50 protein-coding genes (2 of these 50 only partly in view) are annotated in these 57671 nt (G+C 62.9%); 15 read left to right on the top strand and 35 right to left on the bottom strand.

The features are described 5' to 3' along the window. The 3 genes from ABHM97_RS07190 to ABHM97_RS07200 form a co-directional block, all read right to left on the bottom strand. Window positions 1-654, bottom strand: partial view of a hypothetical protein gene (locus ABHM97_RS07190; RefSeq protein WP_349470110.1) — the 5' portion only. The gene continues 120 nt to the left of window position 1, outside the view; the window shows 654 of its 774 coding nt (coding positions 1-654); its start codon is at window positions 652-654; the stop codon falls past the left edge of the window. A gap of 139 nt (window positions 655-793) precedes the next feature. Beyond that, entirely contained in the window at window positions 794-1174 is a 381-nt protein-coding gene (locus tag ABHM97_RS07195; protein WP_349470111.1) for a peptidase inhibitor family I36 protein, read from the bottom strand. Between the two features lie 267 nt (window positions 1175-1441). Then, window positions 1442-2404, bottom strand: a complete 963-nt coding sequence (locus tag ABHM97_RS07200; protein WP_257368138.1) for a heme o synthase — start codon at window positions 2402-2404, stop codon at window positions 1442-1444. Between the two features lie 435 nt (window positions 2405-2839). On the opposite strand from ABHM97_RS07200, the gene tkt reads away from it, so the two are divergent. From tkt to pgl, 6 genes are read left to right on the top strand one after another with little or no spacing between them, the layout of a single operon-like run. Continuing rightward, window positions 2840-4957: a transketolase gene (gene tkt / locus ABHM97_RS07205; protein WP_257368433.1), complete on the top strand. Its 2118-nt coding sequence runs from the start codon at window positions 2840-2842 to the stop codon at window positions 4955-4957. A 31-nt stretch (window positions 4958-4988) separates the two neighbouring features. Then, complete coding sequence (gene tal / locus ABHM97_RS07210; protein ID WP_235521735.1) at window positions 4989-6107, top strand: transaldolase; 1119 nt, start codon at window positions 4989-4991, stop codon at window positions 6105-6107. A 6-nt stretch (window positions 6108-6113) separates the two neighbouring features. After that, entirely contained in the window at window positions 6114-7745 is a 1632-nt protein-coding gene (locus tag ABHM97_RS07215; protein WP_349470112.1) for a glucose-6-phosphate isomerase, read from the top strand. A gap of 15 nt (window positions 7746-7760) precedes the next feature. Next, complete coding sequence (gene zwf / locus ABHM97_RS07220) at window positions 7761-9317, top strand: glucose-6-phosphate dehydrogenase (RefSeq protein WP_235521733.1); 1557 nt, start codon at window positions 7761-7763, stop codon at window positions 9315-9317. After that, window positions 9314-10255, top strand: a complete 942-nt coding sequence (locus tag ABHM97_RS07225) for a glucose-6-phosphate dehydrogenase assembly protein OpcA (protein WP_349470113.1) — start codon at window positions 9314-9316, stop codon at window positions 10253-10255. The genes zwf and ABHM97_RS07225 overlap by 4 nt, the downstream gene beginning before the upstream one ends. Next, complete coding sequence (gene pgl / locus ABHM97_RS07230) at window positions 10245-11063, top strand: 6-phosphogluconolactonase (RefSeq protein WP_235521731.1); 819 nt, start codon at window positions 10245-10247, stop codon at window positions 11061-11063. The genes ABHM97_RS07225 and pgl overlap by 11 nt, the downstream gene beginning before the upstream one ends. Here pgl and ABHM97_RS07235 read toward each other — a convergent pair. The 15 genes from ABHM97_RS07235 to ABHM97_RS07305 all read right to left on the bottom strand — a co-directional run bounded on the left by ABHM97_RS07235 (window position 11016) and on the right by ABHM97_RS07305 (window position 26868). Next, window positions 11016-11411: an RNA polymerase-binding protein RbpA gene (locus ABHM97_RS07235; RefSeq protein ID WP_349470114.1), complete on the bottom strand. Its 396-nt coding sequence runs from the start codon at window positions 11409-11411 to the stop codon at window positions 11016-11018. The genes pgl and ABHM97_RS07235 overlap by 48 nt on opposite strands. A gap of 164 nt (window positions 11412-11575) precedes the next feature. Then, window positions 11576-11833 (bottom strand): preprotein translocase subunit SecG, encoded by a 258-nt coding sequence (secG, locus tag ABHM97_RS07240; RefSeq protein ID WP_211712625.1) that lies wholly within the window; start codon window positions 11831-11833, stop codon window positions 11576-11578. A 36-nt stretch (window positions 11834-11869) separates the two neighbouring features. Further along, window positions 11870-12685: a triose-phosphate isomerase gene (gene tpiA / locus ABHM97_RS07245; protein WP_349470115.1), complete on the bottom strand. Its 816-nt coding sequence runs from the start codon at window positions 12683-12685 to the stop codon at window positions 11870-11872. A 75-nt stretch (window positions 12686-12760) separates the two neighbouring features. Next, a complete protein-coding gene (locus tag ABHM97_RS07250; RefSeq protein WP_257368145.1) occupies window positions 12761-13987 on the bottom strand; it encodes a phosphoglycerate kinase in 1227 nt (408 codons plus the stop codon). A 9-nt stretch (window positions 13988-13996) separates the two neighbouring features. Beyond that, window positions 13997-15007 (bottom strand): type I glyceraldehyde-3-phosphate dehydrogenase, encoded by a 1011-nt coding sequence (gene gap / locus ABHM97_RS07255; protein ID WP_024821016.1) that lies wholly within the window; start codon window positions 15005-15007, stop codon window positions 13997-13999. 270 nt (window positions 15008-15277) lie between these two features. Beyond that, the gene (locus ABHM97_RS07260; RefSeq protein WP_211712622.1) at window positions 15278-15901 is read right to left on the bottom strand and encodes a superoxide dismutase; all 624 of its coding nucleotides are present in this window, start codon (window positions 15899-15901) and stop codon (window positions 15278-15280) included. A 172-nt stretch (window positions 15902-16073) separates the two neighbouring features. Further along, window positions 16074-17054, bottom strand: a complete 981-nt coding sequence (gene whiA, locus ABHM97_RS07265) for a DNA-binding protein WhiA (protein ID WP_235521726.1) — start codon at window positions 17052-17054, stop codon at window positions 16074-16076. Window positions 17055-17063: 9 nt separating this feature from the next. Next, window positions 17064-18080, bottom strand: a complete 1017-nt coding sequence (locus ABHM97_RS07270) for a gluconeogenesis factor YvcK family protein (RefSeq protein ID WP_235521725.1) — start codon at window positions 18078-18080, stop codon at window positions 17064-17066. Then, a complete protein-coding gene (gene rapZ, locus ABHM97_RS07275) occupies window positions 18080-19000 on the bottom strand; it encodes an RNase adapter RapZ (protein WP_211712619.1) in 921 nt (306 codons plus the stop codon). Before rapZ ends, ABHM97_RS07270 begins: the two co-directional genes overlap by 1 nt. Window positions 19001-19053: 53 nt before the next feature. Further along, a complete protein-coding gene (gene uvrC / locus ABHM97_RS07280; RefSeq protein WP_349470116.1) occupies window positions 19054-21069 on the bottom strand; it encodes an excinuclease ABC subunit UvrC in 2016 nt (671 codons plus the stop codon). 61 nt (window positions 21070-21130) lie between these two features. Then, a complete protein-coding gene (locus ABHM97_RS07285) occupies window positions 21131-21799 on the bottom strand; it encodes a lysophospholipid acyltransferase family protein (protein WP_235521722.1) in 669 nt (222 codons plus the stop codon). Continuing rightward, window positions 21786-22502, bottom strand: coding sequence for an HAD hydrolase-like protein (locus tag ABHM97_RS07290; RefSeq protein ID WP_349470117.1), 717 nt, complete (start codon window positions 22500-22502; stop codon window positions 21786-21788). Before ABHM97_RS07290 ends, ABHM97_RS07285 begins: the two co-directional genes overlap by 14 nt. 61 nt (window positions 22503-22563) lie before the next feature. Next, window positions 22564-25491, bottom strand: a complete 2928-nt coding sequence (uvrA, locus tag ABHM97_RS07295) for an excinuclease ABC subunit UvrA (protein ID WP_349470118.1) — start codon at window positions 25489-25491, stop codon at window positions 22564-22566. A 65-nt stretch (window positions 25492-25556) separates the two neighbouring features. Beyond that, window positions 25557-25937: a GntR family transcriptional regulator gene (locus ABHM97_RS07300; RefSeq protein ID WP_235521719.1), complete on the bottom strand. Its 381-nt coding sequence runs from the start codon at window positions 25935-25937 to the stop codon at window positions 25557-25559. Between the two features lie 154 nt (window positions 25938-26091). Beyond that, entirely contained in the window at window positions 26092-26868 is a 777-nt protein-coding gene (locus ABHM97_RS07305; protein ID WP_349470119.1) for a trans-aconitate 2-methyltransferase, read from the bottom strand. A 70-nt stretch (window positions 26869-26938) separates the two neighbouring features. Here ABHM97_RS07305 and ABHM97_RS07310 point away from each other — a divergent pair, with 70 nt between their 5' ends. The 4 genes from ABHM97_RS07310 to ABHM97_RS07325 are packed head-to-tail and all read left to right on the top strand — an operon-like array spanning window position 26939 to window position 32732. After that, complete coding sequence (locus ABHM97_RS07310; protein ID WP_349470120.1) at window positions 26939-29473, top strand: DEAD/DEAH box helicase; 2535 nt, start codon at window positions 26939-26941, stop codon at window positions 29471-29473. Between the two features lie 11 nt (window positions 29474-29484). After that, a complete protein-coding gene (locus ABHM97_RS07315) occupies window positions 29485-30876 on the top strand; it encodes a CoA transferase (RefSeq protein ID WP_349470121.1) in 1392 nt (463 codons plus the stop codon). Between the two features lie 13 nt (window positions 30877-30889). Then, on the top strand, window positions 30890-31402 hold the full coding sequence (locus ABHM97_RS07320; protein ID WP_235521715.1) for a GNAT family N-acetyltransferase: 513 nt from the start codon (window positions 30890-30892) through the stop codon (window positions 31400-31402). Then, window positions 31395-32732, top strand: a complete 1338-nt coding sequence (locus tag ABHM97_RS07325; RefSeq protein WP_349470122.1) for an alpha/beta fold hydrolase — start codon at window positions 31395-31397, stop codon at window positions 32730-32732. The genes ABHM97_RS07320 and ABHM97_RS07325 overlap by 8 nt, the downstream gene beginning before the upstream one ends. Window positions 32733-32777: 45 nt before the next feature. Here the strand turns inward: ABHM97_RS07325 and ABHM97_RS07330 are convergent, their stop codons facing one another. The 4 genes from ABHM97_RS07330 to coaE all read right to left on the bottom strand — a co-directional run bounded on the left by ABHM97_RS07330 (window position 32778) and on the right by coaE (window position 38714). Beyond that, window positions 32778-34124, bottom strand: coding sequence for an MFS transporter (locus ABHM97_RS07330; protein WP_349470123.1), 1347 nt, complete (start codon window positions 34122-34124; stop codon window positions 32778-32780). 28 nt (window positions 34125-34152) lie between these two features. After that, window positions 34153-35181: a TerC family protein gene (locus tag ABHM97_RS07335; RefSeq protein ID WP_349470124.1), complete on the bottom strand. Its 1029-nt coding sequence runs from the start codon at window positions 35179-35181 to the stop codon at window positions 34153-34155. Window positions 35182-35346: 165 nt separating this feature from the next. Then, window positions 35347-37446, bottom strand: coding sequence for an excinuclease ABC subunit UvrB (uvrB, locus tag ABHM97_RS07340; protein ID WP_235521711.1), 2100 nt, complete (start codon window positions 37444-37446; stop codon window positions 35347-35349). Between the two features lie 29 nt (window positions 37447-37475). Next, on the bottom strand, window positions 37476-38714 hold the full coding sequence (coaE, locus tag ABHM97_RS07345) for a dephospho-CoA kinase (RefSeq protein WP_235521710.1): 1239 nt from the start codon (window positions 38712-38714) through the stop codon (window positions 37476-37478). Window positions 38715-38736: 22 nt separating this feature from the next. On the opposite strand from coaE, the gene ABHM97_RS07350 reads away from it, so the two are divergent. Beyond that, complete coding sequence (locus ABHM97_RS07350; RefSeq protein ID WP_349470125.1) at window positions 38737-39426, top strand: IMPACT family protein; 690 nt, start codon at window positions 38737-38739, stop codon at window positions 39424-39426. 100 nt (window positions 39427-39526) lie between these two features. Here ABHM97_RS07350 and rpsA read toward each other — a convergent pair whose 3' ends face one another. From rpsA to polA, 4 genes are all read right to left on the bottom strand, one after another. Further along, window positions 39527-41002, bottom strand: a complete 1476-nt coding sequence (rpsA, locus tag ABHM97_RS07355; protein ID WP_090821282.1) for a 30S ribosomal protein S1 — start codon at window positions 41000-41002, stop codon at window positions 39527-39529. Between the two features lie 184 nt (window positions 41003-41186). Further along, window positions 41187-42131, bottom strand: a complete 945-nt coding sequence (locus ABHM97_RS07360; RefSeq protein ID WP_349470127.1) for a polysaccharide deacetylase family protein — start codon at window positions 42129-42131, stop codon at window positions 41187-41189. A 47-nt stretch (window positions 42132-42178) separates the two neighbouring features. Beyond that, window positions 42179-43492 (bottom strand): GNAT family N-acetyltransferase, encoded by a 1314-nt coding sequence (locus ABHM97_RS07365; protein ID WP_349470128.1) that lies wholly within the window; start codon window positions 43490-43492, stop codon window positions 42179-42181. Between the two features lie 84 nt (window positions 43493-43576). After that, window positions 43577-46348: a DNA polymerase I gene (gene polA, locus ABHM97_RS07370; RefSeq protein ID WP_502921264.1), complete on the bottom strand. Its 2772-nt coding sequence runs from the start codon at window positions 46346-46348 to the stop codon at window positions 43577-43579. A gap of 19 nt (window positions 46349-46367) precedes the next feature. Here polA and ABHM97_RS07375 point away from each other — a divergent pair, with 19 nt between their 5' ends. Beyond that, the gene (locus tag ABHM97_RS07375) at window positions 46368-46832 is read left to right on the top strand and encodes a hotdog fold thioesterase (protein ID WP_211712601.1); all 465 of its coding nucleotides are present in this window, start codon (window positions 46368-46370) and stop codon (window positions 46830-46832) included. Here ABHM97_RS07375 and ABHM97_RS07380 read toward each other — a convergent pair. The 5 genes from ABHM97_RS07380 to ABHM97_RS07400 all read right to left on the bottom strand — a co-directional run bounded on the left by ABHM97_RS07380 (window position 46829) and on the right by ABHM97_RS07400 (window position 50713). Beyond that, entirely contained in the window at window positions 46829-47386 is a 558-nt protein-coding gene (locus ABHM97_RS07380) for a dihydrofolate reductase family protein (RefSeq protein ID WP_235521706.1), read from the bottom strand. The two genes, ABHM97_RS07375 and ABHM97_RS07380, sit on opposite strands and share 4 nt — an antisense overlap. 50 nt (window positions 47387-47436) lie before the next feature. After that, window positions 47437-48495 (bottom strand): hypothetical protein, encoded by a 1059-nt coding sequence (locus ABHM97_RS07385; RefSeq protein ID WP_349470129.1) that lies wholly within the window; start codon window positions 48493-48495, stop codon window positions 47437-47439. 96 nt (window positions 48496-48591) lie between these two features. Continuing rightward, entirely contained in the window at window positions 48592-48813 is a 222-nt protein-coding gene (locus ABHM97_RS07390) for a hypothetical protein (RefSeq protein WP_235521704.1), read from the bottom strand. Further along, on the bottom strand, window positions 48810-50015 hold the full coding sequence (locus ABHM97_RS07395; RefSeq protein ID WP_235521703.1) for an inorganic phosphate transporter: 1206 nt from the start codon (window positions 50013-50015) through the stop codon (window positions 48810-48812). The genes ABHM97_RS07390 and ABHM97_RS07395 overlap by 4 nt, the downstream gene beginning before the upstream one ends. A 179-nt stretch (window positions 50016-50194) precedes the next feature. Beyond that, window positions 50195-50713 carry an HAD domain-containing protein gene (locus tag ABHM97_RS07400; protein WP_349470131.1) on the bottom strand — a complete coding sequence of 173 codons (519 nt, stop codon included), beginning with the start codon at window positions 50711-50713 and terminating at the stop codon, window positions 50195-50197. A 117-nt stretch (window positions 50714-50830) separates the two neighbouring features. Between ABHM97_RS07400 and kynA the strand changes: the two genes are divergently transcribed. Genes kynA through ABHM97_RS07415 form a run of 3 tightly spaced genes read left to right on the top strand, consistent with a single transcriptional unit; the run spans window position 50831 to window position 53834 of the window. Further along, complete coding sequence (kynA, locus tag ABHM97_RS07405) at window positions 50831-51700, top strand: tryptophan 2,3-dioxygenase (RefSeq protein ID WP_349470132.1); 870 nt, start codon at window positions 50831-50833, stop codon at window positions 51698-51700. Between the two features lie 33 nt (window positions 51701-51733). Next, window positions 51734-52972 (top strand): kynureninase, encoded by a 1239-nt coding sequence (gene kynU / locus ABHM97_RS07410; protein WP_349470133.1) that lies wholly within the window; start codon window positions 51734-51736, stop codon window positions 52970-52972. A gap of 7 nt (window positions 52973-52979) precedes the next feature. After that, window positions 52980-53834, top strand: a complete 855-nt coding sequence (locus tag ABHM97_RS07415; RefSeq protein WP_349470134.1) for a PaaX family transcriptional regulator — start codon at window positions 52980-52982, stop codon at window positions 53832-53834. On the opposite strand, the gene ABHM97_RS07420 is transcribed toward ABHM97_RS07415, so the two are convergent. The 4 genes in view from ABHM97_RS07420 to ABHM97_RS07435 are tightly spaced (at most 46 nt apart) and all read right to left on the bottom strand, a layout consistent with a single transcriptional unit that may run on beyond the window. Next, the gene (locus ABHM97_RS07420) at window positions 53821-55158 is read right to left on the bottom strand and encodes an MFS transporter (protein WP_349470135.1); all 1338 of its coding nucleotides are present in this window, start codon (window positions 55156-55158) and stop codon (window positions 53821-53823) included. The genes ABHM97_RS07415 and ABHM97_RS07420 overlap by 14 nt on opposite strands. A gap of 33 nt (window positions 55159-55191) precedes the next feature. Further along, window positions 55192-55482 (bottom strand): Dabb family protein, encoded by a 291-nt coding sequence (locus ABHM97_RS07425; protein WP_235521697.1) that lies wholly within the window; start codon window positions 55480-55482, stop codon window positions 55192-55194. Then, window positions 55479-57143, bottom strand: a complete 1665-nt coding sequence (gene chcC1 / locus ABHM97_RS07430) for a 4-oxocyclohexanecarboxylate 2-dehydrogenase (protein WP_349470137.1) — start codon at window positions 57141-57143, stop codon at window positions 55479-55481. The genes ABHM97_RS07425 and chcC1 overlap by 4 nt, the downstream gene beginning before the upstream one ends. 46 nt (window positions 57144-57189) lie before the next feature. Continuing rightward, a protein-coding gene (locus ABHM97_RS07435; RefSeq protein ID WP_349470139.1) for an SDR family NAD(P)-dependent oxidoreductase crosses the window boundary here: on the bottom strand, window positions 57190-57671 show its 3' portion. It continues 295 nt past the right edge of the window; the window shows 482 of its 777 coding nt (coding positions 296-777); the start codon falls outside the window, past its right edge — the gene reads right to left on this strand; the stop codon is at window positions 57190-57192.

Below are 57671 nucleotides of genomic sequence, written 5' to 3' on the forward strand. Positions count from 1 at the left end.
CTGGTACTGCGCAAAAATGTCATACGGCTTGCGTGCTCCGCCACTGGATTCCTTGCATTCGACGTCAAGCAAAGCCACGCGGATTTCATCCTCCTTTGACCCGCTCGACTCAACAGTCCACGTATCGCCGGCCCTGAGCTTCAGTCCCTTCGCGGCGAGGCACTTCTGCCAGGCCTCGCGATATGCCACGTACTCGGCATCCTGTTCTGTCAGCCCTACAGCATTTTGGGTTATCTGTTGCTGGACAGACAGGTCACCTGCCAGCCCTTCAAGGAGCTCCGGGAACCCGGCCCGTCCTACAGAGTTCGTGCACGTGGTTTCTGCCCGCTGATGCTCCAGGCTCGAGGCAGGCCTGGCCGGCTGTTCGGGCATCACGCCGGGTATCTTACGGATCTCTGGCTTTTGACCGTTCTTCGCGGCCAGCGTTGCGGACCACTGCCCGTAACGGCGGTCTTGAAGCGCTTTCCCGTCGCCACCCCAGGGTGCCACGGTGAATCCTGCGTGCTCGACGCAGTCGTAGACGAGGAATGCCACCGCGGAATTGACCAGGACATTCTCCCGGTCGGAGTACCAGTAGGCACTCATCGGGAGCACTACCTCTCCCGTGGCATCATTGAGGACCGCCCGTGCACCTGCTCCTGCTGCGCGATTCACAACAGGAAGGCTTGGCGTTGACGTTGGCGCGGGCGCGACTTGCCCCACGGGCGAGCACGCTGTGACGATGCCCGAAATCACCAGCATCGTCACAGCGCTGCTTACGGCTTGAAGCAGGGTTGTTGCATTGCGCAATCGGTCAGCCCCAGACGCTCGTGATTTCGTCGTCCCAGTTCCTGCCGGCCACCATGGCACTGCCCCTCAGGTCGTTCATGGCGTTCCCGCCCCGGAAGATGATGCTGTTACCCGAGAAGTTGTCATCAACGTAGAAATAGACGTACGGAGAAGCCGGATCAGCGGCTGGACCTACCACCAGGGAACTTGCCTTGTCGTTCGCTGCTGTTCCGACGTTGGAGGTTACCCAGCCGAAGGTTCGCTGCGTTCCTGTAAACCAATAGTCGTCGTAGAGGCACACCCTTGCCGTGGAGCAAGCCGGTGCAGCCTGGGCGGCGGAGACGCCCGTCAGGACCGAAGCCCCTGCAACGGTCATCACTCCGGTGGTACGCAATAGCTTCTTCATCGCTTCCCCAAGTCTTCGTCGGAAATGGAACAGCCTTGTTCCGCTTCGAACGGTAGGGGGTGTATTGCGACACCTAGTCGCCATCCAGCACAACTAGGTGTTGTTTGCGCTGAAAATGAGTGGTGGAAGCCCTGAACTAGGTGCTGAAGGGTGCCATGTAGGTGGTGTGGGCAGGCGCGGTGTGGTGGGTGAAAGCAAAGGCACGACGCCGCACCCGAGGTGAGTAGCGGCGTCGTGCCTTTGCGTTGGGGTAACTGAAGAGTCGGCTTAGCCGCCGATAAGCGGTGAACCAATGAAGGGATCGACTGCCAGCGCGATGAACAGCAGTGTCAGGTAGCTGATGGAGCCGTGGAAGACCTTCATGGCGCCCTTGTTGGAGACGTCGCCGCCCTGTGCACGCTTGTAGAGGGCGTGGCTCTCGTAGAGGAACCAGGCGCCGGCAGCAACCGCGACGATGGTGTAAACCCAGCCGGCACCGCCAACAGGAACCATGAGGAGCGAGCAGGCAACCATGGCCCAGGCATAGAGGACAACCTGCACTGAAACCACTTTGGCTCCGGCGATTGCTCCGAGCATGGGTACGTTGGCATTGCGGTAATCCTCGCCGTAGCGCATGGACAACGGCCAGTAGTGCGGAGGCGTCCAGAGGAAAATCACCATGAAGAGGACAATCGCCGGCCACTCAACGGTGTTGGTCACAGCGGCCCAGGCGATGAGCACCGGGAAGCAACCGGCGGCGCCGCCCCACACGATGTTCTGGGCTGTGCGGCGCTTGAGGATCATGGTGTAGATCACCACGTAGAAGACAATTGCCCCCAGGCCAAGCCATGCGGACAACGGATTCGCGCCGAACCAGAGGATCGCGATGGAAGCGGCGCCCAGGATCCAGGCGAAGACCAGTGCTTCCCGCGGAGTCACTTCACCGGTAACCAGCGGACGCTTCTCCGTGCGGTGCATCAGTTTGTCGATGTCCCGGTCGATGTAGCAGTTGAAAACGCCGGCACTGCCGGCAGCGAATGCGCCACCGACCAAGGTTGCCAGGATCAGCCCGATGGAAGGGAATCCCCGCTGCGCAAAGATCATGGTGGGCAGCGTGCTGACCAGCAGGAGTTCGATGACACGGGGTTTGGTCAGAGCCAGATACGCCTTGAATTTACGGGACATTCCAATGCTTCCCCGGGCCGGGGACGCGTTGACGGGCGTATCAGTTGTGCTCACGGCGGCAGTCACTCTGTTCTATGCTCTGGGGTTCTCGCAGCGGCTGCCGTCCCGGTTTTCGAAAGCAAACACGGGCGCATGAACCGCTGGTGGCCTCCAAATATCATACCGTGGCCGGAAGTGGCCCAATGTCCGCAAAATTCGTCAATGTTTCCGAATCTTCACTCCCCTGCCGGGCCATCGTGATTCATATAAGGGAATTTCTGTCCAGTTAATGGGATTCCCTGAGTTCCATGACACGTTTGGGGCTAAGCTGGTGAGCAGATCAGCACACGTTGACCATCCGGGAAACCGTATTCTCGGATATCCGTGCGTCTGGATGAGAGATCAACGTTTCAATGGTGAACGGCTGGTAGACACATTGCAGCGGGCGCCATCCTGTGCTTCCTGCGTGCTGTCCGTACGCCTGCCGTCAGCACAGAGAGGGGCTCGGTTTTCGTGCCACATTTGGAAGAGCAAGAACTGTCATGGACCGATCTGGACAAGAAGGCTGTTGACACCGTTCGCGTGTTGGCCGCCGATGCCGTGGAGAAGGTCGGTAATGGCCACCCTGGTACGGCAATGAGCTTGGCTCCGGCAGCGTACCTGCTGTTCCAGAAGCTGATGCGCCACGACCCGAAGAACCCGGACTGGATCGGCCGCGACCGTTTCGTCCTGTCCCCCGGCCACACATCGCTGACGCTCTACATCCAGCTTTTCCTCTCCGGCTACGGCCTGGAACTGAAGGACCTTGAGGCGTTGCGCACCTGGGGTTCCTTGACCCCGGGCCACCCCGAGTACAAGCACACCGCCGGTGTGGAGATCACCACCGGCCCGCTCGGCCAGGGCCTCGCGTCCGCCGTCGGGTTCGCCTACTCGCAGCGCCGCCAGCGCGGCCTGTTCGACGCCGATGCTCCCGCCGGCGAATCGCCGTTCGACCACACCATCTGGGTGATCGCATCCGACGGCGACCTGCAGGAAGGCGTCACGTCCGAAGCATCCTCGCTGGCCGGGCACCAGGAACTGGGCAACCTCGTAGTGATCTACGACGAGAACCACATCTCCATCGAAGACGACACCGACATCGCCTTCACCGAGGACGTCCTCAAGCGCTACGAAGCCTACGGCTGGCACACCCAGCGCGTGGACTGGACCAAGACCGGCGACTACGTCGAAGACGTCCAGGAACTGTACTCGGCCCTGCAGGCTGCGAAGGCTGAGACGAACAAGCCGTCCATCATTTCCCTGCGCACCATCATCGGCTACCCGGCCCCGAAGAAGCAGAACACGGGCAAGATCCACGGCTCCGCCCTGGGCGCCGAGGAAGTCGCAGCGCTCAAGACGGTGCTCGGTTTCGACCCGGCCAAGTCCTTCGACGTTGACGAAGAAGTCCTGGCCCACGCCCGCAAGGTTCTGGACCGCGGCGCTGAGTCGCGTGCCGCCTGGCAGACCTCGTTCGAGGCATGGCAGGCCGCCAACCCGGACGCTGCTGCCCTGCTGGAGCGCGTTGAAGCCAAGAAGCTTCCCGTTGGCATTGACGCCGCACTTCCGGTGTTCGAAGCCGGCAAGGATGTATCCACCCGTGCCGCCTCCGGCAAGGTCCTGAACGCCATCGGCCCGGTCCTTCCCGAACTCTGGGGCGGCTCCGCCGACCTCGCCGAGTCCAACAACACCACCATCGAAGATTCGCCGTCGTTCATCCCGACGTCGCGTTCCACGGACGCCTGGAAGGGCAACCCGTACGGACGTGTCCTGCACTTCGGTATCCGTGAGCACGCTGCCGCGTCGATCGTGAACGGTATCTCCCTGCACGGCCGCACCCGGGCATTCTCCGGTACGTTCCTGATCTTCAGCGACTACCAGCGCCCGGCCATCCGCCTCGGCGCACTCATGGGTGTTCCGTCCCTGTACGTCTGGACCCACGATTCCATCGGCCTGGGCGAAGACGGACCCACCCACCAGCCCGTCGAGCAGCTCGCGTCACTGCGCGCCATCCCGGGCCTGGACGTTGTCCGCCCCGGCGACGCCAACGAGGTCTCTGCCGCATGGAAGGCCATGCTGGAGAACCACGAGAACCCGGCCGGCATCGTGCTCACCCGCCAGAACATCCCCACCTACGCCCGCGGCGAAGGCGAGGCTGCCGGTGACACCTTCGGCTCCACCGCAGGTGTTGCCAAGGGTGGCTACGTCCTGGCCGAAGCCTCCAAGGACGGCGAGACGGTCGACCCGCAGGTGATCCTGATCGGCACCGGTTCAGAGGTCCAGCTCGCGGTTGCTGCCCGCGAGGCCCTGCAGGCCGAAGGCATCGCTGCCCGCGTGGTTTCCATGCCCTGCGTTGAATGGTTCAACAAGCAGGACGAGGCCTACCGCGAGTCCGTCCTTCCCGCGTCCGTAAAGGCCCGCGTTTCCGTTGAGGCCGGCCTGGCATTGGGCTGGAAGGAATTCGTCGGCGACGCCGGCCGTTCCATCTCCCTGGAACACTTCGGCGCCTCCGCTGACTACAAGCGGCTCTTCAACGAGTTCGGCATCACCGCCGAAGCCGTTGCCGCCGCAGCCAAAGACTCCCTCGCGGACACCAACGCGTAACAGTCTGAACCCCAAAACAGGAGAAAAACACATGTCTACTACTCCCACGCAGCAACTCTCCGACGCCGGCGTTTCGATCTGGCTCGACGACCTCTCCCGTACACGCCTTGAGACCGGCACCCTGCAGAAGCTGATTGACGAGAAGAACGTGGTTGGCGTGACAACCAACCCGTCCATCTTCCACGCCGCCATCACCGCCGGTACCGACTACGACGCAACCATCGCCGCCAAGGCCGCTGCCGGCGCCAGCGTCGAAGAGACCATCTTCGAAATCACCACAACGGATGTTGCGGACGCCTGCGATCTGTTCGCACCGATCGCCGCTGCCACCAACGGTGTCGATGGCCGGGTCTCCATCGAGGTGGATCCCCGCCTCGCCTGGGACACCGAGGGAACCATCGCCGAAGCCAAGAACCTCTACGCCAAGGTCAACAAGGACAACGTCCACATCAAGATCCCGGCAACCCTGGAAGGCCTGGAAGCCATCACGGCAACCTTGGCCGAGGGAATCAGCGTCAACGTGACCCTGATCTTCTCCCTGGAGCGCTACCGCGCCGTCATCAACGCTTTCCAGTCCGGCCTGGAGCAGGCCAAGGAGAACGGCCACGACCTCTCCAAGATCCACTCCGTGGCTTCCTTCTTCGTCTCCCGCGTTGACTCCGAGATCGACAAGCGCCTCGACGCCATTGGCACCGAGGAGGCCAAGGCACTCAAGGGCAAGGCAGGCGTAGCCAACGCACGCTTGGCATACCAGGTCTACGAAGAGCTCTTCTCCACCGAGCGGTGGGCAGTACTGGCCGAGGCCGGGGCCCTGCCCCAGCGGCCGCTGTGGGCGTCCACGGGCGTCAAGGACCCGGCATACCCGGACACCCTTTACGTCACCGAGCTCGTTGCCGCCGGAGTGGTCAACACCATGCCGGAGAAAACGCTCGACGCTACGTTCGACCACGGCGTCGTCACCGGGGATACCATCACGGGAACCTACGACGAAGCGAACGAGACCCTCAACGCCCTCGAAGCACTGGGAGTCTCCTACAACGACGTCGTCACCCTCCTGGAGACCGAAGGCCTCGAGAAGTTTGTTGGCTCCTGGAAGGAACTCCTCGCCGACGTCGAAGGCGCACTCGTCACCGCACGGAAGGCTTCCTAACCCACTATGAGCACAATCAGCTACGACGCCAGCGGTGCCGCCCAGCAGGCCATCGCCCAGCACATCGACGGCCTGGTCATGGAAAAGATCGCCACGCGGATTTTCGCCAAGGACCACACACTGTGGGGCCCCGATGCGGAGTCCGAGTCGGCGATCCGCCTCGGCTGGGTAGAAGCCGCCACTGTGTCCCAGGCCTTGGTCGCGGACATCCTGGAACTTCGCGATTCCCTCCGTGCCGAAGGAGTCTCACGCATTGTCCTCTGTGGCATGGGTGGCTCGTCCTTGGCTCCCGAGGTTATTGCCGGCACCGCCGGCGTCGAGCTGACCGTGCTGGACAGCACCGACCCCGAACAGGTAGGTGCTGCCCTGGCTGACCGGCTGGAGGAGACGGCCATCGTCGTTTCCTCCAAGTCGGGCTCCACCGTTGAAACCGACTCACAGCGGCGCGTATTCGAGAAGGCGTTCACAGACGCCGGCATCGATGCCAAGAGCCGCATCGTTATCGTCACCGATCCTGGTTCCCCCTTGGACAAGGCATCCCGCGAGGCAGGCTACCGCGCGGTGTTCAACGCCGATCCCAACGTCGGCGGCCGGTTCTCTGCGCTCACTGCTTTTGGCCTGGTTCCTTGTGGCCTTGCCGGAGTGGACATCCAGGCGTTCCTGGATGAAGCCGAGGAAGCAGCCGAGATCCTCAACGAGGACTCGGCAGACAACATCGGCCTGGCTTTGGGCAGCGCCCTGGGCGGCACCAACCCCCTTCGCAACAAGATCGTCATTGCAGAGGACGGCTCCGGCATTGTTGGCTTTGCCGACTGGGCTGAACAGCTCATTGCGGAATCCACAGGCAAGCTGGGGACCGGTCTCCTGCCGGTCGTGGCCGGTCCTGAATCCCCGGAGGCCCTCAACGGAGCCGAGGATGTCCTGGTGGTTCGGCTGGTAGGTGCCGATGCCGACGTCGAACTTCGCGAAAACGAGGTTGCAATCGCCGGCGGACTGCCCACCCAGATGTTCGTCTGGGAGTTTGCCACCGCGGTTGCCGGCCGTCTTTTGGGCATCAACCCCTTTGACCAGCCCGACGTCGAAGCCGCCAAAGTGGCTGCCCGCGGCCTGCTTGATGCCCGTCCGGAGCCCACACCTGCCGCTTTCACCGACGGTGTGGTGGAGGTTCGCGGTGGCGACTGGCTCGGCTCGGCCTCAACCGTGGCGGAAGCCGTTCAGGCGCTTCTGGAGGAGCTCGGCGCTGACGGTTACCTGAGCGTCCAGGCGTACCTGGACCGCATTTCCTATGCTCCCCTCGAAGGCGTCCGGGATGAACTTGCTGCTGTGAGCGGCCGCCCTGTCACGTTCGGCTGGGGTCCGCGTTTCCTGCACTCCACGGGCCAGTTCCACAAGGGCGGACCGGCCATCGGCGTGTTCCTGCAGGTCACCGCGGCCGCTTCCACAGATCTTGAAATCCCGGAGCGTCCGTTCACGTTCGGTCAGCTCATCGCGGCGCAGGCGTCGGGTGACGCCCAGGTCCTTGAAGGACACGGACGTCCTGTGCTGCGCCTGCACCTCACCGAGCGCGCCGCAGGTGTAGCGCAGCTCCAGGATGTCGTCGCTGCGCTTGCCGGCCAGGCCAGCGCACTCGAAAGCTAAGGCACAATACACAACATGCCAGAAACTGAAAACGGCAGGAAGAACGCCGGCCTGCGGAACCCCTTGCGGGATCCGCGGGACCGGCGCCTGAACCGCATCGCCGGGCCTTCGTCGTTGGTGTTCTTCGGAGTCACCGGCGACCTCGCCCGTAAGAAACTCATGCCCGCGGTCTACGACCTCGCAAACCGTGGCCTGCTCCCTCCCAGCTTCGCTTTGGTGGGCTTCGGCCGGCGTGAGTGGGACAACGCCGACTTCGCCGCCGAGGTGAAGGAAAACGTCAAGGCCAACGCCCGGACAAAGTTCGATGAAGGGGTCTGGGAGCAGCTTGCGTCCGGTATCCGCTTTGTCCAAGGCGAATTCGACGACGACGACGCTTTCGAGCGCCTCGGCGACGTCCTGGACGAACTTGACGAGACACGTGGTACCCGCGGCAACCATGGTTTCTATCTGTCCATCCCACCCAAGGCTTTCGAACAGGTGTGCCGCCAGCTGTCCAAGCATGGCTTGGCCCAGGCCAAGCCCGGCCAGTGGCGCCGTGTGGTCATTGAGAAACCGTTCGGCCACGACCTGGAATCCGCGCGGCAGTTGAACGACATTGTCGAATCGGTGTTCCCGCCGGACGCCGTGTTCCGGATCGACCATTATCTGGGCAAGGAGACGGTGCAGAACATTCTCGCCCTGCGCTTCGCGAACCAGTTGTTCGAGCCGCTCTGGAACGCCAACTACGTTGACCACGTCCAGATCACCATGGCCGAAGACATCGGCACAGGGGGCCGTGCAGGCTATTACGACGGCGTGGGTGCTGCCCGTGACGTCATCCAGAACCACCTGTTGCAGCTTCTGGCCCTGACGGCCATGGAAGAACCCATCTCCTTCAACGCCGATGACCTGCGCGCTGAGAAGGAAAAGGTCCTCGCCGCCGTCAAGCTGCCCGAAGACCTGTCCACCCATTCGGCGCGTGGGCAGTTCACCGGCGGCTGGCAGGGCGGCGAGGAAGTCCTCGGATACCTGGACGAGGACGGTATCCCCGCCGACTCCAAGACCGAGACCTACGCTGCGATCCGGGTGGACATCAACACCCGCCGATGGAACGGTGTTCCGTTCTACCTGCGTGCGGGCAAGCGCCTGGGCCGTCGCGTCACCGAGATTGCAGTGGTGTTCAAACGTGCACCAAACCTGCTTTTCCGTGACCACGGTGAGGACGACTTCGGCCAGAACGCCGTGGTGATCCGCGTCCAGCCAGATGAGGGCGCCACGATCCGTTTCGGGTCAAAGGTACCGGGCACCCAAATGGAAGTCCGCGACGTCACCATGGACTTCGGGTACGGACACTCCTTCACGGAGTCCAGCCCCGAAGCGTACGAACGCCTCATCCTGGACGTGCTGCTGGGCGAGCCGCCACTGTTCCCCCGGCACCAGGAAGTCGAACTGTCATGGAAGATCCTCGACCCGTTCGAGGATTACTGGGCCGGGCTCGACGAACAACCGCAACCCTACGCCCCCGGCAGTTGGGGGCCGGCCTCGGCCGACGCCCTGCTGGCACGTGACGGACGAACCTGGAGAAGGCCATGATCGTAGATCTTCCCGATACCACCACTTCCAAGATCTCCAAGAAGATCATGTCGCTCCGTGAACAGGGCGGCGTGATCGCCCTGGGCCGCGTCCTCACCTTGGTGGTCGTCACCAAGTCCGGGCAGGAAGAGGAAGCCATCGAGGCAGCCAACGAAGCCAGCCGGGAACACCCCTGCCGGATTATCGTGCTCGCTGACGCCGGCGTTGAAGGCCCTGACCGCCTGGACGCGCAAATCCGCGTGGGGGGCGACGCCGGCGCGTCGGAGGTTATTGTCCTGCGCGGACACGGCCACATGGCCCACGAAAGCGAATCGCTGGTCAACGCTTTGCTGCTTCCGGATGCCCCCATCGTTGCCTGGTGGCCGCACGGTGCACCGGAGAGCGCGTGCGAGACGTCGATCGGCCGCATTGCGCACCGCCGGATCACAGACTCGGCCAACGAACCCGATCCTCGCTTGGCGCTGGAGAACATCCGGTCCACCTACAAGGCAGGCGACACCGACCTCGCATGGACACGCCTGACCAACTGGCGCATGCAACTGGCCGCGGTCTTCGACCAGGTGGACGGTGACCCCGTTTCGGCCATTGCGGTCGAGGGTGCATCGGATTCTCCCAGTACGTTGCTGCTCGCAGCGTGGTTGAGCCTCGCTCTGCAGGCCCCCGTCACGATTGTGGCCGATCCGGCAGGCACTGGCATTCGCCGGGTACGCCTGACGCGTGCCAGCGGTGACGTGCAGTTGTTCCGTCCCGGCCTGTCCGTGGCGGAACTGACCCAGCCCGGTCAGCCGGCCCAGCGCATCACACTTCCCCGCCGGAGCCTCAAGGACTGCCTGGCCGAGGAACTGCGTCGACTCGATCCCGACGAAGTCTTCGGAGAAGTGATTACGATGGGACTGCCACTTACCAGCCAGAGGAGAGTCCAGACCAGTGCACGCTGAGCCAAGAGTAAGCATCCACCCCGACTCCAAGGTGCTGATGGCCGCCATTGCGGCCCGCCTGATCACCAAGCTCGTGGACGTCCAGGACAAACACGGTGAAGCCACGGTAGTCCTGACCGGCGGCACTGTTGGCATTGGAACGTTGAAGGCAGTGGCCGACTCGGCTGCGGCTCCCGCGGTGGACTGGTCGAAGGTCAACTTCTGGTGGGGCGATGAGCGTTTCGTTTCTGCGGACAGCGATGACAGGAACACCCGCCAGGCGCACCAGGCTCTGTTGTCCCACCTGGATGTGGATCCGGCCCGTGTCCACGAACCCGGTTCGACCGACCAGTTCGCTTCCTCCGAGGAAGCAGCTGCTGCCTACGCCGATGAGCTCAAGGCTGCCGCTGAAGCGGAACACGCAGCAGACATGTCCGATGACAGGCCGGAGCGCCCGGGAGTACTCCCCCGATTCGACATCCTTCTTCTCGGCGTTGGCCCGGACGCGCATGTGGCGTCGCTGTTCCCCGAACAGGCGGGCATCCGGGAGAAGACCCGCACGGTGGTAGGCGTCGAGAACTCGCCGAAGCCGCCGCCGTCGCGCATCTCGCTGACGCTTCCAGCCATCAACACCGCCCAGGAAATCTGGATGGTGGTGGCCGGTGAGGATAAGGCCGGCGCCGTTGGGTTGGCCTTGGCCGGCGCCAACCCGGTACAAGTCCCGGCAGCGGGCCCTGTGGGCCGTTCGAGGACGCTGTGGCTTATAGACGAGAACGCAGCGTCACGTGTCCCCCAGCAACTTGTCCGGAAGGACCCCGCGGGCGCGTAACCGCTCCAACGCTCCAGCCAGGACCACTTCAGCGTCCTGGCTGGAGCGTCGCTCTTTAACGTAGTCCAAGTGCGATTTGAATATTTCGTCCTCCGGCCTCAATGAGGCAGGATGGCTGGGGTCCCTGGAAGCGGGAAGCCCACATTTGGGGCAGTCCCAGTACTTGGGTATCTGCTCTTCCGGAAGCTTCAGGAACACCAGTTGCGTTTCGTGGCCCTTGGCGCACCAATACGGCACGCGGATGCGGGGCAGCTGTTGCCCTTCGCCATGGTCGCTGTGATTTCTTGGTGCGGATCCTTGGGCGACCCCTACTCGGGTGCCCCGGTAACCGGGCGTGCCATGAACCATTTTCGAACCCCTAGCGAGTCGGTGGTCGGCCGTCACGGCCCTGCAGGCCTTGCGGCCGACACGCCAATTCTAATCCGGGGAGCCCGACGGCGGCACTGCTGTTTGGTGCGGATCAAGAAAAAAGGGGAGGCTCCCGTGAAGGAACCTCCCCTGTTCAGGGACGACTAGGAGTCGCCACCTGAAGCAAAACGCATGATCAGGCCCAAGCCAATGATGACTACGCCCCAGGTAATTCCGAGAATAATGGTGAAGCGGTTCAGGTTGCGCTCGGCAACACCTGAGGAGCTCAAACCCGAGCTCATGCCGCCACCAAACATGTCGGACAAACCGCCGCCACGTCCCTTATGCAGGAGGATGAGCAACGTCAGCAGGAGGCTGGTGATGCCCAGCAGGATCTGCAGAATGACTTGAAGAACGTCCACGACGGCCTTTCGAAGAAGCGGAAATCGGGAGCCGGACTAGTCGGTGACCAGGTGGTTCTCGAACCTGACAATGTTAGCAAACTCCGCCGGGTCCAGGCTGGCGCCACCCACAAGCAAACCGTCAACGTCGGTTTCAGCCATGATGGCCGCAGCGTTGTTGGCCTTGACGGAACCGCCATACAGCAACCGCGTCTTGGACGCGACGGTTTCGTCAAAGAGCACAGCAAGCTCGGCACGGATGGCGGCACACATTTCCTGTGCATCCTCAGGACCGGCTACTTCCCCGGTTCCGATGGCCCAGACGGGCTCGTAGGCAACGACGAGCTCAGCAGCCTGTTTTGCGGTGAGACCCTCAACGCCGGCCCGCAGCTGGGCCAAAGTGTGTTCGACGTGCGTTCCGGCTTGGCGGACTTCCAGGCCTTCTCCCACGCACAGCACCGGGGTGACGCCGTGGCGGAAGCCTGCCTTGACCTTGGCGTTCGCGACTTCGTCGGACTCGTTGTGGATGGTGCGGCGCTCACTGTGACCCACCAGGACGTAGGCGCAGCCCAGCTTGTTGAGGAACTGACCGGAGATATCGCCGGTGTAAGCGCCGGAGTCGAACTGGGACAGGTCCTGGCCGCCGTAGACGATTTCCAGGTCGTCGCCCTGAACCAGGGTCTGGACGCCGCGGAGATCGGTGAACGGAGGGAAGACGGCTACCTCTACCCGGTTGTAGTCGTGCTTGGCGTCGGACAGGGTCCAGGCGAGCTTCTGCAGCAAGGTGATGCCCTGGACATGGTCCATGTTCATCTTCCAGTTGCCGGCGATGAAGGGTTTGCGAACGAAGTTGCCGTTGGCAGAGGTAGTCACATGAACTCCAAAGATTACGTTGTGATGTGGAACGGCCGGCAGGACGCATAGGCGTCCTGCCGGGCGGTTTGGTGCTTAGCGGTCCAGGACGCTGAGCCCCGGAAGTTCCTTGCCTTCAAGGTATTCCAGGCTGGCGCCGCCACCGGTTGAGATGTGGCCGAACTGCGAATCGTCAAAGCCGAGGGTGCGAACCGCGGCCGCTGAGTCGCCGCCGCCCACCACTGTGAAGGCCACAGTGTCGGTGAGCGCCTGCGCGATGGCACGGGTGCCAGCAGAGAAGGCCTCAAATTCGAAGACGCCCATGGGGCCGTTCCAGAAGACGGTCTTGGCTCCCTCGATTTGTGCTGCGAAAGCCGAGGCCGTTTCGGGTCCGATGTCCAGGCCGATGCCGGAAGCTCCGAAAGAGCTTTCTTCAATGGCATCGGCCCTGACAACCTCGTGGTCGGCATCCGCTGCGAAGCGGCTGGCTACCACCACGTCAGTTGGAATGACAAACGACGTTCCGGCGTCGGCGGCACGGTTGAGGTAGTCCTGGACGACAGGGATCTGGTCTTCCTCCAGGAGGCTTGCTCCAACCTTGTGCCCGGCAGCAGCCAGGAAGGTGAACAGCATGCCGCCGCCAACCAGAATGGTGTCAGCCTTGCCCAGCAGGTTGTCGATGACAGCCAACTTGTCGGAGACCTTGGAACCGCCGAGGACCACGACGTAAGGGCGCTGCGTGTCGCTGGTCAGTTTCCGAAGAACTTCAACCTCGGTGTGGACGAGGTCGCCCAGGTAAGAGGGCAGCCGCGTGGCGACGTCGTAAACGCTGGCGTGCTTGCGGTGTACCGCACCGAAAGCATCGTCCACGAACGCACCGTTGCCACCTGTCAGTGCAACGAGTTCGTCAGCGAACGCGCCGCGCTCGGCATCGTCCTTGCTGGTTTCCCGGGCGTCAAAGCGAACGTTTTCGAGGACCAGCACGTTCCCGTCCTGCAAGCCACTGGCAAGCTCCTTGGCGGAGGCGCCAACGGTATCCTTGGCGAGCTGCACGGAGAAGTCCGCGAGTTCAGCCAGGCGGTCCGCTGCGGGCTTCAGGGAGTACTTTTCCTCGGGGGCACCCTTGGGGCGGCCGAGGTGGGCGGTTACGAGCACACGGGCACCGGCGTCCGAGAGCTTCTTGATGACCGGCAGGGACGCTTTGATGCGGCCGTCGTCGGTCACTGTAGAGCCGTCGAGCGGCACATTCAGGTCACTTCTGACCAGAATGTACCGCCCGCGGACACCTTCAGCGATGAGTTCGTTGAGGGTGTGAGATGTCATGTGTCTACCCTAGCCCAGCTTGGATGCGACGAGCTCCGTGAGGTCGACGAGGCGGTTGGAGTAACCCCACTCGTTGTCATACCAGGAAACAACCTTGACCTGGTTGCCGATGACTTTGGTGAGGCCGGAGTCGAAGATGGACGACGCCGGGTCGCCAACGATGTCCGAGGACACGATCGGAGCGTCCGTGTAGGAGAGAATGCCAGCCCACTGTTCGGACTCTGCTGCGGCCTTCACTGCGGCGTTGACTTCCTCGACCGTGACTTCGCGGGAAACCGTCACCGTGAGGTCCGTTGCGGAACCGGTGGGGACGGGAACGCGAATGGCGTAGCCGTCGAGCTTGCCCTTGAGTTCGGGCAGGACGAGGCCGATTGCCTTGGCCGCACCGGTGGAGGTGGGAACCATGTTGATGGCTGCTGCACGGGCACGGCGGAGGTCGCCGTGCGGGCCGTCCTGCAGGTTCTGGTCGGCCGTGTAGGCGTGGACCGTGGTCATGAGGCCACGCTCGATGCCGAAGGCGTCGTTGACGACCTTGGCCAGCGGGCCGAGGCAGTTGGTGGTGCAGGACGCGTTGGAGATGATGTTGTGCGCTGCCGGGTCGTAGAGCTCGTGGTTCACGCCCATCACGATCGTGATGTCTTCGTCGCTGGCAGGTGCCGAGATCAGGACCTTCTTGGCTCCGGCGTCGATGTGCTTCTGCGCTGCGGCGGCCTTGGTGAAGAAACCGGTGGACTCGATAACGATGTCCACGCCCAGCTCGCCCCACGGAAGGTTCGCGGGATCGCGCTCTGCCAGGACCTTGATCGACTTACCGTCGACAACCAGGTTTCCATCGACAACTTCCACGGTCTGGGCGAGGCGTCCACCGACGGAGTCGTACTTCAGGAGGTGGGCGAGGGTCTCGGGGCTGGTGAGGTCGTTGACTGCGACGATCTCAAGGTCTGCGCCCTGGGCCAGTGCTGCGCGGAAGTAGTTACGGCCGATGCGGCCGAAGCCGTTGATACCAATACGGGTGGTCACTATGTGTCAATCTCCTTGGTGCTCTTGCAAGCACGCCTAGTGAGTCGGATCAGATATTTCCAACTAACAGACCCCGCACGCCGTTGGGCAGAGGTGATTATCAGATCGGAGGGCGACCAGCCACGTTGCTGAAGGCTAACCGCCTTCCGTGATCCATCTTACGTTTAACTAAGCCTGCCCCCGCAACTGCGGAGGCAGGCTTTTCAGCATTTAGCCGGAATTCACGCTAAAAGTGACTTTTGTTACATCTGCGTGAACCCTTGCTCACCACTAGAGGACGATGAGGCCCGTGGCGTTGGTGCGTGCGGCTTCGAAGCGCTTGGCGACGTCTGCCCAGTTTGCGATGTTCCAGAAAGCCTTGACGTAGTCAGCCTTGACGTTGACGTAGTCCAAGTAGAAGGCGTGCTCCCACATGTCCAGCATCAGCAGCGGGGTGGTGCCGAGCGCAACGTTGCCCTGCTGATCGTAAAGCTGCTCGATGACCAGGTTTCCGCCGATGGGCTCGTAGGCAAGGAATGCCCAGCCCGAACCCTGCAGGGCCAGAGCAGCAGCGCTGAACTGTGCGCGGAAGGCATCGAAGGAACCGAAAGCGTCGTCGATGGCTGCTGCCAGTTCACCTTCGGGCTTGTCGCCGCCGTCCGGGGAGATGTTGTTCCAGAATACGGAGTGGTTGATGTGGCCACCGGTGTGGAACGCGAGGTCCTTGGAGAGGCGGTTGATGTTGGCGAAGTCGCCCTTGTCGCGTGCCTCTGCGAGCTGGGAGAGCGCGTTGTTCGCGCCTGCGACGTAGGCCGCATGGTGCTTGCTGTGGTGCAGTTCCATGATCTTTGCCGAAATGTGCGGCTCGAGTGCTGCGTAGTCGTAGCCGAGCTCGGGCAGAACGTACTCTGTCACGAAATCCTCCAATGTAATGGACTGACGTCCGGGTTGGTAACTCGTTATTTCATCCGGCCAGCGGACCGGCCAGAAATCCTTGGCGAAGAAGCCTGCTCCTGCGTCCACCGGGAACAACCCGCCGGGCCCTCACAGTATTTCCTCCGCACTTTTTCGATTCTATGGGTGTGGCCTACTCGTCCATCATTTCGGGAGTCACATTTGCCTCCGTGCCCGGGATACCCAGGTCCAGGGCGCGCTTGTCAGCCATGGCCAACAGGCGGCGGATACGACCCGCGATGGCGTCCTTGGTCATGGGCGGATCAGCGAGCCGGCCCAGTTCGTCCAGACTTGCCTGCTTATGGGCGACGCGGAGCTCCCCCGCGTACTTCAGGTGGTCCGGAACGTCGTCACCAAGGATCTCCAGGGCACGGTCCACCCTTGCGCCGGCCGCAACGGCAGCCTGGGCCGAGCGGCGCAGGTTGGCGTCATCAAAGTTGGCAAGCCTGTTGGCCGTGGCCCTGACTTCCTTGCGCATCCGACGTTCCTCCCAGACCATCAGGGCATCGTGGGCCCCCATACGGGTCAGGAGGGTGGCGATGGTGTCACCATCACGGATGACAACGCGGTCCACGCCGCGCACTTCGCGGGCCTTGGCCTGGATTCCCAGGCGCCGGGCCGCACCCACCAGGGCAAGGGCCGACTCCGGCCCGGGGCAAGTAACTTCAAGGGATGACGAACGTCCCGGCTCCGTCAGGGACCCGTGCGCGAGGAAAGCGCCACGCCAGACAGCCTCGGCGTCAGCTGCTGAACCGTTGACGACAACCGATGGGAGCCCCCGGACCGGGCGGCCACGCCCATCCAGCAGGCCCGTCTGGCGGGCCAGTGCCTCGCCGTCCCGGACTACCCGGACAACGTAGCGGCTCCCGCGGCGCAGGCCGCCCCCGGAAACAACGATGATTTCGCTTTGGTGGCCGTAAACCTCGGCAATCGCGGCGCGCAGGCGCCGCGCCGTGGAGGCGAGGTCCACCTCCGCCTCAATGACGATGCGCCCGGAGATGATGTGCAAGCCGCCCGCAAAGCGCAGCATTGCCGAAACCTCGGCCTTGCGGACCGAAGATTTCTTGATGTCCAGCCGGGACAGTTCGTCCTTGACCGACGCAGTAAGTGCCATCGTGTGTTCCTAACTGTTCCCGAAAATATCGTGGTAGGCCGCTGCCAGCAGCAATGGATCATGGACGGGGCGCCGCCTCGACGCCCCTACTCTACCCAACACCACTTCCGCACCGAGCATCCCGGCAGCCTTCTCAAAGGCCTTCAGGTCCTGGATTGCAGCGGGGTCGGCGAGAACCACATCCACGCTGAACTCCGGTGCGTATCGGCGCAGGACATCCAAATGGTCCGCTGCCGTCATACCCGAGGTTTCCTTGGTCTCGACGTCCAGATTCATGGTCAGGCAGCGCTTGGCCGCGGTGTCCCCCAGCGCCTGGCGGAGCTCAGGGAGCAACAGGTGCGGGAGCACCGAGGTGTACCAGGAGCCGGGCCCGAGGATCACCCAGTCGGCGAGTTCGATGGCGGTGAGCGCCTCCGTGCAGGCCGGAGCGGCTTCGGGAAGGAGGGTGACGTCTTCCAGCTTCCCGGCTACAGCGCACTTCGCCTGGCCACGGACGGTCTGCAGTTCGTAGCCGCCGTCGGGGAGTTCCACCCTGGCCCGACCCTCAATGGTGAGGGGAACACTCGACATGGGCAGTACCTGCCCGCGGGCACCGAGCAGCGCTCCTGCCCATTTCAGTCCGGCGACCGTGTCCCCGAGCAACTCCCACAGGGTGACGATGAGCAGGTTGCCCATGGCATGGTTGTCCAGCGACCCGCCCTTGGCCGAGCCGGCGTCAAAACGATGCTGCATGACGTCCCGCCAGGTGCGTCCCCAGTCGGTATCGTCGCAGAGCGCACTCAAGGCCATCCGCAGGTCCCCGGGCGGGAGGACGCCGTACTCGTCACGGAGACGCCCGGAAGAGCCGCCGTCGTCCGCTACTGTCACGATTGCCGTCAGCTCGGACGTCAGCAGCCGCAGCGCCGACAGTGACGCTGCCAGTCCATGTCCGCCTCCCAAGGCGACCACCGACGGGCTTTTCTTCTGTTGGCTGCCGGGGACACCTTTCGGCGGAATGAGCGGCAGCGGGCCGGTCAGGACCCCCACTACTCGCGCCCCAGGTCGCGGTGGGTGGTAGTGACAGTAACGCGTGGATACTGCGCCAGGCGCTTGGACAGCTCGACGGCGACGGCCACCGAACGGTGTTTGCCTCCGGTGCAGCCAACGGCCAGGGTGGCGTAATGCTTGTTCTCCTGCCGGTAGCCGTCCAGTACCGGTTCGAGGGCGCTGACGTAGCGGTCCACGAATTCGTGGACGCCATCGGCCGCGAGGACATAGTTGCTGACGTCCTCATCCAAGCCGGTGTGCGGCCGGAGTTGCGGAACCCAGTGCGGGTTGGGAATGAAGCGTGCGTCGGCAACGAAGTTGGCGTCCACGGGAAGCCCGTACTTGAAGCCGAAGCTCATGACGTTCAGACGCAGGGTGACAGGTCCGGTGTCGCTGAACAGTTCAGTAATGGCCGTGGCAAGCCCGTGGACGTTGAACTCCGTGGTGTCCAGGACGACGTCAGCATGCTCGCGCAGCTCCCGCAGGACCTCGCGCTCGATGCCGATGCCATCGAGGATCCTGCCGCCGCCCTGAAGCGGGTGGGGCCTGCGGCCTTGCTCGAACCGGCGGACCAATACTTCGTCGCTGGCGTCCAGGAAAAGCACGCGGAAGGTGATGCCCGTGGCGCTCAAGGCTCCCAGTGCCGTTTGGATATCAGTAAAGAGATCCTTGCTGCGGACATCGACCACCACGGCCAGTTTGGGAATCGATTTGGGGGCGTGCGACACAATTTCAGCCAACGTACCCAGCATTTGCGGGGGCAGGTTATCCACGACGTACCAGCCATGGTCTTCCAAGGCGTCCGAGGCCGTGCTGCGCCCTGCCCCCGACATCCCGGTTACTACCAGCAGTTCCGCCTCCGGTGGTTTGACCGGCGTGAGGCCGTCCTGCTCCGTGCCGGACCCTGTTGCCTCATCCATCAAGTGTTCCCCGTTCAGTTCGGAATGGTCGTTTCAGCAACTTCTTACCCTAGCTAAGATTCAAGGATTTCGCCGGTGGTCATGTTGATCGCCGGAGTTGCCTCCTCGGAGTCCGCAGTGGACCCCAGGTGCTGGACAACAGCGGCTGCCAGTGCCGGGCCGATGCCCTTGGCGGAGGTGAGCTCCTCGACGGACGCGGCCCGGATTTTCTTCAGCGAGCCGAAGTGTGCCACCAGCGCCTTGCGTTTCGCTTCACCGAGGCCAGGAACCCCGTCCAGCGCCGAAACCGTCATGGCCTTGCCACGCTTTTGCCGGTGGAAGGTAATGGCAAAGCGGTGGGCTTCGTCCCGGATCCGTTGGAGAAGGTACAGGCCCTGGGAGGTTCGGGGCAGGATGACCGGGAAGTCGCTGTCGGGCAGCCAGACTTCCTCGAGCCGCTTGGCCAGTCCTACGACGTAGACGTCGTCGACTCCCAGTTCCGCCAGGGCGCGCGATGCCGCGTTGACCTGTGGTTGCCCGCCGTCCACCACCACCAGGTTGGGTGGGTAGGCGAACTTGGCTTTCGGTGCCGGCATGGTGGGGTCCGACGGCGGTGCCTCACCTGCGCGGGCACTTCCGGGCCGGGCGGGGTTGCTGATTTCGCCGGAGACCACAGGGACCTGTGCCACCTTGTCCGCCAGGTAATGCCGGAACCTGCGCGTCAGGACGTCATGCATGGCTGCGGTGTCGTCCGCCGCGGCGGCGCCGGTGATGGAAAACTTGCGGTAGTCGGCTTTCTTGGGAAGGCCATCCTCCACTACCACCATGGACGCCACCACGTTGGTCCCTTGAACATGCGAAATGTCGAAGCACTCGATCCTAAGCAACGGCACAGGTATGTCCAAGGCTTCCTGGAGTTCCTGGAGGGCCAAGGACCGGACGGTGATATCGCCGGCACGCCGTGTCTTGTGCAACTTGAGTGCCTGCTCCGCGTTTTCCCGGACCGTGGACATCAACGCAGCCTTGTCCCCACGCTGCGGAACCCTGATGTCCACCTTGGCACCGCGAAGGCCTCCCAGCCATTCAGTCAGTTCAGCGTGGTTGCTGGGGTTCTCGGGGACCAGGACTTCCCGCGGGATGCGGCCCTGGACTTCGCTGTCCTCGCCATAGACCTGCTGCAGCAGATGTTCGATGAGCTCGGGCGTGGTGGCATCCTCGACCTTCTCCACCACCCATCCGCGCTGGCCCCGGACGCGGCCTCCGCGCACGTGGAAGACCTGTACCGAGGCCTCCAGCTCGTCGTCATGCAAAGCGAAGACATCGGCGTCGGTGTCCTCGGCAAGCACTACGGCATTGCGTTCAAAGACCTTTCGCAGGGCGATGATGTCATCCCTGAGCCCCGCCGCGCGCTCGTAATCAAGGTCGGCTACCGCTGAGGCCATCTCTTTCTCGAGCCGGCTGATGAAGCGCTTGGCTTCACCTCCCATGAACGAACAAAAGTCCTCTGCGAGCACCCGGTGCTCATCGGCAGTGACCCTGCCGACACATGGCGCAGAACATTTGTCGATGTAGCCAAGGAGGCACGGCCTTCCGCTGGACTCGGCCCGCTTGAATACACCGGCACTGCAGCTGCGGACAGGGAATACCCTCAGCAGCGTGTCCATGGTTTCCCGGATGGCACCGGCTGTGTAGGGGCCAAAGTACCTGGTCCCTTTTCTCCGCTCGCCCCGCATGACCTGTACCCGGGGGTACTTCTCGCCCATCGTCACAGCAAGGTACGGATACGTCTTGTCGTCACGGAAGACGACGTTGAAGCGTGGCTTGAATTCCTTGATCCATGTGTATTCGAGTTGCAACGACTCGAGTTCACTGCCAACCACGGTCCATTCAACGCTGCTGGCAGCATGGACCATCGCATGGGTCTTGGGGAGCAAACCTGCCGGGTTGGCGAAGTACGAATTCAGCCGCGAACGGAGGTTCTTGGCCTTGCCTACATAAATGACCCGGCCGTGGGGGTCGCGGAAACGGTAGACGCCCGGCGTGGTGGGAATTTCACCTGTTTGGGGTCGGTAACTTGCTGGATCTGCCACATGTCCAGTCTAGTGAACCGGGCCGACACCAGATGCCACGGCCAAGCCAGGGCCCGGGTGGCTAGTCCACGGATTTGCTCTGGTTGTAGCTCGTGGAGCGTTCCTGTCCGCTGAGCAGAGCAATGGCATCCATGATCTTGTCCGTGACCTCGCGGCGGGCGGGCAGCGAATGATCCGGGCCCGTCTTATCGAAGTAGAGCGGTTCGCCAACCTTCATGGTGAAGTGCTGGGGACGGACGGCATTCTTATCCGCCGGCTGGAGCTTCTCTGTGCCGATCAGCCCCACGGGGATGACGGGTGCACCCGTAGTCAGGGCAAGCCAGCCCACGCCGGTGCGTCCACGGTAGAGGATTCCATCGCGGGACCTGGTGCCTTCGGGGTAGATGCCGATGCCCTTGCCCGACTCGAGGATATCCAACAGGGTCTTCAACGCCTGGACGCTGGCCGCCTGCTCGCCGCGCTCTACGGGGATGGAACCAACAGCTTCAAAGAAGGACTTCATCACAGCGCCTTTGACGCCCTTGGTGGTGAAGTATTCAGCTTTGGCAAAGAACGCGACGGGTCGAGGCATCAGCGCCTGAACGATCACGCTGTCAAGGAAGGAGAGGTGATTGGGGGCCACAATGAACGGGCCGTCGGTGGGTACGTTCTCAAGTCCAATGACCGTAGGGCGGCAGGTGGACGAAATGAGCCCGCGGGTAGTCCACCGGATCGCATCAAATACTGCCATCGTTTTGTACCTCGCTCAGGGCTGCCGCGCGGACAGCGTCAAGTTCTTCAATTGTGCTTTTCAGTTCGAGCGCGGTGCCCACCACGGCCACTGCCCCGGCCTGCTCGAGTTCGCCGTCGGGGGCAAAACCCCAACGGACGCCGATGCAGTCCAGCCCGTTGGCCATGGCACCTGCGACGTCCTGATGCCTGTCCCCCACCATGACTGCGGGTTGCGAGTGAAGGTCGGCCAGAGCAGCGCCCACGATTTCAACCTTGCCGGAAGCAGTGTTGGCGCCCAAGGACTCGTCGTCAGCCGCGCCCCTTATGGAGACGAAGAAACCGGCAATCCCGTGATGCTCCAGGACAAGGCGGGCAATGGACTGTGGTTTCTGGGTAGCTACTGCCACTGGACGGCCGGACTCAGCAAAGTCCTGCAGAAGATCGTGGATACCCGGATAAAGCTTGCTCTGGGCGATACCGCTTTCCTTGTAGTGGCGCCGATAACGGTCAATGACCTCGTCCACCAATTCTGTGGGGACATTGGCCAAATGCAGGAGCGAATAACTGAGCTTGGGGCCCACCATGGAATTCAGGACTGCCTGCCCTGGAACAGGAAGGTCCATTTCCCTGAGGGCGGCAGAGATTCCCCCGGTTATACCGCCGGCAGGATCGACAAGGGTGCCGTCCAGATCGAATATTACGGGCACCTTTGTTTGAGTCACCGGGTTAGTTTCTCACGAGTAGCGGCATGCCTGAAACTCGCATGCCGCTACCGGAATACTTCTATCCCAGAATCTCGGCCAGGAATGTTGCGGTGTGGCTCTCCGTGGATTTAGCCACTTGCTCGGGTGTTCCCGTGGCAATAATCCGGCCACCGCCGGATCCACCGTTGGGGCCAAGGTCCACGATCCAGTCAGCTGACTTGATGACGTCCAGGTTGTGTTCAATGGTGATAACGGTGTTGCCCTTGTCCACGAGCCCTTGGAGAACCATCAGGAGCTTCCGGATGTCCTCAAAGTGGAGCCCGGTGGTGGGCTCATCCAGGACGTAGATGCTCCTGCCGTTGGAACGCTTCTGGAGTTCGGCTGCCAGCTTGACGCGCTGAGCCTCGCCCCCGGACAACGTAGTGGCAGGCTGGCCGAGCCGTACATAACCCAGGCCAACGTCCACCAGGGTCCTCAGGTGCCGCGCGATGGGGGTGAAGGCCGCAAAGAATTCCGCGCCTTCCTCGATGGGCATGTTGAGGACGTCGGCGATCGTCTTGCCCTTGTAGTGGACCTCAAGGGTTTCCCGGTTGTAGCGGGCTCCATGGCACACTTCGCAGGGAACGTAAACGTCCGGCAGGAAGTTCATTTCGATCTTCAAGGTGCCGTCACCGGAGCAGGCTTCGCAGCGCCCACCCTTGACGTTGAAGGAGAACCGTCCCGGCTGGTAGCCCCGGACCTTGGCTTCGGTGGTCTCGGCGAACAGCTTGCGGATGTTGTCGAACACACCGGTATACGTTGCCGGGTTGGACCGGGGCGTGCGGCCGATGGGACTCTGGTCGACGTGGACCACCTTGTCCAGGTGCTCCAGCCCCGTCACGGTCTTGTGGCGACCGGCGACCTGCTTGGCGCCGTTGAGCTTATTGGCCAGCACCTTATAGAGGATCTCGTTCACCAGGGTGGACTTGCCGGAACCGCTGACACCTGTGACGGCGGTGAAGAGTCCCAGGGGGAACGTCGCGTCAACGTTGTTGAGGTTGTTCTCCCGGGCACCAACAACCTTCAATTCGCGCCTTTTGTCGTATTTACGACGCTTCTTGGGGATGTCGATGGTGCGGCGGCCAGACAGGTAATCGCCAGTCAGCGACTCGGTGTTCGCCAGGAGCTCTTTATAGGTTCCGGAGTGCACAACCTGGCCGCCGTGCTCGCCGGCGCCCGGTCCGATGTCCACCACCCAGTCGGCCTCATGGATGGTGTCTTCGTCGTGCTCCACGACAATCAGCGTGTTACCGAGGTCCCGGAGGCGCGTCAGCGTTTCGATGAGCCTGCGGTTGTCGCGTTGGTGGAGTCCGATCGATGGCTCGTCGAGGACATACAGCACACCCACAAGGCCAGAGCCGATCTGGGTTGCCAGCCTGATCCGCTGCGCCTCGCCGCCGGACAAGGTGCCGGAGGGCCGTTCGAGGTTGAGGTACTCCAAACCGACATCCAGGAGGAAGGTCAGCCGGGCCTGGATTTCCTTCAGCACCTGGTTGGCGATCTGCGCTTCCCTATTGGTCAGGGTCAGGCTGCCCAGGAACTCCGCACATTCCCGCATTGGGAGGGCTGCGACTGCGGCGATCGACTTGCCGTTGATCAATACCGACAGAGACGCCGGGTTCAGGCGCGCGCCATTGCACTCAGGGCAGGGGATTTGGCGCATGTATTCTTCGTAACGGTCGCGGGCCCAATCCGAGTCCGTTTCCCCGTGCTTCCGGTGGACATACTGGATGGCGCCTTCGAAGCCGGTGCTGTACTTGCGCTCACGGCCGAAACGGTTTTTGTACTGGACAACGACCTTGTGGTCCTTGCCGTGAAGCACGGTGTTGCGGACGTCCTTCGGGAGTTTCTCCCACGAGGTCTTCATGGAGAAGCCCAGTTCGTGGGCCAGGCCCTCCAGGAGGCGGTTCCAGTATTCGGTGGTCGCCGTACCCAGCGACCATGGGGCGATGGCGCCCTCGCCAAGCGACAGTTCCGGGTTGGGAACTATCAATTCCTCGTCGACTTCAAGCTTGGTACCAATACCACTGCAGGCGGAACACGCACCGAAGGGATTGTTGAACGAGAAAGAACGTGGCTCGATCTCATCGATGGCCAGGGGATGTTCGTTGGGGCAGGCCAGGTTCTCGGAGAACGCCCGGATGCGTCCAGGATCTTCAGCATCGAGGTCGACGAATTCGACCAGGACGCGTCCCTCGGCCAAGCCCAGGGCTGTTTCAACAGAGTCGGTGAGCCTTTGGCTGATGTCTTCCTTGACCACCAGGCGGTCCACCACAACTTCGATGGTGTGTTTGAACTGCTTGCCCAGCTTGGGAGGATCGCTCAGCTGTACCAGCTCACCATCCACACGGGCACGGGAGTAGCCCTTGGCGGTCAGTTCTTTGAAAAGGTCAACGAACTCGCCCTTGCGTCCGCGCACCACGGGTGCGAGGACCTGGAAGCGCGTACCCGTCTCCAGCTCCAGGAGCTGGTCCACGATTTGCTGGGGAGTCTGCCGGGTGATCGGCTCGCCGCACACTGGGCAGTGCGGGCGGCCAACGCGGGCCCACAGGAGCCGCATGTAGTCGTAAATCTCAGTGATGGTGCCCACGGTGGAGCGCGGGTTCTTGCTGGTGGACTTCTGGTCGATGGACACCGCAGGTGACAGGCCCTCGATGAAATCGACATCGGGTTTGTCCACCTGGCCAAGGAATTGGCGCGCGTAAGCGGACAGCGATTCCACGTACCGGCGCTGGCCTTCAGCGAAGATGGTGTCAAAAGCCAGCGATGACTTACCGGAACCCGAGAGTCCCGTAAACACGATCATGGCGTCCCGCGGCAGGTCCAGGTCCACGTTGCGAAGGTTGTGTTCCCGGGCGCCCTTGACCACCAGGCGCGACAGGTCCGGCCTGGCGGGCTTGGTTTCAAGAACGGCTGGGATGCTGTTCGGCGATTCGATGGCGGTATCTTCAGCTAAGGCTTTGGGCACCTACCAATGCTAATCGAAAACTTCTTCGAATTTCCATGTCGTGCCTCACACCCTACTGATCGGTATCAGTCGGCGTCGTAGGCGGCCGCGAAAAGCTGCACCGCTTCAGCGAAGGAAGCCCCCTGTGCTTTTGCGGCGGCCGCATATTCGGCAGCTACGCCTGCCAGCGCTCCCCATCGGTCATCCCGCGCGCAGACCACCGTGCCGTTCCTCCCCCGGGTAGCCACAACGCCGGCCGCTTCGAGCTCCTTGTAGGCACGGGCCACTGTATGCGGCGCAACATCCAGTGCACCTGCAAGATTTCGAACGGGAGGAAGTTTCGACCCGACCGCAAGGATTCCGGAGTCCACGAGTTCAATGATCCGAAGGCGTAACTGTTCAAAGAGTGCGACGGCGCTCCCGGTATTGGGACGCCAGGTGCCGGGAAAATCGCCTGTAGGAGTCATCAGTGACTCCGGCCGGTCACCGGCGTCGTGCGCGGCGTGAGGGGTTCGAAACGTCCATGGTCCATGTCGAAAATTAGACCAGCGACGCCGGTACGGGACAAGCCGGTCCGGCGGGGGAAACTGTCGGCTGCTGGAATTGGCGGCAATCCGGGGTTCAATTCTTGCGCGCGACCGCAAAGATCCGCCGGAAAGGAAAAACTGTGCCGTGTTTCGTGGCCGGATAAGCTTCCCGCAGCATCGCGGCGTATTCCTGCTCGAAGTCTGCGGCTTCCTCCGCGGACAAAGCCGCCAGCACAGGTCGCAAGCCCGTGCCGCGGACCCACTCCAGAACAGGGTCTTCGCCGGTCAGTACCTGCTGGTAGGTGGTCTCCCAAGCGTCAGCCGTACAACCGGCGTCGAGCATGATCCCCAGGTAGTCCGCAGGACTGCCTACCGCGCCATCGTGCCGAAGGACGCCCGACAAGCGGGGCGACCAGCGGGGTGACTCCGCAAGTCCGCGCATCAGTGCATGGGACGGAGAAGTGAAATTTCCCGGTACCTGCATGGCGAACCATGCGCCGGGTTTGAGGTCGCGCAGCCAAGCAAACACCATCTCCTGATGCCCCGGTACCCATTGGAGTGCGGCGTTCGTGACAACCACATCAGTATCCGCATCCGGTTCCCACTGTGCGATGTCGCCAAGCTGGAACGACAACTGCGCGGTGTCTTTCGCCAACGATTCGGCTTTGCTTAGCATGTCGGCAGAGGAGTCAATACCTACCACGCGGGCTCCAGGCCAGCGATCGGTCAGCGTCGCCGTCAGGTTTCCGGGGCCGCAACCGAGATCCACCACCTTGCGCGGGTGACTGGCCTGGACCCTCCCCACGAGGTCATGGAACGGCCTGTCCCGGTGGTTACCGAACTCGATGTATTTGGACGGGTCCCACTTCATTAGAGCCTCCTCGCTTCTGGCATCGCTGCTGGGCCGAGCCTAAACCGTGCGGGCACTAAGCTGGAAACCAATGAAACTTCTTGAGCAGCTTCCCGGTTCCCCCGATACCGGTCCCCTGGACCCGGACGAAATATACACACGGTTCGTGGAGTGGACGGAGAGCCGCGGGCTTCAGCTGTACCCGGCCCAGGACGAAGCGATCATGGAGCTCGCCTCGGGCGCCAACGTCATCCTTGCGACTCCCACGGGCTCCGGAAAGTCCCTGGTGGCGATCGCTGCGCACTTCGAAGCCATGGCGCGCGGCCAACGGAGCTACTACACCGCCCCCATCAAGGCGCTGGTGTCGGAAAAGTTCTTCGCCCTGTGCGACATTTTCGGCGCAGAGAACGTTGGCATGATCACCGGTGACTCCGGGGTGAACCAGGATGCGCCGATCATTTGCTGTACAGCTGAGATCCTCGCGAACATCGCCCTCCGCGAGGGTGCTTCTGCCGAGCTGGGCTCCGTCATCATGGACGAGTTCCACTTTTACTCCGACCCGCAACGGGGGTGGGCCTGGCAGGTGCCATTGCTGGAACTCCCCCAGGCCCAGTTCCTCCTTATGTCCGCGACGTTGGGCGATGTGACGCGCTTCGAGGCCGGCCTGACGGATCTCACCGGCCGCTCCACCACCACTGTGAGCTCGGCCGAACGCCCCATCCCGCTGCACTACTACTACCAGGTGACGCCTGTCCACGAGACCCTTGAGGAGCTGCTCGCCACCAAGCAGGTTCCGGTGTATGTGGTCCACTTCAGCCAAGCCGAAGCCATTGAGCGCGCCCAGAACCTCATGAGCATCAACATGTGCAGCCGTGACGAGAAGGACCGGATCGCTGAACTCATCGCGGGCTTCAGGTTTGCCGCCGGATTCGGAAAGACCCTCAACAGGCTGGTCCGCCACGGCATCGGCGTCCACCACGCCGGAATGCTTCCGAAGTATCGCCGCTTGGTGGAGCAACTGGCCCAAGCAGGACTCCTGAAGGTTATTTGCGGCACTGACACGTTGGGTGTTGGCATCAATGTGCCCATCCGCACTGTGCTGTTGACGGCCCTAAGTAAATACGACGGCGTTCGAACCCGCCCCCTGAACTCCCGTGAGTTCCACCAGATCGCCGGCCGCGCAGGCCGTGCCGGCTACGACACTGCAGGCACGGTGGTGGTCCAGGCTCCCGAACACGTGGTGGAGAACACCAAAGCCATGGCCAAGGCCACGGCCAAGTTCGGCGACGACCAAAAGAAGCTGCGCCAGGTGGTCAAGAAGAAACCGCCGGAGGGGTTTGTTTCCTGGGGCGAGCCGACGTTCAACAAACTGGTGGAGTCCATACCGGAGCCGCTGACGTCCAGCTTCACCGTCACCCACGCGATGCTCCTGAATCTCATGGAACGTCCTGGCGACCCCTTCCAGGCAACCCGCAGGCTTCTCAGCGAAAACCATGAGAGCCGGCCCGCACAGCTGAAACTGATGAAGAAAGCCTTGGGAATCTATCGTGAGCTCCTGGCAGCAGGAGTTGTTGAACGGATCCCTGAGGACCAGCAGGAAGCCGAGGGGCGCTCGGTTCGTCTCACAGTGCACCTGCAGGCTAACTTTGCCCTGAACCAGCCGCTGTCCCCCTTCGCCCTTGCCGCATTGGAACTGCTCGACCCAGAGTCGCCGTCATATGCCCTTGATGTTGTGTCCGTGATCGAGTCAACGCTTGAGAAGCCACGGCAGATACTCTCCGCCCAGCAGAAGAAGGCACGCGGCGAGGCGGTTGCGGCCATGAAGGCTGATGGCATCGAGTACGACCAGCGCATGGCCATGCTCGACGAAGTAACCTACCCCATGCCGTTGGCGGAGATCCTCGGCGAAGCCTTCGAGGTGTACCGCAAGGCAGCCCCATGGGTTGGCGACTTTGAGCTCGCACCGAAATCGATCATCCGTGACATGTATGAGCGCGCCATGAACTTCGGGGAGTTCGTCCAGTTCTACGGCTTGGCGCGTTCGGAGGGCATCGTCCTCCGTTATCTGGCGGACGGTTTCCGGGCCCTCCGGCAGACCGTTCCCCAGGACCTGCTCCGTGAGGATCTCGAAGACCTGATCGCATGGCTGGGGGAACTGGTGCGCCAGGTGGACTCCAGCTTGCTGGATGAATGGGAAGAACTCACCTCAGGGGCTGCCCCAACGCCGCACGATGCGCCACCGCCCCCGCCTCCGTCGCTGACGTCCAATATCCGGGCTTTCCGGGTAATGGTCCGCAACGAGATGTTCCGCAGGGTCGAACTTTTCGCCGACGAGGATTCCAGTGCCTTGGGCGAACTCGACGCCGATGCCGGCTGGGATGCCGGGCGTTGGGAAGACGTGTTGGACGATTACTTTGACGAACACGACGACATCGGCACCGGACCCGACGCGCGCGGACCCGGTTTGCTCATCATCACCGAAGAGCCCGGCACGTGGAAGGTCCGGCAAATCTTCGATGACCCGGCAGGCAACCACGACTGGGGCATTTCGGCCGAAGTGGACTTGGCAGCCTCCGATGAGTCCGGCACTGCAGTGGTCCGCGTGACGGACGTCAACAGGCTCTGAGCGGGAAGCCCATGGGAAGCATCCCCGACCTCGCTGCAGGCTTGCGGAACCTTGGCGCATTGGGTGGAGTGCCTCCCGCTGCCTGCGACGGTCCGCGCCGGTGGTGGGGTGGTGCATTGGACGTGGAAGGCCTCGCGCTCGGCTCAGTCCAGGCGGTGGCAACTGCGCTCAACGCACTCACCGGGTCTCCCGGCAGGTATTCCACCTCAGCCGCTCCTGCGGCGGCTGCATTCGATTCACTGGGGCACCTGAGAATCGCGGGACAGAGAGCGATGGGCTTTGCTCCGATGTCGGGCTTCAGGCCCACGAAGGATGGCTGGATCCGCCTTCACGCCAATTACCCCCACCATGCTGCCCGTTTGCTGGAAGCTCTTTCGGCGTCCAGCCCACAGGACGTGGACCGTGCGCTGTTGTCCATGACCTCCCTGGAGGCCGAGGCCGCGATCGTGGCCAACAAGGGCGTGGCTGCGGCCGTCCGGAGCCGCACCGAATGGCTCGCCTCGCCGATGCATCATGCGGCGGCCTCCGGCGGCTGGATCGACATCGAATCTTCGGCTGAGCATGCTGCCGCCTTGCACCGGACGGCGTGGTTTCCTGCCGGCAACCCAAGGCTGCCGCTGAACGGATTACGGGTCCTGGACCTGACCCGTGTCATTGCCGGCCCCACCGCAACTCGGCTCCTGGGGGCCCTCGGCGGGGACGTACTACGCATCGACCCGCCCCAGCTTCCGGAATTAACGGACGCTTTCGTCGATTCAGGTTTCGATAAGCGAAGCGCCGAGGCGGATCTTGGCCGGACCGCGGACTTGGGCGTCATCAACGGGCTGGTTGCTTCGGCCGACGTTGTGGTCACGGGATACCACGACGGCGGCCTGGACCGTTTCGGTCTGGGGCCCGGTGCGCTGTTGGCTGGCAGGCCCGGCCTCGTCGTCGCCACCTTGACGGCGTGGGGCCAGGGCGGACCGTGGAAGGGGCGACGCGGATTCGACAGTCTGGTCCAGGCAGCGACGGGGATCGCCGAACGATACAGTCAGCACGACGACGCAGGGTGGAAGCCCGGCGCCTTGCCTGTCCAGGCGCTGGACCATGCCACAGGGTACGGACTGGCTGCCGCCGTCATCGCTTTGCTGGGCGAACGGCTTCATACAGGACGCGGTGGGGTGGCCAGGATGTCACTGGCGCGGACCGCCGAGGAACTTTTTGCCCTGCCCCGGGACTACCGGGATGTTGCAACCGGTCCGCTGCCGGAACCTGACGTCGTTGTCACGGACAGTCCCTATGGGACTCTCAAGTACGTGGCGCCGCCCCTCCTGGTGGGAGGCACGCAGCTGATGTACCGGGAGCCGCCCGTAAGGTACGGATCCTCGGTGTTGGCCTGGCGGCGGCAGGCCGATCTCCCCTAGTAAGCTCGATGCCATGAGTGTAATCCGACCCGCCACAGTTGAAGACGTTCCCGCAATCCTTCGTATGATCCACGATCTTGCGATCTACGAGAAGGAACCGGACGCCGTCAAGAACACTCCTGAGATGCTTTCGGACGTCCTCTTTGGGGACAACCCCCGGGTATACGCCACCATCGCCGAGAATGCCGCGGGCACGGTGCAGGGCTTTGCTTTGTGGTTCCTGAACTACTCCACGTGGGAAGGGGTCCACGGTATCTACCTTGAGGACCTTTATGTGGAACCGGATGCGCGCGGCGAGGGCCACGGCAAGGCGCTGTTGCAGCACCTGGCCGCAACCGCCGTCGAACGTGGATATGCGCGTGTCGAGTGGAGTGTCCTGAACTGGAACGAGCCCTCGATCAACTTCTATAAGAACCTTGGAGCCTTCCCCATGGCGGAGTGGTCAACATTCCGCCTGACAGGTGACGCGCTTGAAGCCTTTGGCGCGACTTCCGACCCCGCTAACCAGGCACTCACCCGTGGCTGAAACCGTGCTGCCCAACAACGGCCACAGTATCCGCGGCCGCCACGAATTCCGTGGGATCCGAACCGTGGAGCACTACTTCACAGTCCCCCTGGACCACGCAGCGGAGAGCCCGACCGGTTCCGGCGAAACCATCTCGGTATTCGCCCGTGAATACTCCTCCACCGCGCACACCCCCGAAGCTGCCAGCCGCTTGCCCTGGCTCCTGTACCTCCAGGGCGGCCCGGGTGGCCGGGGCAACAGGGTCACTTCCCTCTCCGGGTGGATGAAAGCCGCCGCTAAGGATTTCCGGATCCTCATGCTCGACCAACGCGGCACGGGGTTGTCCACCCCCGTCGAGCCCAAGAGTCTGGAACGACGGGGAGATGCGGAGGCGCAGGCGGAGTACCTGACGCATTTCCGCGCGGATTCCATCGTTGCCGACGCTGAGCACATCCGATCGGTCCTGGACTCGGGACCCTGGTCCGTCCTGGGCCAAAGCTTCGGCGGGTTCTGTGCCTTGACGTACCTGTCCTTTGCGCCCGAAGGACTGCGGGAAGTGCTGATTACGGGCGGGCTGGCCCCACTCCAGGGTGCGGCCGACCGCGTGTACCAGGCCACCTTCCGCCGTGTCGCGGCCCGTAACGCCGAGTACTTTTCCTGGTATCCCGAGGACCGGGAACTTGTCACCCGGATTGTGCGCCATCTGGAGGAGCAGCCGGAGTTCCTGGCCAGTGGCGAGCGGCTGACGCCTGAGCGGTTCCAAATGGTGGGATCATTCCTGGGAGGCAACGGCAGGGTTGATGCACTGCATTACCTCCTGGAGGATGCGTTCATCGAGACCAGTAACGGCCCGCGGCTCTCTGAGTCGTTCCTCGAACAAGTGCGGGCGCTGGTGAGCAGGGGAACCAATCCCCTCTACGCCGTGATGCACGAGTCAATCTACGGCCAGGACGAGGCCACGGATTGGGCCGCTTGGAGGGTCCTGCGGGACTACCCCGAGTTCGAGCCCGGTGCTGAAGCGCCGCTGCTCACCGGCGAAATGGTGTATCCGTGGTACTTCGAGCAGGACCCATCCCTCGCCCCAATGCGCGAGGTGGCCGGCCTGCTGGCCAGCAAGAAGGACTGGAAGCCCTTGTACGACACCGAGCGGTTGGCAACCAACACTGTGCCTGTTGCGGCTGCGGTGTACAAGGACGACATTTACGTTGACCATGACCTTTCACTGGAGACGGCAGCCGCCGTGCGTGGGCTCCAGCCGTGGGTCACCGCCGATTTCCACCACGATGGCATTGGCGAGGACGGTGAAGGCATCTTCGGACGGTTGCTGGGCATGGTCCGGACTGCCCGCTAGGCCACGAAATCACCGCACCGCTGCCAGCACTGGGTCGAACCGGGGTCACTGCGGTGTCTGCTGGCGGGACTGCCCTGCGTGGCGGAGGGGTCCCCGTAAGGCCGCAACGCCGGCGAGGGCCAGTACGGCTGCCGCCACGATGCTCGAAGCGATGTTGAGGCCCTGGTAGCCGATCCAGGCCAGGAGCAACCCTGAGGTGGCACCGCCCACCGCTCCGGCTGCGCCCATCAGCGTGTCCGATACGCCCTGCACAGTGACGCGTTGGCCTGGTGCGACGCTCTCTGCCAGCAAGGTTGAGCCGGCAATCGTGGCTGCGGACCAGCCCAGGCCGAGCAGGATCAGTCCGCTGGTGACCAGGACGGGTTCGTGCTGCCCGAAGCCGGCGATGAACACGGCCAGCAGCAAGAGGCCGTGCCCCAGAGCGATGGTCTGCAGCCGCCCGGCCCTGTCCGTCAGCCAGCCCCATAATGGCGACAAGGCGTACATTCCCGCAATGTGCAGCGAAATGGTCACGCCTATGATCACCAAGGCGTCCGTGCTGTCGGTGGTGCCGCCGTGGTGCCCCTGATGCGATCCACCCAGCAGCTGCTGCAAATGCAATGGCGTCATGGACATGACAGCCACCATCACGCCGTGGGCGCCCACCACCGCCGTGAGCGCCAGCATCGCCTGCGGGGACGAGCGGACAGCCCGGAGGCCGGACCCGACAGTGCCCCTGATGCGTTTCTCCCCTGCCTCGCTAGGCCCATCGGCGGCGGCGAGGCGACGGGCCAGCAGCAAGGGATCGGGCCGTAGGCCGACGAAAAGCAGAACGGCTGCCAGCAGCAGGCCGGCCGCGGAAAACACGAACGGTCCAACGATCGGAGGCAGGCCCAAAGCGGCTCCGACGACAGCGCCGGGCTGGATCAGGTTCGGCCCTGCGACCGCGCCGATGGTGATCGCCCAGACCACCGTCGAGAGCGACCGGCCACGGTGCCCGGGTTGCGCAAGGTCGACGGCGGCAAACCTCGCCTGGAGGTTTGCCGCGGTACCAAGCCCCAGCAACGCCGCGCCCAACAGCAGGACGACGAAGAGTTGGCTCATCACGGAAACGATGATGAGAAGCGCCCCCGCCATGGCTGCCACCAAACCCGTCACAAGACCAACACGGCGCCCCCGCGACTCCGCCAACCGTGCCAACGGTAGGGCCGCGATCGCTGCGGCCAGGGTCAGGACCGTTGTAATGGAACCCGCCCAGGCCTCAGACCCGGTCAGGTCCACAGCCAGGAGTGACCCGATGGACAACGTGGCTCCGTTGCCGACTCCGCTCAGGAGCTGGGCTGAGCTGAGCAGGAAAACGGAACGGCGCTGGACCCGTTGAGGGTCCAGCGCCGTGGTCGAAGTGGTGTTCACTTCATGAGACTACAACGATCCAAGCCTGTTATTCGGCTTCGCTCAGGCTCTTTCGTGCGTCCTCTTCCAGCCTGGCATCCATCTTGGCTTTGCGGGCTGCCGGGCTCAGGAGGCTGGCCACGACTGCCACAATGATGGTTCCGACGATGACCGCGAGCGAGACGTACGTGGGGATCTCCGGAGCCCACTCGATGTGGTGGCCACCGTTGATGAAGGGCAGTTCGTTGACGTGCATGGCGTGGAAGACCAGCTTGACGCCAATGAACGCCAGGATCACGGACAGTGCGTGCTTCAGGTAAACCAGGCGTGTCATCAGACCGCCGAGCAGGAAGTACAACTGGCGCAGGCCCATCAGCGCGAAGATGTTCGCGGTGAAGACGATGAACGCGCTTTGGGTAAGCCCGAAGATCGCCGGGATGGAGTCGACAGCAAACAGGAGGTCTGTGAGGCCGATGGTCACGAAGACGATCAGCATGGGGGTGAAGACCTTCTTGCCGTTAACGGTGGTCCGCAACTTGCCGCCGTCGAACTTCTCCGACATGGGCAGGACCTTGCGGAGGCGCGCAATAAGCGGGTTCTCGGCGCCTTCTTCCTCATCTTCACCGGAGTCCTTGGCCTGCTTCCAGGCAGTCCACAGCAGGAACGCGCCAAAGATGTAGAACACCCAGCTGAACTGCTCGATGACTACAGCGCCGAGTGCAATGAAGATTCCCCGAAGGACCAAGGCGATGATGATACCCACCATCAGCACTTCCTGTTGGTACTTACGGGGCACCGCGAACCGGGCCATGATGATGATGAAGACGAACAGGTTGTCGATGCTCAGGCTGTACTCGGTAACCCAGCCCGCGATGAATTGGCTGCCGTACTCCGGACCGGTGAAATAGAACATTGCTCCGGCGAAGACCATGGCCAAGGCCACATAGAAGGCGACCCACAGGCCGGCTTCCTTCATTGAGGGTTCGTGGGGGCGTTTGACGACCAGCAAGAGGTCAATCAGCAGAATAATTCCAAGGACGACGAACGAGCCGACCTCGAACCAGACAGGGAGCTCCATTTAGGGGCCTTTCGCAGGGTACGTGAAAGCGGTGTAAGTCTCTCCGGCCGCCTGGAGACTTAGTGCTCTGACATGGCGACCCGCTAGGCCCGGCGAGGCAACCATGCCTTGCGTGCTGACGGACTTAGCGCTTGGGATACTCCCCTACGTGCTTCCAACCTTACCTTAGGCGTGGCCCGCGGACTGCATCTGCCTTAGTTCCCGCTTCAACTCCTTGACCTCATCCCGGATCCGGGCAGCCACTTCGAACTGCAGCTCGGCCGCCGCCCCGTGCATCTGCTCCGTGAGCTGCTCAATGAGTCCCACAAGGTCCTCAGCGGGAGCTGCAGCGAGCCCGTCCTGCCGGACCGTCGCGGCACCCTTCGCGGCTGACTTACCCCGCTTGGCACCCTTGGCCAGGCGGTTGTTGTTCAGCAGCTCCTGGGTGTCGGCGTCCTCCTTGGCCAGCTGGTCGGTGATATCGGCGATCTTCTTGCGCAGCGGCTGAGGGTCAATGCCATGGTCGGTGTTGTACTGGACCTGGATGGCACGGCGACGGTTGGTCTCCTCAATGGCGTGGGCCATGGAGTCCGTGATCTTGTCCGCGTACATGTGCACTTGGCCCGAAACGTTGCGTGCAGCACGGCCGATGGTCTGGATCAAGGACGTCGAGGAACGCAGGAAGCCTTCCTTGTCCGCGTCGAGGATGCTGACAAGGGAGACTTCGGGCAGGTCGAGGCCTTCACGGAGCAGGTTGATGCCCACCAGGACATCGAAGACGCCCATGCGGAGCTCGCGGAGCAACTCGACGCGGCGCAGGGTGTCGACGTCGGAGTGGAGGTATTCCACTTTGACGCCGTGGCCCACCAGGTAGTCGGTGAGGTCTTCCGCCATCCTCTTTGTCAGGGTGGTGACAAGGACGCGTTCGTTCTTTTCGGTCCGTGTCCTGATCTCCCCCAGGAGGTCGTCAATCTGGCCCTTGGTGGGCTTGACCACAACCTCGGGATCGATGAGCCCCGTGGGACGAATGATCTGCTGGACAAAGCCATCGGCCTTACCCAGCTCATATTTGCCAGGGGTGGCGGAGAGGTAAACGGTTTGGCCGATCCGTTCCAGGAACTCGTCCCATTTCAGGGGCCTGTTGTCCATGGCGGAGGGCAGCCGGAAACCGAAGTCAACCAGGTTTCGCTTGCGGGACATGTCGCCCTCGTACATGGCACCGATCTGGGGAATGGTGACGTGCGACTCGTCAACGACCAGGAGGAAGTCGTCGGGGAAGTAATCCAGCAGGCAGTGGGGCGCCGTCCCGGGTGCGCGGCCGTCAATATGTACCGAATAGTTCTCGATGCCGTTGCAGAAGCCCATCTGCTGCATCATCTCGAGGTCGTACGTGGTGCGCATCCGAAGCCGTTGCGCTTCCACCAGCTTGTTCTGCCCCTCGAGCACTTTCAAGCGGTCGGCAAGTTCGTCCTCGATGCGCTTGATGGCACGTGCCATCCTTTCCGGTCCGGCCACATAGTGGGAGGCCGGGAACACGTACATTTCCTCTTCCTCCCGGAGCACTTCTCCGGTCAGCGGATGCAGGGTCTGGATATTCTCGATTTCATCGCCAAAGAATTCGATCCTGATGGCCAGTTCTTCATACATCGGGATAATTTCCACGGTGTCGCCCCGGACCCGGAATGTTCCCCGGTGGAAGTCCATGTCGTTGCGGGTGTACTGCATGGAAACGAACCTGCGCAGCAGGTGGTCCCGGTTCATCTCCGCTCCCTTGCGGAGGGTGACCATTCCGGCAATGTATTCTTCCGGCGTGCCCAGGCCGTAGATGCAGGACACCGTTGCCACCACGATGACGTCGCGGCGGGTGAGCAGCGCGTTGGTGGCGGAGTGGCGCAGACGTTCGACTTCCTCGTTGATGGAGGAGTCCTTCTCGATGAAGGTGTCCGTCTGCGCTACATATGCTTCCGGCTGGTAGTAGTCGTAGTAGGAGACGAAGTACTCCACCGCGTTGTTGGGCAGCAGTTCGCGGAATTCATTGGCCAACTGCGCAGCGAGGGTTTTGTTCTGGACCATCACCAGGGTGGGCCGCTGCACCTGCTCGATGAGCCACGCCGTCGTGGCGCTTTTGCCTGTACCTGTGGCGCCGAGGAGGACGACGTCTTTTTCGCCGTTGTTGATGCGTTCTGTCAGCTCAGCAATGGCGGTCGGCTGGTCACCGGCGGGTTTGAACTCGCTGATCACTTCGAACGGTGCGACGACACGGTTGATTTCCTGGGCAAGGCTCATGAATCAAATCTACCCCCGTCCGAGGACAGCTACTGTCCGCGTTTGCCATCAGCGGAAGAGGAATACGACGGCGGCACCCACCCCGTGCGGGCAGCCCACTCATCCATGAGCGGCCACGCCACAACGGTGAACCACGGTTCCTTGGCGTCCGCGTAGGCAGCGGTGTCCAGGTCTTCGGAATGTTGGGCTGCGAGCTCCCGCTTGTGCTCTTCGTAGAGACGCACAGCAGAGGGTTCGGCTCGCAGCCAGTCACGGAACTGCAGGGCATAGCGCCACCCGGCTGACCCTGCCGCCCGAACGTGCAGGTTCACCGGCCGGCCCGGGTCCGCGTTGGCATGGAACCTCTTTTCCCACTGCCGGGCATCCGGAAGGGAGGGTTTTGGCGTGTCATGGGTGATGTTTGGGACAGCGGGATAGCCGGCAGCGGCGAGCAGCGGTGCTATCCGGTCTGCCGTTCCCGGATCAGCTACCGTGACCTGGAGATCGATAACGTCCTTGGCTGCCAAACCGGGCACGGACGTCGAGCCTATGTGGTCAACGGCTAGGATCTCCCCCGGAGCGGACGCAGCGATGCGGGCCGCGAGCCGCCCGGCCTGCAGGCTCCACGTGGGGTCGGCGGGGACCATGACGGCTGCACCCGGCCTTGGAGCGCGTTTGCCATGGCGCAGGTTCTCCACGAACGGCACCAGGCGTTGCTCCCAGAGGACGTCGACGCGGGCCAGCAGTTCCTCCCGCGTGCCTACGTTGGTCAACACAACGTCAGCGGCGGCATTGCGGGTTTCGCGCGTCGCCTGGGCAGCGATACGGGAACGGGCATCGTCCGGTGCCATACCGCGAAACTCCACCATCCGCTGCAGGCGCACGTCGTCCGGCGCATCCACCACCAACACCAGGTGGAAGTTACTGCCCTGCCCTGTCTCAACCAACAGCGGAATGTCCTGCACCACGACGTCACCGGCGCCGGCAGCTGCTACGACCGCCGCGGCGGCTTCACGGACCAGCGGGTGGATGATGCCGTTGAGCACTTCCCGCTTCCCGGCGTTGCCAAACACGATGGAGCCCAGCTGGGGCCGGTCCAGCCGTCCGTCTTGATCGAGGATGCCCTGACCGAATGCCTCCACCACCCGCTCCAGGCCGGGAGTGCCGGGTTCCACCACCTGCCGTGCAAGGGCATCGGCGTCGACGAGGACAGCGCCCAATTCCTGCAGCCGTGACGCGACCAGTGATTTTCCCGAGGCGATGCCGCCCGTCAGCCCAATCTTCAACACCACTCAACACTAGACTGAAGCGGTGGAAATTGAGGACGACAGCCGCGCAACAACCTACACAACGCTGGCCGCGGGTCCTGATATCCGCCACGAACTGGAGATCCGCCGATCCAGGTTCATTACCGTCCTGCGTCGTTCGCCTGACGAGGAGACCGCCCGTTCGCTCGTGTCGGACTTGCGGCGGGAATTCCATGACGCCCGCCACCATTGCTCTGCGTTCGTCATCGGGCCGGACCGCATGGTCCAACGCTCCAGTGATGACGGTGAGCCCTCGGGAACGGCCGGCATTCCCATGCTCGAAGCCCTCATCAAACGCGAAACAGCACCGCAGGTGACCGACCTGAGCGACGTAAGTGTCGTCGTCGTGCGCTATTTCGGTGGGATCCTGCTGGGTGCGGGAGGGCTGGTGCGCGCCTATTCGGAGTCCGTCTCGTCAGCCTTGGAGTCCGCTCCCCTGGTGAACCGCCGACGGTTGCGGCTCTGTGCAGTGGAAGTCCCGCACGCAGAAGCGGGCCGCCTCGAAAATGAACTCCGGGGCGCAGGTTACGTCATGGCCGAAACCGGTTACGAGGCCAGGCACACCATCCTTCGGCTGGCCCTCGCGGACAACCCCGCCGAGATAACCAAGGCCCAGGGCAAGTTGGCGTCGCTGACGGCAGGGTCCGTCGAGTTGCGGCCCGAAGGAACTGAATGGATTGACATGCCCCTCTGATCTGCCCGCACCCGTCGCGATCCGACGAACGCAAAAGGACCCCTGCCCGGAGGCAGGGGTCCTTTTTGGCTATTCAGCACATCCCGTGAGGGATGCGGAATTAGTTGCCGGTGAGCTTCTCGCGCAGAGCGGCGAGTGCTTCGTCGGACGCCAGGGTACCGGCGTTGGACTCAGCAGCAGCCGGCTCCGAGGAGTAGCTGGTGGTGCCGGAGTCGCTCTCGCCCGACGTTGCAGCTGCAGCGTCGTCGGCAGCGTGCTGGGCAACCTGCTTCTTGTGGGCTTCCCAGCGGGTCTGGGCGTCAGCGTACTGCTGCTCCCAGGCTGCACGCTGGTTCTCGTAGCCTTCGAGCCATTCGTTCGACTCGGGGTCGAAGCCCTCAGGGTACTTGTAGTTGCCCTCTTCGTCGTACTCAGCGGCCATGCCGTACAGAGCGGGATCGAACTCGGTGCTGTCAGCGTCCACGCCCTCGTTGGCCTGCTTGAGGGAGAGGGAGATGCGGCGACGCTCGAGGTCGATGTCGATGACCTTGACGAACAGTTCGTCGCCAACGGAGACAACCTGCTCGGCCAGCTCCACGTGGCGGACAGCCAGTTCGGAGATGTGCACGAGGCCTTCGATGCCGTCTTCGACGCGAACGAACGCACCGAACGGAACCAGCTTGGTGACCTTACCCGGAACAACCTGGCCGAGGGCGTGGGTGCGGGCGAAGGTCTGCCACGGATCTTCCTGCGTAGCCTTGAGCGACAGGGAGACACGCTCGCGGTCCAGATCCACTTCGAGGACCTCGACGGTGACTTCCTGGCCAACCTCGACAACCTCGGACGGGTGGTCGATGTGCTTCCAGGACAGCTCGGAAACGTGAACGAGGCCGTCTACGCCGCCAAGGTCCACGAATGCACCGAAGTTGACGATGGAGGAAACAACGCCGGGACGAACCTGGCCCTTTTCCAGCTTGTTGAGGAACGTGGAGCGAACCTCGGACTGGGTCTGCTCGAGCCATGCACGGCGGGAGAGGACAACGTTGTTGCGGTTCTTGTCCAGTTCGATGATCTTGGCTTCGATCTGCTGACCGATGTACGGAGCCAGGTCGCGGACACGACGCATTTCGACGAGGGATGCGGGCAGGAAGCCGCGCAGGCCGATGTCCAGGATGAGGCCACCCTTGACAACCTCGATGACGGTACCGGTAACGACACCGTCTTCTTCCTTGACCTTCTCGATGTCGCCCCAGGCACGCTCGTACTGAGCACGCTTCTTGGAGAGGATCAGACGGCCTTCTTTGTCTTCCTTGGTGAGGACCAAAGCTTCGACCTGATCGCCAACAGCGACAACGTCGCCGGGATCAACATCGTGCTTGATGGAAAGCTCGCGGGAAGGGATGACACCTTCGGTCTTGTAACCGATGTCGAGCAGAACTTCGTCGCGGTCGACCTTGACGACGGTACCTTCGACGAGGTCACCGTCGTTGAAGTACTTGATGGTGGCGTCGACAGCTGCGAGGAAGTCCTCAGCGGTACCGATGTCGTTAATGGCGACTACGGGGGTACCGGGCTTCTCGGTGGAGGTGATGGTCATGTAGTAGGGGCTCCGTTGTGGATAGTTAGTCGGTCAGGCGAACCGCTACCGCCCGGGTCCGGACGGCAGAACACGGCAAATTACCGGGTCATCCTGATTTGTGGATTAATACAAAATGGATGCATGCACGTAGTACACGCCCGTTTATTCTAGTCGCATTGGCAAAGCATGGTCAAAAGGAGTCCTACGGGGTGAGCACGTCGCTGAGCCGCCCGAACCCAATGCCCCTGTCCAGCAGCCTCGGTAGGACAAGCGCATAGCCTTCCGCCGTGCCCCCGGCCGGCCGGTTGAAGTGTGAAATGACGATGTCACCGGCGGCTACCCGACCCACCTCGGCGGCGACGGTTGCCGCCGGATAGGTGGCTCCGCCGTCGCCGTTTACGGAGAAGTTGACGGGCACCAGGCCCACCCGGTGCGTCATGGCAGCAGCCACGTCGTCGTAGTAGGCCGTCCCTGGGCGGAAGAAGCGTGGCCTTGTCCCGGTCAGTTCGTGCACCACGTCCTGGTTGCCCATGAGCTCGTCGTAAGCCGCCGAAGCGGTAGCGGTTCCGGCGATTCCGTATGCCGACTTACCATTCACGGACAAGGGAAGGTGCGCAGTTCCGTGGTTGGCGAGCTCGAACAGCGGGTCGGCGGCCAGCTCCGCAGACAGCCCCTGGTTGGCACGGATCCAGCGGCTGTTCAAGAAGAGGGTGGCGGGGATGTTGAGCCGGCGCAGCGTTTCCAGCAGCTTCTGGTCGCATGCTGCCCCTCCCGGTCCGCCGCAAGCATCAAAGGTGAGGGCTACTTGCCGCGACTGCGAGTTGTTCACCACCCCGGTCACGTGGAGGCCCCATTCCTTGGGGCGGCGTTCGGCGAACTCCGCCAGGATCTGCTGCTTGTCCGGCACCGCCGGGGCCAGGGCAGCAGCGGCCTGCTCACGGGACCTGGCAGCGATGGACGGCGGCGGCGTAGCCGGGCCCGTTGCCGGGCCCGACGCCGGTAGGGTCGCCTCTCCCGTTGCGTCGGCATCGGTGCCGGAAGCGTTTGCTGTCTCTGAGCATGCTGCCAGGGCCGCTGAAGCGAAGCCGGCTATTCCGAGCAGCACTGATCGACGGCGGACCAACGGCCGCCGCGTGGAATCCCCCATGGATGTCCCCGTCTTGTTGTGGCTATCTGATGATGTTGGGCTAAGGCTTAGAAGTGGGTCATGCAGTGTGCGGACCGCTCAACTGCGAAGAGCTGCTGGGCTTGGAGCGCAGCGCCTGGACGCTTCTCCTTGATCCGTCCCGCGGCGGCCAACGTCACCGGTGACACGGCACCCAAATAGATCGACGCGAGGTCCGCCGCGTCCAGCCTGAGGTCGGCCGTCTCGCCCGCAGCGTCCCGCACGACGGCGGTGCTGCCGCCGTCGGACTCCACGACCCAGGCGCCGTCCGCCAGTCCTAACGGATCTGCTACTTCCATGACCAGCCTCCCTGCCGACGCGTAATGGCGTGCTTGCAGGGCTGCCGGGGTGTCCAGGATCCGGAGCCACAGCATGTCTCTGATTTCCGAAGCGTCGATGCACCTCGGATCTTCAAGGGCCCATGCCAGGGGGTCGTCCACGGGAGCCTCAGCCCACGTGATCTCGTCAATGAGGTCGATGCTGCCCAGGAAGCGCCAGAGATCAAGATACCCGGCATTTGTCGCCGCTACCAGGTCAACGATTTCCATGGTGTACGGCTTGTGCTCCCACCCTTTGAAGCGGTAAGAGACGTAGCCGTCCAACGCTCCGGAAAGGTCATAGTGCAGGGCACAGCGAACACTGGCGTCGGGCTTGCCGTCGGGGCCAATGGAGCCGGACGCGATCAGCCGGTAATACTCCTGCCGGTCCACTGAACCCGGCGATAGCCGGTGGACGCGCTCGAATACCTTTGGCGCCACGTCCAGGAGCACCGCAGGATCGGCGACCTCGACGGTGCCCTCCGAGTCGCCCTTCAGTCGGAAGCGTGGCCCGGTATCAACTTTGATGCTCCGTTCGAACGTAGCCACCCCGAAGCCAAAGCGGCCATAAATGGAGCCTTCGGACGCCGTGAGGGCAGCCATGGCCAAGCCATCGTCCTTGGCAGACTCCAGGTCGGCCGTGATCATTCCCCGAAGGATTCCGTTCCTGCGGTGGGTGCCACGGACCGTCACTGACGTAACCAAATTGGTTTCCAGGTGGCGTCCGAAGCCGATGTTCAGGGACCTGCGCATCGTGGCGTACGTCGCCACGGGTACGTCGGCACCCAAGGAATGGTCCGGCACGGTGCCGTTGACGTAAACGCCGGTCAGCTGTCGCTGGTCAGTCTCGTAAGCAGCGAGCGTCTTGGCCAGGAATTCGTCATCGCGCCGTTGCTGGTGGAAGCCATGTGAAACTGCCTGCACCCACGTGGCGCATCGGCCGTAATCGGCATCTTCCGGGTTTCCTACGGCAGGAAATCGCCGGGCGGAGTATTTTTCAAGGTTTGGTTCATTGGGATCAGCCACGCTCCCGAGCCTAACCAGACGCCGGAGGGCGCGCCACCATCTCGGCGGCGCGCCCTCCGGCGATCCATTGAATGCCTGCCCGGGTTAGTGTCCGGCCTCGTACCAGCTTGAACCCACGCCGATCTGCACATCCAGCGGGACTGAAAGGTCAGCTGCCGAGCCCATCTGTTCGATGACCAGTTTCTCCACAGCCTCGCGCTCCCCCGGTGCCACTTCGAGAACCAGTTCGTCGTGGACCTGCAGCAGCAGGCGGGACTTCAGGCCCTGTGTGGCCAGCTCCGCGGAAACGCCCAACATGGCGCGCTTGATGAGGTCCGCCGCCGAGCCCTGGATGGGTGAGTTCAATGCGATGCGCTCTGCTGCTTCGCGGGCCTGCCGGTTGGTGCTGGTCAGGTCCGGCAGGTAGCGCCGGCGGCCTTCGATGGTGGCCGTGTAACCATCCGTGCGGGCCTGGTCCACGACGCCGCGCAGGTAATCGCGAACTCCACCGAAACGGTCGAAGTAGTCCTTCATGAGGGTGCGCGCCTCATCGACGGAGATCTCCAGCTGCTTTGAAAGGCCAAAGGACGTCAGGCCATATGCCAGGCCGTATGACATCGCCTTGACCTTGGAGCGCATGGCACTGGTGACCTCGGACGGCTCAACGTTGAAGATCCGTGAGCCCACAAAGCGGTGCAGGTCCTCGCCGTCGCGGTAAGCCTGGATCAGGGCTTCATCGCCGGACAGATGCGCCATGATGCGCATCTCGATCTGCGAGTAGTCCGCGGACAGCAAGCACTCGTAGCCCTCGCTGACGACGAAGATACCCCGAACACGCCGTCCTTCCTCGCTGCGGACGGGGATGTTCTGCAGGTTGGGGTTGTTGGAGGAGATACGGCCGGTTGCTGCGATGTTCTGCGCATACGTGGTGTGGATGCGGCCATCGTCGGCAACGGACTTCTTGAGGGTCTCCACCATCTGGGCCAGCTTGGAGGACTCACGGTGCGCCATGAGCTGGACCAGGAACTCGTGTCCGGTCTTCTCCAGCAGCCCCTTCAAAGACGCAGCATCCGTGGTGTAGCCGGACTTGATCTTCTTGGTCTTGGGGAGCCCAAGTTCGTCAAAGAGGACGGTCTGGAGCTGCTTCGGCGATCCGAGGTTTACCTCGTGGCCGATCGCAGCGAACGCCTGTTCCTGGGCATTGCCGATCACCTTGGTGAGGTCGGCAAGTTGCTCATCCATTCGGTCCGTGGAGACGTAGATACCCGTCAGCTCCATCTGCGCCAGGACGCGCGCGACGGGAAGTTCAAGCGTCGTCAGCAGGGCATCGGCCTTGATGTCGGCAAGTTCGGTTTCGAAGTGCTTGCTGAGTGCGTGCACGACGGCGGCATGCTGGACGAGCGCTGTTGCGGCAACTTCGTCGGTTTCCCCGGAAAGGTCCAGCTCCAGCTGGCCGGAGGGGGCTGCAGCCGCCGCGAGCGAAATTTTCAAGTGCACCTGGGCGAGCTCGGCGAGGTCGTAGCTGCGACGGTCGGGCTGGATCAGGTAACCGGAAATCGAGGTGTCATCCACCACGCCCTCAAGTCCAAGGCCCCGGTTGTGCAAGGCCTTGAGCGCCGATTTGAACTCGTGCAGCACTTTGGCTTCTTCGGGGTCCCGAAGCCAGCGAAGCAGCACGGACTCTGCCGCCGCATCCAGGTCCGCGAGTTCAATGTACGCAGCACCGTTGTTGCGGACTACTGCCAGGGCACTCGCGTCGTCACCGATGCGCCCGGGAACCAATTGCACCGCGAGGGCTGAGCGCATGCCGGCCCCTGCGCCGAAGAACGCCTCCAGCGACCCAGCGTCCGTGATCCTGGAAAACTCCGGAGCGTCGATGGTGTCCGGTGCGGCACCGGCCGTGTCGTCGCCGTAAAGGTCGAAGAGCCGGGTGCGGAGCGTCCGGAATTCGAGCTCTTCAAAGAGCTCTTCAATTGCCTGGCGGTCAGGGCGTGGTTCGTGCAGGTCCGCCAGGGTGAGGGGCAGATCAAGATCGGACAGCAACTGGTTCAGCCTGCGGTTGCGCTTGACGTTCTCCAGGTTCTCCTTGAGGGCACCGCCGACCTTGCCGCCGATGGAATCGAGGTTTTCCAGAATGCCTTCAAGGCCGCCGTAAAGGTTGATCCATTTGGCAGCGGTCTTGGGGCCAACGCCGGGAACACCGGGCAGGTTGTCCGCCGATTCCCCGACCAGTGCGGCGAGGTCCGAGTAGAGGCTCGGTTTGACGAAGTACTTCTCTTCGATGGCAGCAGCGTCCATCTTGGGGATGTTGCTGACGCCCTGCTTCGGGTAGAGCACAAAAACGTTGTCGTTGATGAGCTGGAAGGCGTCCCTGTCACCGGAGACAAGGAGGACCTCGAAGCCCGCCGCGTCGCCCTGTGCTGCCAGCGTAGCCAGGACATCGTCCGCTTCATATCCGGGCATGGCAATGGTCCGGATCCCCCATGCCTCCATGACCTTGGCAATGAGTCCGATCTGGCCCGCGAACTCCGCGGGGGTGGCGTTGCGTCCGCCCTTGTATTCGCTGTACTCGGCCTTGCGGAACGTGGTGTCGTCGGAAACGTCGAAAGCCACGGCAACGTGGGTGGGCTTCTGATCCTTGATCAGGTTGATCAGCATGGACGTGAAGCCGTGCACTGCGTTGGTGTATTGCCCCCGTGCAGTGGAGAAATTCTCGGCGGGAAGGGCATAGAACGCCCTGAACGCCATGGAGTGGCCATCGAGGACCAGCAACCTGGGCCGGCCCTCCCCCGTGCTGTTGGCTGAAGGTGCGGGTGCTGTAGCGACGGCAGCAGCCTGGGCCGTTGGAACCTGGTCCGGTTTGGTTGTTTCACTCACAGGTGCCAGCCTAGTTGGCATGAAGGACAATTTCACGCCGAACCCGTTTGTCGACGAGCTGAATGAGGCAGGTGTGCCTGAAGAGTTCCATGATTGGCTGTCGGCACACGGAGTTGGTGCCCTGGTGGTGAAACTCGGCATCCGTTTCACCGAAATGGGAGCCGAACGCATCGTGGCGACGATGCCCGTTGAGGGCAATACCCAGGTGGCCGGGATCCTCCATGGCGGGGCCCACGTGGTCCTCGCCGAGACACTGGGATCCTTCGCCGCATCACTGCATGCCGGAAGGGGCAGGCATGCAGTCGGCATCGAAGTGGGCGCCACCCATCACCGCTCGGTTGCTGCCGGCCTGGTGACGGGAACCTGCACGGCCATCCATCTGGGAGGAACCCTTGCCACACACGAGATCGTCATCACCGACGACAAGGGCCGCCGCCTCTCAACGGCCCGGATCACCAACATGATCCGGGACAACCGGCACTAGCCAGTGGTGACGGACTGCGGCATCCGGTAATGCAGTTCCGCCGCGGCGCCCCCAAGGATGCGGGACGAGACCAACTCTAGGGGCGCCGTCGGGCCTTTCAACGGCAGGAGCCGCTTGCCGGCGCCCAGCACCACCGGAATGATGGTGACGATCATTTCGTGGAGGAGTCCCGCGTCGGCAAATTGGGCCACCAAATCTCCGCCACCGACCAACCAGACGTTCCTGTCGCCTGCGGCCTTGAGAAGGTCAGGGGCGAAGCTGCGAACGTCACCGCGGACGAAGGTAATATCCGATCCCGCCGGCGCAACGTAGTCGTGGTGGGTGAAGACCCAGCATGGCGTTTCCGGATACGGCCAGTTGTCCGGCTCGTGGTCGATCAGCCACCGGTAGGTGTCACCGCCCATGGCGATACAGCCCACTCCCGCCATGAAGGACCCGATGCTCTCGTTCACGCCGTCCACCTGGTCGAACTGCAGGAGCCAGGCGAGGTCGTCATCAGGTGAGGCGATGAAGCCGTCAATGGTTGCCGCTACGTAGTACTGGAAAAGTGACATGTCCCCAGACTAGCCAGCGTCACGCACAGGTGAGGACCTGGACCTGGCCTTTAAGGTGCGGCCGTGGTGGACGGTTCAGGCGACGTGGAGGGGGCCGAGAGGGCGTCCGGCGGCTGTGTTGCGGGACTGGTCCGGGTGGGCTCCGACGGACTTCGGGTACCCGTGGACCGGCCGGAGTCCTCGTAGAAGAACGTGACAGTTCCTGCGACCTCCACCGTGTCGGTGATCGAGATCCTGACCGAGTCCCGACCCTGTGCCGGGGGCATCCGGAGGTAGACCGCTCCATAGTCCTGCCGGTCACCAACAAGGTCGACATCCGCAGGTACGCCGTCTAACAGGACCTCGCTTACATGCACGTAGTACCCGTCCAGGCGGACAATGGTGCCGCCCGTGCTGGGACCCGTTGCGCGGGTTGTGCCGGGAAGCGGGTTGAGCTCCTCGTCCACCACAGTCAACCCGACCAGCTGCCTGGGGCAGGCCTCTCCTTGCCCGGGCTGAACGTTGAAGGCCGCCTGCGGATTACTACGGTGCTGGGCAAGCAATGATGCAGCGGTAATGGCAACCCTGAATTCCAGGCACTTGCTCTGTGGAATCTGCGGAGTTGCGCCCACGGCTTTGGATGCCCGTTGCCAGTCATGCTGGCTTCCGCTTTGCACAGCCCGGCAGACAGCCGCTCCCGCCTGCCACACAGCGGCGTCCTCAGCGCCTTCAAGGCTTTGGGCCAAGGCGTCGCATTGGAATTGTTGAAGCAGGAGATATCGCTGTCCCGACACTGGGTCGTTGGGCCCAATGGGTCCGGCAGGCAACCACTGCACAACTTGCGCGTCCGCCTGCGGCCCGCCAGAGGTGGTTGGCGCGCCGGCCGGTTCCGGCGCACTGGAACTGGCTGGCGCTGCGGAGACTGCCGGATCGGTAGCTTCGCGGGGCTGGGCGGTAGTTGGGGCGGCGATGGTTGGCTGCAGTTGCTGCGAGGTGCCCTGGGTGGCTGCGCTGGAGCCTTGGTCAGGCCGGAGTCCTTCCGTGGATGGGGGAAGGCAGGCAGAGAGTCCCAGCATCAGGATCGGCGCCAAGGCCAGCCCGATGACTTGGTTCCGGGATTGGCATTTCATGACAGCCCCACATCTGCCGGATCACGATCACGCAGTCACGTGCACAACTACACTGCTGATTATTCTCCCGATGGGGTGTGACTGCCAGAGCGGCCGCTATTTACCGAAGTAAGGGACGATCAGGTAGATGCCGAACAGGACGGCTATTCCGCACACGCCGAAACACACGTAGGCAAGCGAGCGGATCAATGCGGGTGACTTCTGCTGGGCGTCACCGGCGATGGCAGTCAGGCGTACCCCCAGTGAATACAGGACAACCAGGGTAACCGCAGCCACGAGGGTGACACCTGCAACCTGCAGCAATTCCAACCATTTCATCGCTGCACGTCTCCGCTCGGGGTGGTCTTTCGGTTTTTCTTCTTTTTCCTGAACTGCACTGCGTGGCCGGCCTCGTCGACTTCCACGGCGTTATGGTGGCCGACATGGGATCTACGTGAAACCACGAACATGAACACCACAGCGGACGTTCCAACCACTGCTGCGATGACGACGCCAACGACGCCGGTCCCCACCAGGAGCGCCGTCAGGGCCCCGACGATCGCCGAGGCCGGGAGGGTGAACAGCCAACCCAAAGCAATCTTGCCCGCAGTTCCCCAACGGACCGAAGTGCCTTTACGACCCAGGCCGGAACCGATGACGGAACCCGACGCAACCTGCGTGGTGGAGAGCGCGAAACCCAGGTGCGATGACGCGAGGATGGCCGAGGCCGTGCTTGTTTCAGCGGAGAACCCCTGCGCGGGCTTCACCTCGGTCAGACCGGAGCCCATGGTCCGGATGATGCGCCAGCCGCCGGCATAGGTGCCGATCGCAATGGCCAGGGCGCAGGCGGTGATGACCCAGAACTGGGGGCCGCTGCCGGGGGCCTGGGTGCCTCCAGCGATCAGGACCAGGGTGATGATGCCCATGGTCTTTTGGGCGTCGTTCGTACCGTGGGCGAGGGCCACCAGGCTGGACGTGAAGATCTGGCCCGTGCGGAACCCACCGCGCTTCTGGGTGAGTTTGTCGCCGGTCTCGGGATCGTGCCGCGACGTGAGCGCGTAGGCGAGGCGGGTACAAATGTAGGCCACGAACCCCGCGATCAGGGGTGCGATGACTGCGGGCAGAATGACCTTCTGCAGGACAGTTTCAAAGTTGATGGAGTGGAAGCCAATGCCAACCACTGCGGCGCCGATCAGGCCGCCGAAAAGGGCGTGCGAGGAACTTGAAGGCAGACCCTTGAGCCAGGTGATCATGTTCCAAAGAACTGCGCCCATGAGTCCCGCGAAGATAATGTCCGGCGTGATGTGGATGCCGTCCGTACCTTCCCGGATCAGGCCTCCGGAAATGGTCTTGGCCACTTCGGTGGAGAGGAACGCGCCCACGAGGTTGAGCACAGCCGCCAGGGCAACAGCCGTTTTGGGCTTGATCGCCCCCGTAGCGATGGGTGTAGCCATCGCATTGGCTGTGTCGTGAAACCCGTTGGTGAAGTCAAAAAATAGGGCCAACGCTATTACCAGCGCGACCATGAAGGTGATATCCACCTGTTGCCCAATCTGCAGAGTCGACGTTCAGCAGTTCCACTTCCCCGTACCTGCCATCCACAGCATAGTTCAGCATCTGTTCAACTGACTCGACTTGCGGGATTCATTCTGGCGGGCTTGAAACCTTAAGAATCCTACGTGGCGGGGCCCTGAGCGGACAAACGTACCCGGGACAGGCATCAACCCAAATATGCCCGGACGGCCGCCAAATCCTTGCGTGTCAGCCCCTTCCGTGGATCCGGGGAGATGCACAGCACACGGTCCTGCTGGTACTCGGCCCAGGAACGTGCCTCGGACTCGGCACTGAGTTGGTCATCCAGCCAGATCATCCGATCACTACCGGCCGACGCCAGATCCTTCTGGAGGGCCACCAGCTTCCACCATTCGGGGCCCTCGTCCCAGCCCTGGCTGGAGAGTACCGGCCAGCCCTCACCCCTCAATCCAATGGCGGGGCAGAGGAACTCAGGCGCCAACCGTTCCCAGGTGGTGAGCCAGACGAAGCGGGCAGCCGGGTGGCCGGAGAGGTCATTAAGCTCGGCCACGACCTCGGGTGCGAAAGCAACTTCGAGGATGCCCGCATCGGCGAAGGTCCATTCGTTACCCCAGTCAGTGGTTCCTGCGGGACTGAAGGGGTTCACCACGCCGTCGACATCCAGGTAGATCGACACCGGAGCTGTCCGCCCTTGGGTGGATTCCATGTCCACTCCCCCTTCCCCAACGGTTCAGCATCAGCCTACGGGATGGCGCAATCGTCGGTCTGGGGTTGGGGAGAATCAAACTCTTGACGTTCGTCATGTAAGTGATATTCTCAAGGCATGGAAAAGCCCCCCGTCCATTCCCCGCAGAGTGTCCGCCACATCGAAGAAGGTGTCCGGACCGATTTCCGCCATGCGATGTCTTACGGCGGATATCTGGACCTTGACCAATTGCTCAGTTCCCAGCACCCGCTCAGCGAGCCGGAACACCATGACGAACTGCTGTTCATCATCCAGCACCAGACCAGCGAGCTGTGGCTCAAGCTTGTACTGCACGAACTCCTGGAAGCCCGGAGGTTGTTCGACGCCGACAACCTGGGAAAAGCGCTCAAGTGCATCGCCCGCGTGAAAGCCATCCAGCGCACCATGACCGAACAATGGTCCGTCCTGGGCACCCTGACGCCTCGCGAGTACTCCCAGTTCCGCGGCTTCCTGGGGAGTTCCTCGGGTTTCCAGTCCTACCAATACCGCGGTGTCGAATTCCTGCTGGGAAACAAGAACCGGGGAATGTTGCGCGTGTTCGAAAGTGAGCCCGAGGCCCACGCACTGCTCGGCAGGTTGTTGGAGGAGCCAACTCTCTACGATGCGTTCCTGGGCGTCCTTTCCCGTGCCGGCTACGACATTCCTGCCGACATCCTGGAGCGGGACACCAGCGAACCCTGGACCTTCCGCCAGGACCTCGTTCCCATCTTCCGGAAGATCTACGAGTCCGATGACACGCAGTGGGGACTCTACGAAGCGTGCGAAGACCTGGTGGACATCGAGGACAACTTCCAGGCCTGGCGGTTCCGGCACCTCAGGACCGTCCAGCGCACCATTGGGTTCAAGGTAGGAACCGGCGGATCGTCCGGAGTGGACTTCCTCAAGCGCGCCCTGGACCTGACCTTCTTCCCCGAGCTCTACGCCGTCCGGACCGAGATCGGCAACTAAGCAACACTGCCCGCCTACACCGCAGGAGGAACCATGACCACCGCACAGCAGACCCACCGGCCAACGTCGGCCGAACTGGATGCCGCCGATCCCCTCGCCGCCCAGCGTGAAGCCTTTTACGCGCCCGACGCCGATCAGCTCACCTCATATTTGGACGGCAACTCACTCGGACGCCCCCTGAAGGCCACCGCCGCACATCTGGCGTCCTTCGTCCACGACGCCTGGGGCAGCCGCCTCATCCGGGGCTGGGATGAACAATGGATGGACGAACCCACAAACGTTGGCGACCGCATCGGTGAAGTGACTCTTGGCGCGGCGCCGGGACAGACCACAGTTGGCGATTCGACGTCGGTAATGCTTTACAAGATGATCCGCGCCGCGGTGGATTCCCAACCCGGACGCGACGAGATCATCATTGACCGCGACAACTTCCCCACCGACCGGTTCATTATTGAGGGAATCGCCAAGGAACGCGGCGCAACCATCAAGTGGATCGCTGCCAACCCCGCCAGTGGTGTCCGCGCGGACGACCTGGACGGACTGCTTGGCGAGCGGACCGCCGTCGTGGTCCTCAGCCATGTGGCGTATCGCTCGGGGTTCCTTGCGGACGCGAAGGGAATCACCGCCAAGGTCCACGAGGCCGGTGCGCTGATGCTCTGGGACCTGTGCCACTCAGTCGGTTCCGTGCCACTGGAACTGGACGCATGGGGAGTCGACCTCGCGGTGGGCTGCACGTACAAGTACCTCAACGGTGGACCCGGCTCACCGGCCTTCGCCTATGTGAATGCCTCCCAGCAGGACCGCTTGCAACAGCCCATTTGGGGATGGATGGGCGCCGCGAACCCCTTCGGCATGACGGATTCCTACGAGCCTGCGCAGGGAATCCGGCGGTTCATCACGGGAACACCGCCGGTGCTGGCCATGCAGCCCCTCAAGGACATGGTGGAACTGATCGCTTCGGTAGGCATGGAGGCCGTCCGGGAGAAGTCGGTCAAGATCACCGAGTATGCCATCGCTTTGGCCGAGGAACACCTGGTGCCTCTCGGCGCCGAAATTGTGAGCCCCCGGGACCCTGCCGAGCGTGGCTCGCACATCACCGTGGACCACCCGCTCTTCGCTGATGTCACTGCGGCCCTCTGGGAAAAGGGGGTGATTCCCGATTTCCGCCCGCCGCACGGGCTGCGCATTGGCCTCTCACCGTTGAGCACCAGCTACGCCGAGGTCGAGCTGGGAGTGACCGCCATCCGGGACGCCCTCGCCGAACTGCTGTGAGCCTGAAGTGAGCGCTGTACTGGACGATATGGACTCCCGCCCCGGGAGTACCACTTCATTGCTGCGGACCGTCATTGGATTGTACTTGAGGGATGCCGGGGGCTGGATGTCGGCGAAGGACATCGTTGCCCTGATGGAGGCCCTCGGCACGTCCGGCACAGTCACGCGGACCGCCTTGGGCCGGTTGCGCAAGAAGGATGTGGTCCTGCAGGAAAACCGTGACGGACTCCCCGGCTATACGCTCACCGACGGCGCCTCCACGATGCTGGCCCGTGGTGACCGCCGGATCTACAACCCCCGCAGCATGGGCGACGCCGATCCGTGGTGCCTGATCTCGTTTTCCATTCCGGAGACCGAACGCGAAAAGCGACACCAGCTGCGGCGCAGGCTCCATTGGATCGGCTGCGGGACAGTGGCCGCGGGTTTGTGGATTTGCCCTGACTCCCTGCGGGGGGAGGTCGAGGAAATCCTGGCCGACCTGGACCTGCGGGACATGGCAACCGTCTTCGTGACCGAAACCCCGTTGGTAGGTGGCAGCCTCCGGGATGCCGCATCGAACTGGTGGGACCTGGAGGCGGTGGCCGGCCTTCACAAGGACTTCATCAGTGAGCATGGTGCCGCGGTTTCAGGCCACGCCGTTGACGTCTCTGCACAGGCCTTCGCCACCTACGTCCAGTGCATCGACCGATGGCGGATCATCCCATACCTCGACCCCGGGTTGCCGGCCGCCTTCCTGCCAGCCGACTGGCCCGGGGCCGAGGGTGCTGAATTGTTCAAACGGATTGTTGCCGCCTATGCCGAACCCAGTGCCGAATTCGTTCGACGCTGCCTGGCGGGCACGGCCGCAGCTACGGTTTCCTGACGGCGAGTCCCCGCCAGTACGGCTCCCCAAGGTCTTCGATGGGAGTCTTGGCGGTTTCCCGTGAGAAATAGGCGGAGACGCCGGCGATGGCCATGCACAGCGCCGCGAACCCGGCGACAGGAAGCCACCCGTCCTGGCCCTTGCCCAGCAGCAGTCCGGCGATGAGGGGAGCAAAGCCGGCCACCACCAATCCCAACTGGTTCCCCAAAGCCATACCCGAATACCGGACCGGTGCGGCGAAGAGTTCGGCGAAGTAGGCGGGCCATATTCCGTTGAAGCAGGAATAGAGCAGCGTCATGTTGATGAACGCGGCGGCGAAGACCAGGAAGATGTTTCCGCTGGACAACGCCATGAAGTAGGCGAAGATCGTCGCTGAGCAGCCTATTGCCGCTGTGAGGAGCAACGGCCTGCGTCCCCAAGTGTCGGACAGTTTCGCCGTCAGGGGCATCACGAACATGGACAAGCCAATGGCCACCGCGTTGACGGTCAGGATGGATGCCTTGTCGAAGCCTGCGGCGCCGGTGGCGTAGGACAAACCGAAAACTGTGAAGATCGTCTGCATGACAGACATGATGGACATGCCAACCACCCTCGCCACATCGGCTGACTGGAAACGAAGGACTTCCCGCAGCGGCATCGGGGCCACGGCCTGCCGGTCCTTGGCGTCCTCAAACACCGGAGTCTCATCCAGGTGCGTCCGCACCCAGTAGGCGATGCCCAACACCACAATGGACAACCAGAACGGGATGCGCCAACCCCAGCTCATCAACGCCTCGGTGGGCAGTGCGGACACCGGGATAAAGACGAGTGTCGCGAGCACCATGCCGGAGGCATAACCGGTCATGACGAAGCTGGTAAAGAAGCCGCGGCGGCCCTCGGGTGAGTGTTCCAGGGTCAGTGTGGACGCACCTGCCGATTCCGCCCCTGCAGAGAACCCCTGCGCCAGGCGGCCAATGACCAGGAGGACCGGCGCCCAGAAGCCAATCTGGCTGTAGCTTGGCAGGAACCCGATGCCGAGGGACGACAGTCCCATAACGCCCAGGGTGATGAGCAGGATTTTCTTGCGGCCCAGCTTGTCGCCGAAGTGGCCCATGACCAGCCCACCCACCGGCCGGGCCACATAGGCCACGCCGAAGGTGGCGAAGGCCCCGATCAGGCCCACCGCAGGATCATCGGAGGGAAAGAAGAGCGGCCCGAAAACCAGCGCGGCGGCTGAGCCATAAATGAAGAAGTCGTAGTACTCGAGGGTGCTTCCGAGGAACGAGGCCAAAGCCGCTTTTCCGGGGGTCTTGCGCAGCGTCGTTTGCTGGGCAGTTGTAGACATGGCTGTTCTCCTTCGAACGGCGTCCAAATGGTGCTAGAGGTGGAAATCGACGGCGATGATGTGCTCGCTGTTGGGAAACGAGTACTTCTTGAGTGGCTCGTGGAGGGGATGGGTGTTGTAGGCATCGATGTCCTCGGCAGAGGCGAAGTCGGCAACGATCGCGTAGTCGAAGGACCGTTCGTGCTGGAAGACGTCAGCGCCGTGGGTCAGTTTCAGAAGGCCCGGAATCTTGCCGTCCATCGCATCCAGGCCTGCCACCCATGCGGCTTTGTCCGCTGCGGGAAAGTCAGGCTTGAACTTGAACAACACTGCGTGGCGGATCATGCTCCCACTCCTGTCGTCACACTGTCACCCGCATACTCGGCCGGTTGGCCGGCAATGGTCCGACCCGCAAGGTATCCCATGGTCATGATGGGGCCAAGGGTGGCTCCCGCCCCCGGGTAGCCTGCGGCGTAGGCATTCTCCGTGGTGTTACCGGCGGCAAAAAGGCCTGGGATGGCGTTGCCGTCCACGTCCAGGACGCGGGCCCGGCCGTCCGTCGCTACGCCTCCGTTGCTTCCGAACGCACCGTTGACCACCTCCATTGCGTAGAACGGTCCGGTCAACAGCGGGCCCAGTGACGGATTGGGCCAAGGGCAGTCGTCATCGCCCCAGTACTTGTCGTAGGCGCTTTCACCCCGGCCGAAGTCCGGGTCCTCACCTTTGACGGCATATTCGTTGAAGCGGCTGACCGTTGCGTTGAGTTCGTCGGCAGGGACACCCATCTTTTCGGCCAGCTCTTCCAGCGTGGGTGCTTCGATCAGGTAGTCCGGCGTCGGTTGGCCGGCCCGGTGAGCCAGGACGCCGTAGCGCTCCAAGTAGCCGTGGTCGAAGACCACATGTGCCGGAGTGTTCAGGGTCTGGTTGTTCGGCGAATCCCAGGACTGCAGGCAGCGTGCGAGGTCGTTGTAATTCTGGGACTCGTTGGCGAATCGGCGTCCCTGCCGGTTGACCATGAGCGAGCCAGGTCCTTGCCGTTCGAACCTCAGCAAGGTGCCAATGGGCGCTCCATCGCGGGTGTCTCCCGTGATGGACATCGGCGCCCACCAGGCTTCACGGGTTCCGCGGGTCTGTGCCCCGATCCGCTGTGCCATCTTTAGTCCGTCGCCAGTGTTGGAGGGTGGTGAGCACATGATGTACAGGCGGGAGGCCAGCAACGAATCGGCCAGCGCCTTGTCCCACTCGAAGCCACCGGTAGCGAGGACGACGCCGTCGTTGGCGTGGAAAGTTTCACCCGACTCGAGTTCGACGCCCACTACCCTGCCGCCGTCGAGCAGGAGTCGTTGACCGCGGGCGCCAACCACCAGTGCCGCGCCATCCCGGACCAGGCTCGCAAGCAGCATGGCTACCAGGGCATGGCCTTTGGCCACAAGTCCTTGTTCCTGCCGCTGGTTCAGTTCATTCCACGGGAATTTGGTGAAGGCACCCCAGTTCTCATACTCCTGCATAGTGAACGGCGCCCTGCCGTCGGACCGGACATGGTGGGCAAGTTCGCCAAGTGCCTCGCGGATGTTGAACAGTTCGGGTTCAACGGTCCGCCCGCCTTCAACGGAACCGGGAAGGTCCTGGCGGTAGTCCGGGAAATTATCCAGGAAGATGAAACGGACCCCGCATTCGTCCTCGGTAAAACGGAGCATGGTGTCCCCGTAATCGAGGGCAGCATCAAGGAGCTCTTCGCGGCTACGTCCGCGGGCCACAGCGCGGATGTATTGCGCCGCGGCTTCCTTGGAGTCGCTCAGACCGGCTTCGCGGGCGTGGTGGTTGTCGGCCACCCACAGCATGCCTCCCGATACCGCGGAGGTACCGCCCAGCAGCTCGGTTTTTTCGAGGACGACGACGGATTTGCCCGCCTTTGCGGCGGTGGCCGCCGCCGTCAGGGCGCCTGCGCCCGAGCCGACCACGACGACGTCGTAGGTATCGGTTTGTGTGCCGTTCAGGAATTTCACGGTGGAGCCTTTCGGGAATGAAATGGGGTTGCAGTTGCCAGGCGGGTCAGACTGCGGTGTAGCCGCCGTCGATCACCAGTTCGGATCCCGTGGTGAACCGGGACTCATCGGAAGCGAGGTACAGCACGCCGTAGGCAATTTCGTCCGGTTCGCCCTGCCTGGGCAGCGGGTTGCTGCCTACCAACTGCCGGTAATAGGCCTCTGCCCCGATCTCGGACTGTTCCGCCGACCGGCGGCTCATCCTGGTGTTCATGGATCCGGGGTGGATGGAGTTCACCCGGACACCGTGGGAGCCGTAGGTGGCGGCGTCGGACTTGCTGAGGAGCCGGACAGCGCCCTTGGTTGCGTGGTAGAGCGGCACGTTGCGTCCGCCGGTCAGTCCGTGGATGGAGGAAAAGTTGATGATGCTTCCGGACTGCCTGGCGATCATGCCTGGAACCACGTACTTGGTCATGAGCCAAACCCCTTTGACGTTGACGTCAAAGATGGCGTTGAAATCTTCCATGGACGCGGTGTGGCTTGCTCCGG

The sequence above is a fragment of the Paenarthrobacter sp. CAP02 genome (assembly GCF_040137855.1).
Classification (GTDB): Bacteria; Actinomycetota; Actinomycetes; order Actinomycetales; family Micrococcaceae; genus Arthrobacter.

Excerpts from the sequence above, each read along its gene's own strand:
- ABHM97_RS07195 (WP_349470111.1), bottom strand. The coding sequence starts at position 1,174 with ATGAAGAAGCTATTGCGTACCACCGGAGTGATGACCGTTGCAGGGGCT.
- tal (WP_235521735.1), top strand. The coding sequence starts at position 4,989 with ATGTCTACTACTCCCACGCAGCAACTCTCCGACGCCGGCGTTTCGATC.
- ABHM97_RS07215 (WP_349470112.1), top strand. The coding sequence starts at position 6,114 with ATGAGCACAATCAGCTACGACGCCAGCGGTGCCGCCCAGCAGGCCATC.
- zwf (WP_235521733.1), top strand. The coding sequence starts at position 7,761 with ATGCCAGAAACTGAAAACGGCAGGAAGAACGCCGGCCTGCGGAACCCC.
- ABHM97_RS07225 (WP_349470113.1), top strand. The coding sequence starts at position 9,314 with ATGATCGTAGATCTTCCCGATACCACCACTTCCAAGATCTCCAAGAAG.
- ABHM97_RS07235 (WP_349470114.1), bottom strand. The coding sequence starts at position 11,411 with ATGGTTCATGGCACGCCCGGTTACCGGGGCACCCGAGTAGGGGTCGCC.
- ABHM97_RS07250 (WP_257368145.1), bottom strand. The coding sequence starts at position 13,987 with ATGACATCTCACACCCTCAACGAACTCATCGCTGAAGGTGTCCGCGGG.
- whiA (WP_235521726.1), bottom strand. The coding sequence starts at position 17,054 with ATGGCACTTACTGCGTCGGTCAAGGACGAACTGTCCCGGCTGGACATC.
- rapZ (WP_211712619.1), bottom strand. The coding sequence starts at position 19,000 with ATGGATGAGGCAACAGGGTCCGGCACGGAGCAGGACGGCCTCACGCCG.
- ABHM97_RS07285 (WP_235521722.1), bottom strand. The coding sequence starts at position 21,799 with ATGGCAGTATTTGATGCGATCCGGTGGACTACCCGCGGGCTCATTTCG.
- ABHM97_RS07300 (WP_235521719.1), bottom strand. The coding sequence starts at position 25,937 with ATGACTCCTACAGGCGATTTTCCCGGCACCTGGCGTCCCAATACCGGG.
- ABHM97_RS07305 (WP_349470119.1), bottom strand. The coding sequence starts at position 26,868 with ATGAAGTGGGACCCGTCCAAATACATCGAGTTCGGTAACCACCGGGAC.
- ABHM97_RS07310 (WP_349470120.1), top strand. The coding sequence starts at position 26,939 with ATGAAACTTCTTGAGCAGCTTCCCGGTTCCCCCGATACCGGTCCCCTG.
- ABHM97_RS07315 (WP_349470121.1), top strand. The coding sequence starts at position 29,485 with ATGGGAAGCATCCCCGACCTCGCTGCAGGCTTGCGGAACCTTGGCGCA.
- ABHM97_RS07320 (WP_235521715.1), top strand. The coding sequence starts at position 30,890 with ATGAGTGTAATCCGACCCGCCACAGTTGAAGACGTTCCCGCAATCCTT.
- ABHM97_RS07335 (WP_349470124.1), bottom strand. The coding sequence starts at position 35,181 with ATGGAGCTCCCTGTCTGGTTCGAGGTCGGCTCGTTCGTCGTCCTTGGA.
- uvrB (WP_235521711.1), bottom strand. The coding sequence starts at position 37,446 with ATGAGCCTTGCCCAGGAAATCAACCGTGTCGTCGCACCGTTCGAAGTG.
- rpsA (WP_090821282.1), bottom strand. The coding sequence starts at position 41,002 with ATGACCATCACCTCCACCGAGAAGCCCGGTACCCCCGTAGTCGCCATT.
- ABHM97_RS07360 (WP_349470127.1), bottom strand. The coding sequence starts at position 42,131 with ATGGGGGATTCCACGCGGCGGCCGTTGGTCCGCCGTCGATCAGTGCTG.
- ABHM97_RS07375 (WP_211712601.1), top strand. The coding sequence starts at position 46,368 with ATGAAGGACAATTTCACGCCGAACCCGTTTGTCGACGAGCTGAATGAG.
- ABHM97_RS07380 (WP_235521706.1), bottom strand. The coding sequence starts at position 47,386 with ATGTCACTTTTCCAGTACTACGTAGCGGCAACCATTGACGGCTTCATC.
- ABHM97_RS07385 (WP_349470129.1), bottom strand. The coding sequence starts at position 48,495 with ATGAAATGCCAATCCCGGAACCAAGTCATCGGGCTGGCCTTGGCGCCG.
- ABHM97_RS07390 (WP_235521704.1), bottom strand. The coding sequence starts at position 48,813 with ATGAAATGGTTGGAATTGCTGCAGGTTGCAGGTGTCACCCTCGTGGCT.
- ABHM97_RS07400 (WP_349470131.1), bottom strand. The coding sequence starts at position 50,713 with ATGGAATCCACCCAAGGGCGGACAGCTCCGGTGTCGATCTACCTGGAT.
- kynA (WP_349470132.1), top strand. The coding sequence starts at position 50,831 with ATGGAAAAGCCCCCCGTCCATTCCCCGCAGAGTGTCCGCCACATCGAA.
- kynU (WP_349470133.1), top strand. The coding sequence starts at position 51,734 with ATGACCACCGCACAGCAGACCCACCGGCCAACGTCGGCCGAACTGGAT.
- ABHM97_RS07420 (WP_349470135.1), bottom strand. The coding sequence starts at position 55,158 with ATGTCTACAACTGCCCAGCAAACGACGCTGCGCAAGACCCCCGGAAAA.
- ABHM97_RS07425 (WP_235521697.1), bottom strand. The coding sequence starts at position 55,482 with ATGATCCGCCACGCAGTGTTGTTCAAGTTCAAGCCTGACTTTCCCGCA.